This window comes from Enterobacter cloacae complex sp. 277I4 (genome assembly GCF_050031465.1).
GTDB lineage: Bacteria > Pseudomonadota > Gammaproteobacteria > Enterobacterales > Enterobacteriaceae > Enterobacter > Enterobacter cloacae.
Genome location: NZ_JBLGWC010000001.1, coordinates 3,026,960 through 3,084,630, shown reverse-complemented (window position 1 = coordinate 3,084,630; position 57,671 = coordinate 3,026,960). Strand labels below are relative to the sequence as shown.

Here is a 57,671-nt window from a genome sequence, read left to right as displayed (position 1 = left end):
CATATGTCTGGGAAGTTTGCTGGGGGTGATGGCTCTGGCGGCAGGCCAGGTGCAGGCCGCCGCCACCATTCTGTTATGGCCTATCGATCCGTGGCTGGCGGCTGATGCCAAAGCCACGGAGCTGTGGATCCAGAATCAAGGAAACAGCCCAACCACCATGCAGGTACGCATTGTGCGCTGGAAGCAGGAGGGCGGGTTCGAACGTTACAGTGCCCAGCAGGATGTGGTGGCCAGCCCGCCAATTGTCACCATCGCAGCGGGCAGAAAGCAGCTTATTCGTCTTATCAAACAGGGGACGGTTCCGGTGGGGGTCGAGCAGGCCTACCGCATTATTGTCGATGAAATTCCTCAGCCGGACAACAAAGCCGAACCGGCTATCGGCCTCAAACTGCAGATGCGTTATTCCATTCCCCTTTTTGTCTATGGGCAGGGGATCCCGACAAGCAAAGAGGGGGCGCACCATGCGTTTGTGGATACGCACAACCTCAGCTGGCGGGTAAAAAATGAGGGCGGACAGCCTCACCTGGAGGTTAACAACCGGGGAGATGTACACGTCAGGCTCAGTCAGGTTTCGCTGGTGCAGGGCGGGCAGAAACGTCCTGTTGCTGAGGGATTGTTGGGCTACGTGCTGGCGGGCAGTACCCGCAGCTGGGCCATCCCGGCCGGAATTCGGCAGCCAGACCAGATGCGCGCGCAGATTAACGCCAGGGATGAACAATGGCAGTCGACGCCCGTCAACTGAAACCGGCGATGATGATCCTGCTTTGCGTCACGACCAGCGCCTGGGCAGAACCCGGCGATGACAGTTTACCGCCGCCTCCCGAGGCCCGGGCGGTGAACGATGAGGCGGTTTTTCAGCTTGGCCTCATAGTGAACCACTACGATACCGGTCTGGTGGTGCCCGTGACGCAGCGTAAAGGCGCTTACTTTATCTCGAGCGCCGATTTGCTGCGTGCCGGGCTGCCGCCGGAGCATGTGCCGACCGGCGAGGTGGATCTCTCATCGCTTGCTCAGGTTCGCGTGGAGTATGACAGCGCCGGACAGCGTCTGCTGCTCAGCGTGCCCCGCGAATGGGTGGCCTCCCGGGTGACCTCCTTTGGCGGGCAAACCGCGCAAAGCAAACCTCACTTTGGGCGCGGGGCGCTGCTGAATTACGATCTTTATACTAACCACACGGAACACGTGGGCGGCCAGGCTTCTCTGTGGCATGAGTTCCGCTACTTCAATGAACGCGGTTCGCTCTCTTCTACCGGTTATGTGCGGAAAAATTTCGCTGGCGATGACGGCCAGCAGGCCGGATATGTGCGCTATGACTCCACCCTGCTGGTCACCAACGAAGAGGACGCCACCACTTGGACGGCCGGGGATGTGATCAGCGATGCCCTGAGCTGGAGCTCCAGCGTGCGTATGGGCGGGATAAGCTACGGGCGTGACTTCTCCCTGCGCCCGGATCTAGTGACCTGGCCGCTGCCGGAATTCTCCGGGGAAGCAGCGGTTCCCACCTCGGTCGATCTTTTTATTAATGGCTATCGGTCTGGCTCTACGCAGCTTCAGCCGGGCCCCTTTACCCTGACGAATCTGCCCTATATTAACGGGGCCGGGGACGCGGTGCTGATCACCACCGATGCGCTGGGACGGCAGGTGAGCACTACGCTGCCGTTCTATGTCACCAGCGAACTGCTTAAACGCGGCTTGAGCGATGGGGCGGTGACGCTGGGAAGCCTGCGGCGCAACTACGGGATCGACAATTTTGACTATGGTCCGGCGGCGGGCAGCGGTTCGTATCGCTACGGGGTAACGGACTGGCTGACCCTTGAAGCTCACGCGGAAGGGGCGGAGTCGCTGGCGCTGGGCGGGGCCGGGACGGTGGTGAAGCTCGGGCACTTTGGCGTTGTGAATACCGCGTATACCCAAAGCCGGATGCGCGGCGATGAGGGCGGGCAGATCGCCTGGGGCTATCAGTACAGCACCAGCGATTTTAGCCTTGCCACTCAACATACGCGACGCGATCGCGGCTTTGGCAACCTGGCCCTCTATGACCAGCCGACGATCTATGACGAAAACGACCGGCCTGTCGCCAGCTTCAGCCGCAATACCGATCAATATTCCCTGACTTTTAATCTTGGGCAGTACGGCAATATCGGGGCCGCCTGGATCGGTGTGGAGAGTTTTGACAGCCAGAAAACAGAACTGCTTAACCTCTCATGGAGCCGCAACCTGTGGGGCGCGAGCAGTCTTTACCTCGCCGCAAGCCGTGACCAGCAGCGGGGGGACTGGACGGTTGCACTCTCGTTACAGGTCCCGCTTGGGGAACGGGACAGCGCCGCAGTCACCTTCGAAAACACGCCGGAGGCAGGCAGCACGCAGCGCATCAACTACAACCACTCCATGCCTTCCGATGGCGGGTTAAGCTGGAACATGGCATGGGCGCATCAGTCGCGGGCGAACAATTATCAGCAGGGAACCTTGGGCTGGCGTAACAATAATATCGAAGTGCAGGGCGGGGCCTACGGTGAAAAGGACATGATGACCTGGTGGAGCGAGGCGCTGGGCTCCATTGTGCTGATGGACGGCGAGCTGTTTGCGGCGAATAAAATCAACGACGCCTTTGTGGTGATCAGCACCGATGGTCAACCGGATGTACCCGTCAGCTACGAGAATCAGCCGGTCGGCAAAACGAATCGCAACGGCTATCTGCTGGTGAGCGGCGTGTCGGCCTATTACCCGGCCAGTTACCGCATTGACACCCTCAATCTGCCTGCCGATACGCGTCTGAAAGAGACCGAACGCCGGATTGCGATCCGCCGCCACAGCGGTTATCTGGTGGACTTCCCGATGGAGCAGGAGCGGGTGGCAAGCGTCATTCTGCATGATGCCGAGGGACAGGCCATTCCGGTGGGCAGCCAGGTCAGACGTGCCTCACGCAGCAACGCGGTGGTGGGTTATGACGGGATCGCCTGGCTGGAAAATCTTAGCGACGTCAATTCGCTGGAGGTGATCACCCCGACGGGCAAACGGTGCCAGGCGACGCTGACCGTTGGCGCGAACCCGGAACACAGGCTGCAAACCTACGGGCCGCTGGTATGTCGGGAGGCACGGTGACGCGTTATCTGCTGGTGATTCTGCTGCTCTTCTCCGGGGCCAGCGGCGCGGCCTGCACCGTCAGTACGGTGAATGCGTCGTTTGGCAGCGTGACCTCGTTCGCGCTGAGCGGAACCGGGGAAGTGGAAACCACCGGTACGCTGGTGGTGGCCTGCGATACGGTCCTCAACCTGCTTACCAACGACTCGGTGGCGCTGACTTACACCTCGGCATCGATATTCGCCAACAGTCGCGCCACCCTGAAGCGCACGGACAATGCGGCTATTACCGATGTGATACCCACGCGCCTGTGCGCTGCCTCCGGCTGTGGCGGTAGCAGCGAAGTGCAGATCGGTAATGCCTATACCTGGAGCGGGAACACGCTGCTCGGGCTGCTGGGGTCGAAGCGCTACAACATTCCGCTCTATTTCCGTACGGTGCCGGGACAGAACGTCTCGGCCGGGCCGTATCAGGTGCTGCTGACATTCAGCATTAATTACAACGTCTGTGCCGTTGGCGCTGCCGGACTTTGCCTGACGCCGCAAACCGGCACGGCCACCACCACGATCCTTCTCAACATGACCGTCACTAATGATTGCAGCACTATGACCACGCCGGACGTGAATTTCAACAGCGCGCCGCTGGTACAAAGTTTTCCCACCGTCTCGCAGGCCATCGCCGTCACCTGCACCAAAGGCAGTACCTATACCATAGGGATTAACAATGGTGCCAATGCGCTGAACAACGTTCGTCGCATGGTGAGCGGCAGTAACTACATGAGTTACGACATCTATAAAGAAGCCACCACCAACCGCTGGGGCAGCAGCGGCACCGAACGCTGGACCAGTGCGACCTCGTCCCAGGTCAGTACCGACGGATTACTGCGTACCTACAATTACACCGCCAAAGTCCTGACCGGGCAGGTCACCCCCCCCGCCGGAACCTATACCGATACGCTGATTGTTGACGTGGCGTTCTAACCCCCGCGCTTTTCCCTTTCGCAAATGTAAAGTTCCTGTGGCCTGTGCCGATAACACCGTTAATAAATCTATGAGAAGGTGTTGTATGTTGAACCGTATCCGCGTTGTCACAATGCTCATGATGGTGCTGGTCATTTTCGCACTACTTCAGCTTATCTCCGGTGGGCTTTTTTTCTCGTCGTTAAAACAGAATCAGGACAGTTTCGCCGCCTCAAACGATCTGCGCCTGCAGCAGAGTGAACTTACGTCAACGTGGGATTTGATGCTGCAAACGCGTATCAACCTGAGCCGCTCCTCCGCCCGCATGATGATGGATCCCAATAACCAGCAGAGCAGCGCGAAAACCGATCTGCTGAAAAATGCCCGCGCAACCCTTGCGGATGCCGCAAAGCACTACGACGCCTTTAAGAAGATCGCCCCGCAGCCTGCCATGGAGCAGGTGAGCCAGAATATCGATGAAAAATATAACGCCTACTATGCCGGTTTGACGGAGCTTATCCAGTTCCTGGAGAGCGGCAACATGGACGCTTATTTCGCCCAGCCGACACAAGGAATGCAAAACGCGCTCGGCGCGGCGCTGAGTGAATACGCCAAAGCCAGCGCAGATCTCTACCACTCGGCCTTTACGGAAAGCCAGAATGATTACCGCTTTGCCAAATGGCAGATGGCGGTAATGGCGCTGGCGCTGGCCATTGTGCTGATCGCGGTATGGTACGGCATTCGCCATATCCTGCTGAACCCACTGGGTCGCGTCATTGCCCATATCCGCGAGATTGCGAGCGGCGATTTGACCAAAACGCTCACCGTCTCCGGGCGTAACGAAATCACCGAACTGGCTAACAGCGTAGACCATATGCAGCGTTCGCTTATCGATACCGTTGCCAACGTGCGTAGCGGCACAGATGCCATCTATACCGGCACCAGCGAAATTGCGATGGGCAATAACGATCTCTCTTCCCGTACCGAACAACAGGCCTCCGCGCTGGAAGAGACCGCGGCCAGCATGGAACAGCTCACCGCCACCGTGAAGCAGAACGCGGATAACGCGCGTCAGGCTTCTCAGCTGGCAGAAAGCGCGTCCGAAACGGCGCAGCGTGGCGGTCGGGTGGTGGATGGTGTGGTGAAAACCATGCATGAAATTGCCGACAGCTCGAAGAAAATCGCTGACATCATCAGCGTGATCGACGGCATTGCCTTCCAGACCAATATCCTGGCGCTGAACGCCGCCGTTGAGGCTGCGCGTGCGGGTGAACAGGGGCGCGGGTTTGCGGTGGTGGCCGGTGAAGTGCGTAATCTCGCCAGCCGCAGCGCTAACGCGGCGAAAGAGATTAAAGCCCTGATTGAAGACTCGGTTTCCCGCGTCGATACCGGCTCCGTGCTGGTGGAAAGCGCAGGGGAGACCATGAATGACATCGTGAATGCCGTTACCCGCGTAACGGACATCATGGGTGAAATCGCCTCTGCCTCTGATGAGCAGAGTCGTGGTATCGACCAGGTTGCCCTGGCGGTATCGGAAATGGATCGCGTGACACAGCAAAACGCCGCTCTGGTGCAGGAATCCGCCGCGGCGGCCGCTGCGCTGGAAGACCAGGCGAGCCGTCTGAAGATGGCCGTCTCGGCGTTTCGTCTCGCTTCACTCGCTGGAAATACGGTCACCCCGCAAGCCACGTATCGTGCGCCCGCCGCTGAGCCGGCGGCCACGCGTACCCGCGCCGCGACGACCGGACATGATGAAAACTGGGAAACATTTTGACTGACATTTAAACCGCGGCTGCTTGCCGCTTGATGGGAGCGTGGATGTTAAATCGTATTCGTATCTCGACCACACTGTTTTTGATTCTGATCCTTTGCGGTGTGTTGCAGGTTGGCAGTAACGGGTTGTCTTTTTGGGCGTTTCGCGATGGCTATCAGAATTTGCAGGAAGTTGAGGCGAGTAATCAGCAGCGCTCCGCACTGGCACAAACGCGTGCCGTGCTGTTGCAGGCAAGCACTGCGCTGAACAAGGCGGGAACCTTAACCGCGCTGAGTTATCCGCCGGATGATATCAAGGCGCTGATGGCGACGGCGCGCAACAGCCTTAAGCAGGCCGACGCGCAGTTCAAAACGTTCACCGCGCAGGAGGACGTCAGCGAAAAAGGGAAAGCGCTGAAAGCTGCCATGAAGAAGAACTTTGAGCAGTGGCACAGCGATCTGGATCACCAGGCGACCTGGCTTGAGAACAACCAGCTCTCGGACTTTATGAGCGCGCCGGTGCAGGCCTCACAGGCGGCGTTTGATGACAGCTTTAACGCCTGGCAGCAGGACATTAACCAGTTTGTGCAGCGTGCAGGGGAGAGCAGCCGCATGAGCTACCACATGTCTGGCGTGATTTTTACCGTGGTGGTGATTCTGGCGGCGCTGCTGACCGGTGCCGCGCTGCTCTGGTCGCGCAAGATGATTGTTCAGCCGCTGGCGATTATCAGCAGCCACTTCGACAGCATTGCGAAGGGGGATCTGGCGCGTCCGGTGGCGGTGTATGGCAAAAACGAAATTTCGGCGATCTTTGCCAGCCTGAAGGCGATGCAAGGATCGCTACGGGAAACGGTCTCCGATGTGCGCCAGGGCAGCTATGCCATGCACACCGGGATCTCAGAGATTGCGGCTGGCAATAACGATCTCTCTTCCCGCACCGAGCAACAGGCGGCCTCGCTGGCGCAAACGGCGGCCAGCATGGAACAGCTGACTGCGACGGTAAGCCAGAACGCCGACAACGCGCGCCAGGCGTCAGACCTGTCAAAACAGGCGGCGATGACGGCGAAGAAGGGGGGCGACCAGGCGTCTCATGTGGCCAGCACCATGCAGGATATTGCCGCCAGTTCGCAGAAAATTGGCGACATCATCAGCGTGATTGATGGCATTGCGTTCCAGACCAACATTCTGGCGCTGAACGCGGCTGTGGAAGCGGCGCGTGCGGGTGAGCAGGGGCGCGGGTTTGCGGTGGTGGCGGGTGAAGTCCGTAACCTGGCGAGCCGCAGCGCCAACGCGGCGAAAGAGATCAAAGGGCTGATTGAAGAGTCTGTCTCCCGCGTCCAGCAAGGCTCCGCGCTGGTGGATACGGCGGCGAAAACCATGCACGAGATTGTCACCTCCGTTACGCGGGTGAACGACATCATGGGCGAAATTGCCTCGGCGTCTGATGAGCAGCGTCGCGGGATTGAGCAGGTGGCCCAGGCGGTAAGCCAGATGGACAAGGTCACGCAGCAGAATGCCTCGTTAGTGGAGGAAGCGGCAGCGGCAACCGATCAGCTGGCCAGTCAGGCGGATCATCTGACCGGGCTGGTCGCGGTATTTAATGTCAAAGAGCACGTTGAAGCAGTAACAGAAGTCGGGCGGTCGCAGGCCGTGCCAGTTGTATCCTGAATGTAATTAAGAAGGCGCTATGACATCACCAATGCCTCCAGGGCAAACGTCATTATTGTTGCAGATGACACAGCGCCTCGCGCTGTCCGACGCGCATTTTCGTCGGATATGTCAGTTAATTTACCAGCGTGCGGGGATCGTGCTTGCTGACCATAAGCGAGACATGGTCTACAACCGTCTGGTGCGGCGCCTGCGTACGCTGGGGCTGGATGATTTTGGTCGCTACCTGAGCATGCTCGAAGCGAACCAGAACAGCGCCGAGTGGCAGGCTTTTATTAACTCTTTAACCACTAACCTGACGGCCTTTTTCCGCGAAGCTCATCACTTCCCGGTACTGGCAGAGCACGCCCGCCGTCGCACCGGGGAATATCGCGTCTGGAGTGCGGCGGCCTCGACCGGGGAAGAGCCTTACTCGCTGGCGATCACCCTTGCCGATACCCTGGGAATGGCGCCGGGTCGCTGGAAAGTGTACGCCAGCGATATCGACACCGAAGTGCTGGAGAAGGCGCGTAACGGCGTCTATCGCCAGGATGAGCTGAAGACGTTGTCGCCTCAGCAGCTTCAGCGTTACTTCATGCGCGGTACCGGCCCGCATGAAGGGCTGGTGCGCGTGCGCCAGGAGTTGGCGAACTGCGTGGAGTTTGCACCGGTTAACCTGCTGGATAAGCAGTACAACGTGCCGGGGCCTTTCGACGCCATTTTTTGCCGTAACGTCATGATCTATTTTGATAAAACGACGCAACAGGACATTCTGCGTCGGTTTGTTCCGTTGCTCAAGCCTGACGGTTTACTGTTTGCCGGGCACTCGGAAAACTTCAGCAACCTCGTGCGTGAGTTTAGCCTGCGTGGGCAAACGGTATATGCGCTGAGTAAGGAAAAAGCATGAGTAAAATCAGGGTATTGTCTGTCGATGATTCGGCGCTGATGCGCCAGATCATGACTGAAATTATCAATAGCCACAGCGACATGGAGATGGTCGCTACCGCGCCGGATCCGCTGGTAGCGCGGGATTTAATTAAAAAATATAACCCCGACGTGCTGACGCTGGATGTCGAGATGCCGCGCATGGATGGCATTGATTTTCTGGAAAAGTTGATGCGTCTGCGTCCAATGCCGGTGGTGATGGTCTCATCGCTGACTGGCAAAGGCTCGGAAATTACGCTGCGCGCGCTGGAGCTGGGAGCGGTGGATTTCGTCACCAAACCTCAGCTTGGCATTCGTGAAGGCATGCTGGCCTACAGCGAAATGATCGCTGAGAAGATCCGCACCGCCTCGCGCGCGAAGCTCGCGGCCCATAAGCCAACGGCTGCCCCGGCAACCCTGAAGGCGGGTCCGTTACTCAGCTCGGAAAAACTGCTGGTGATTGGCGCATCAACCGGAGGAACAGAGGCAATTCGCCATGTACTCCAGCCATTGCCGCTTTCCAGTCCGGGTATTCTGATCACTCAACATATGCCGCCAGGCTTTACCCGCTCGTTCGCGGAGCGTCTGAACAAGCTGTGCCAGATCAGCGTGAAAGAGGCGGAAGATGGCGAGCGTGTGCTCCCGGGTCATGCTTACATCGCGCCGGGCGATAAGCATATGGAGCTGGCGCGCAGCGGCGCTAACTATCAAATCAAAATTCATGACGGGCCGCCGGTAAACCGGCACCGTCCGTCGGTGGATGTGCTGTTTCATTCGGTGGCGAAACATGCGGGGCGCAACGCCGTTGGGGTGATCCTGACGGGGATGGGCAACGATGGTGCCGCCGGAATGCTTGCAATGCACCAGGCTGGCGCCTGGACGATTGCGCAGAATGAAGCAAGTTGTGTGGTGTTCGGCATGCCGCGCGAGGCCATCAATATGGGTGGCGTGAGCGAAGTGGTCGATCTTAGCCAGGTAAGCCAGCAGATGCTGGCGAAAATCAGTGCCGGACAGGCAATACGTATTTGACTCAGGAGTATTATTTTATGGCGGATAAAGAGCTTAAGTTTTTGGTTGTGGATGACTTTTCCACCATGCGTCGCATTGTGCGCAACCTGCTGAAAGAGTTGGGCTTCAACAACGTTGAAGAAGCAGAAGACGGCGTGGATGCGCTGAACAAACTGCAGGCGGGCGGGTTTGGTTTTGTTATCTCTGACTGGAACATGCCGAACATGGATGGTCTGGAACTGCTGAAAACCATCCGCGCGGATGCAGGCATGGCCTCTATGCCGGTGCTGATGGTGACCGCAGAAGCGAAAAAAGAGAACATCATTGCCGCTGCACAGGCGGGCGCAAGCGGCTATGTGGTGAAGCCATTCACCGCGGCGACCCTGGAAGAGAAGCTCGGTAAGATCTTCGAGAAACTCGGCATGTGAGGTGTTGGTTATGATGCAACCTGCTATGAAACCCGTTGAAGAACATTCGCCCAGCGATATCATTGCCCGCATCGGCAGCCTGACACGCATGCTGCGTGACAGCCTGCGTGAACTGGGGCTGGACCAGGCAATCGCAGAAGCGGCGGAAGCGATTCCTGATGCGCGTGACCGTCTGGACTACGTTGTGCAGATGACCGCGCAAGCGGCTGAACGTGCGCTGAACAGCGTTGAAGCGTCACAACCGCACCAGGATGCGATGGAAAAGGGCGCGAAAGCGCTGACCAAACGCTGGGATGAGTGGTTTGAGAATCCTATCGAGCTGGCGGATGCCCGCGAGCTGGTGACGGATACCCGTCAGTTCCTGGGCGATGTACCGGGCCACACCAGCTTCACCAACGCTCAGCTGCTGGACATCATGATGGCGCAGGATTTCCAGGACCTGACCGGTCAGGTTATCAAGCGCATGATGGATGTGATTCAGGAGATTGAACGTCAGCTGCTGATGGTGCTGCTGGAAAACATCCCGGAACCGGCTGCACGTCCGAAACGCGAGAACGAAAGCCTGCTCAATGGCCCACAGCTCGACGCCACCAAAGCGGGCGTTGTGGCAAGCCAGGATCAGGTAGACGACCTGCTGGACAGCCTCGGCTTCTGATACGCCTTTCCGCCTCAGGTGTGCATGCGCCTGAGGCGGTTAACGCAGAATCACCGAAAAGAGCCCGAATAAACGGGCTTTTCCCGCCATTGGATTTCCTCTGCGCTGGCATGATACCCGTGACGTAATGGGCTGAGCATGCACTGTGGCAGAAGAGAACGACGACAAAACAGAAGCCCCCACACCCCACCGACTTGAAAAAGCGCGTGAGGAAGGGCAGATCCCCCGATCCCGAGAGCTGACATCCCTGCTGATCCTTATTGTGGGTGTGTGCATCATCTGGTGGGGTGGGGAGTCGCTCGCCCGAAAACTGGCGGGGATGCTCTCTGCCGGATTACGTTTCGACCACAGTATGGTCAACGACCCAAACCTTATCCTCAGCCAGATTATTCAGCTTATTAAAGGGGCCATGGTCGCACTGCTGCCCCTGATTACCGGGGTGGTGCTGGTCGCGCTGATCTCGCCGGTGATGCTTGGCGGTCTGGTCTTTAGCACCAAATCGCTGCAACCAAAATTTTCCAAACTGAACCCGCTGTCCGGCATCGCGAAAATGTTCTCCGCACAGACCGGGGCAGAATTGCTTAAAGCCATCCTCAAAGCAGCGCTGATGGGCAGTGCCGCGGGGTTTTACCTCTGGCACAAATGGCCGGAAATGATGCGGCTTATCAGCGAGTCGCCTCTGACCGCGATGAGCAATGCATTGAATCTGGTCGGACTCTGCGCGCTGCTGGTGGTCCTCAGCATTATTCCGATGGTGGGGTTCGACGTCATCTTCCAGCTGTACAGCCACTTCAAAAAACTGCGCATGTCCCGTCAGGATATCCGTGACGAATATAAGCAGATGGAAGGTGACCCGCACGTGAAAGGGCGTATCCGCCAGATGCAGCGCGCCGCCGCCCGTCGACGGATGATGGAAGATGTACCGAAAGCCGACGTTATTGTCACCAACCCAACCCACTATTCCGTTGCGCTGCAGTACGACGAAAACAAAATGAGCGCGCCAAAAGTGGTGGCGAAGGGGGCGGGCTTAATCGCCCTGCGCATCCGCGAGATTGGCACGGAAAACCGGGTGCCAATACTGGAAGCGCCGCCGCTGGCGCGTGCGTTGTACCGCCACGCGGAAATTGGACAACAGATCCCAGGACAACTCTACGCCGCCGTGGCGGAAGTGCTGGCCTGGGTATGGCAGTTGAAACGCTGGCGTCTGGCTGGCGGTCAACGACCTGTCAAACCTGAGAACCTTCCGGTGCCTGCTGCGCTGGATTTTATGAACGAGAAGGACACTGATGGCTAATCTGGTGGCAATGTTGCGCCTGCCCGGCAACCTGAAATCGACCCAATGGCAGATCCTTGCCGGGCCGATCCTCATCCTGCTAATCCTGTCGATGATGGTATTGCCGCTGCCGGCATTCATCCTCGACCTGCTTTTCACTTTCAACATTGCGTTGTCCATCATGGTGTTGCTGGTGGCGATGTTCACCCAGCGTACCCTTGAGTTTGCGGCGTTTCCGACCATCCTGCTGTTTACCACCCTGTTACGACTGGCGCTGAACGTGGCGTCCACGCGTATCATCCTGATGGAAGGCCACACCGGCGCGGCAGCAGCGGGTAAAGTGGTTGAAGCCTTTGGCCACTTCCTCGTGGGCGGTAACTTTGCTATCGGCATCGTGGTGTTTGTCATTCTCGTTATCATCAACTTTATGGTTATCACCAAAGGTGCAGGGCGTATTGCGGAAGTGGGTGCGCGCTTTGTGCTGGACGGGATGCCGGGTAAGCAGATGGCGATCGACGCCGACCTTAACGCCGGGCTTATCGCGGAAGATGAAGCGAAAAAACGCCGTGCGGAAGTGACCCAGGAAGCGGACTTCTACGGCTCAATGGACGGTGCGAGTAAGTTTGTGCGCGGTGACGCCATCGCGGGCATTCTCATCATGGTGATTAACGTGGTGGGTGGCCTGCTTGTTGGGGTGCTGCAGCATGGCATGGGCATGGGCCAGGCGGCTGAAAGCTATACGCTGCTGACCATTGGTGACGGTCTGGTTGCCCAGATCCCGGCGCTGGTCATTTCTACCGCCGCGGGCGTTATTGTTACCCGCGTCAGTACCGATCAGGACGTTGGCGAGCAGATGGTTGGCCAGCTGTTCAGCAACCCGCGCGTCATGCTGCTGGCGGCGGCGGTGCTGGGTCTGCTCGGCCTGGTGCCGGGCATGCCGAACCTGGTTTTCCTGCTGTTCACGGCAGCACTGCTGGGCCTTGCCTGGTGGATGCGTGGCCGTGAAATGAAACCCGCGGCAGAACCTGTACCGGTAAAAATGCCGGAGAACACGCAGGCCGTGGAAGCCACCTGGAACGACGTTCAGCTGGAAGATTCGCTGGGGATGGAAGTGGGTTACCGTCTGATCCCGATGGTCGATTTCCAGCAGGATGGCGAACTGCTTGGCCGCATCCGCAGTATCCGGAAAAAATTCGCCCAGGATATGGGCTTCCTGCCGCCGGTTGTGCACATCCGCGACAACATGGATCTTCCGCCTGCCCGCTACCGTATTCTGATGAAAGGGGTTGAGATTGGCAGCGGCGATGCGTATCCAGGCCGCTGGCTGGCGATTAACCCGGGCACAGCCGCCGGTACGCTGCCGGGTGAACAGACCATCGATCCCGCGTTTGGTCTGGCCGCTATCTGGATTGAAAGCGCGCTCAAAGAGCAGGCACAAATTCAGGGGTATACCGTGGTGGAGGCCAGTACCGTGGTGGCTACCCATCTTAACCACCTGATTGGACAGTTCTCAGCAGAGCTGTTTGGCCGTCAGGAAGCACAGCAGTTACTCGACCGCGTGAGCCAGGAGATGCCGAAGCTGACGGAGGATCTGGTGCCGGGCGTGCTGACGTTGACCACCCTGCATAAGGTGCTGCAAAACCTGCTTGATGAAAAAGTGCCGATCCGCGATATGCGCACCATTCTGGAAACCCTCGCCGAGCATGCACCGCTGCAAAGCGATCCGCATGAGCTGACGGCGGTGGTGCGCGTGGCGCTGGGCCGCGCGATCACCCAGCAGTGGTTCCCGGGCACCGGCGAAGTGCAGGTGATTGGCCTGGATACGCCGCTGGAACGTCTGCTGTTGCAGGCCCTGCAGGGCGGTGGCGGGCTGGAGCCGGGTCTGGCTGACCGTCTGCTGGCGCAAACACAGGAGGCGCTGGCGCGTCAGGAGATGCTGGGGGCACCGCCGGTGCTACTGGTAAACCATGCGCTGCGTCCGCTGCTGTCACGCTTCCTGCGCCGTAGCCTGAACCAACTGGTGGTGCTGTCGAATCTGGAGCTGTCTGATAATCGCCATATTCGTATGACGGCGACGATTGGAGGTAAATAATGCGTAAGTGGTTAGGGCTATTACTCTTCCCGCTGGTGGCGCAGGCCGCGGGCGAAGGGAGCTGGCAGGCCAGCAGCATCGGCGTGACCCTCAGCAACCGTGGCGTGGCGATCTCGTCGCGTCCGCTGGCGCCTTCTGAACCGGTGTCCGGTCAGATGAGCCTGGTGGTGTGGAACTACTCGCTGATTGGCCCGACGCCTGCCGGGCTGCAGGTGCGTCTGTGCTCCCAGAGCCGTTGCACGGAAATCGACGGAGAGAGCGGTACTACCCAGGCGTTTAACGGCGTACCTGCTATAGAACCTTTACGCTTTATCTGGGAAGTGCCGGGCGGCGGGCGGTTGATCCCGGCGCTCAAGGTGCAGAGTAATTCCGTTATCGTTAACTACCGCTAGTTGCCTGCCTCAACGCCCGTTATCAACGTTTATGATAGCGGGCTCGCAAAAATGACCTCACCTTTTGAAGTAATAGAAACGCTGTTTTATAAATCAGTGATGCACGTAATGACACTCTTTGCATTTTTGCCAGCCTTTGCGGTGTGATGGCAGAAACAGAAAGGTTTCCACAGTGCGTTAATTCTACTGTAGCCGTGTTAAAACTCCCGGACGAGGTTTGCTTACAGGGGGTCTCCTAAAACTGATTAGGGTTGACGGCAATGAAAACACGAAAAATTGGACTCGCAAACTATCTTGCATACGGGGCAGGGGATTTCCTCGGCGCGGGAACGACCGCGCTGACGGCGGCCTGGCTTTTGTATTTTTATACGACCTTCTGTGGACTCACACCGATTGAAGCGACCTTTATTTTTGCTGCTGCAAGGGTACTGGACGCGGTGGTCAGCCCGCTGATGGGCTTTTTAACCGATAACTTTGGCACCACCTGGCTGGGAAAACGCTTTGGTCGCCGCAAATTCTTTATTCTGCTCGGCATTCCCTGCGTCTTCAGCTACTCCCTGATGTGGGTTGGGGAGATGAATTTCTGGTACTACCTGCTGACCTATCTGGTCTTCGATATCGTCTACACCATGATTCTGGTGCCGTATGAAACGCTGGTCCCGGAGATGACCGATGACTTTAAACAGAAAACGAAATTCTCCGGTGCGCGTATTTCGATGGCGCAGATGTCCGCTATCCTGGCTTCGTTCCTGCCGGGGATCCTGCTGACCCACTTTGGTAAAGACAACGCGATTTCATTCTTCTACGCAAGCCTGGTCTTCTCCGTGCTGTGCGCGCTGATGCTGACCTTTGTCTGGTTCTTCACCTGGGAGCGCCCGCGCGAGGAGTGGTCCGAAGCGGCCCTGCGCGCGGAAGAAGAGAAGAAAAAACTGACCCTGGGCCAGAGCCTGAATCGCCTGTTTGTGGAGTTAAGCTCGACGCTGCGCATCAAGATTTTCCGGCAGCACCTGGGCATGTACCTTGGCGGCTACATTGCGCAGGACGTCTTCAACGCCGTCTTTACCTATTACGTGGTGTTTGTGCTAATGCAGGAGGCGTCTATGGCGTCGAACCTGCTGGGCACGATGGCCATTTTCCAGTTCCTTGCCGTGATTGGGATGATCCCGCTGTGCATTCGCTTTGGGCCTGCGCCGTCTTACCGCATGGTGGTGGTGCTGTTTGGCCTGGCCTCTCTCTCTTACGCCGTGCTGTATTACGCCGGGCTGAGCGACGTTTACGCTTTGCTGCTGCTTATCTCCGCGGTTGCCGGTCTCGGTCGCGGCGGTATCAACTATGTGCCGTGGAACACCTATACCTACATTGCTGACGTGGACGAGGTGATCACCGGCCAGCGTCGTGAGGGCATCTTCGCTGGCATCATGACGCTGACCCGAAAAGCGTCTCAGGCCGGTGCGGTAATGCTGGTGGGCATCGTGATGCAGATGTCCGGCTTTGTCAGCGGTCAGAAAACCCAGCCTGCTGAAGTCAGCCACACCATTCTCATGATTTTGAGCGTGGGAACCCTTCTGGTGCTGTTCTGCGGTTTCCTGGTCTCCCTGCGCTTCAGGCTCAATCTCCAAACCCACAGCACGCTGCGCGAAGAGACCGCGAAAATGCGCGAATCGGGCCGCGCCATGCCTGAAGCGGCCACCCCGCATGCCCGCGCCATCGTGGAAATGCTGGCCGGTATGCCGTTCGAATCCTTGTGGGGGAATAACAACATTGGTTATCTCAATCGCAATAAACCAGCGGCCCCTTCGCTGAAGGGACGTGCGGTACTGAATTCGACATACAACAGAGGTTAAGATGATGAAAGTTTGGCCTGTCAAACATAGCCCCTTGCTGCGTCAGCCAGAGCGTTTTATCGCCAGGGACGAGCTGAAATCGCTGATTCAGAAGGTGACGCATAACCTGGTCAATATCCACGACAAAACGGGTGAATTTTTGCTGCGGCTGGACGACGGGCGCGTCATAGATACCAAAGGTTGGGCAGGGTGGGAGTGGACGCACGGCGTCGGGTTGTACGGTATCTGGCAGTACTACTGCCAGACCGGCGACGACGGGATGCGCGACATTATCGACAGCTGGTTTGCGGACCGTTTTGCGGAAGGGGCAACCACCAAAAACGTGAATACCATGTCGCCGTTCCTGACGCTGGCGTACCGCTATGAAGAGACCCGAAATCCGGCCTGGCTGCCGTGGCTGGAGAGCTGGGCGGAGTGGGCGATGCATGAGATGCCGCGTACCGAACACGGCGGCATGCAGCACATTACCCTGGCGGAAGAGAACGCGCAGCAGATGTGGGATGACACGCTGATGATGACGGTCCTGCCGCTGGCCAAAATTGGCAAGCTGCTGAACAAACCGGAATACGTTGAGGAGGCGGTGTACCAGTTCCTGCTGCACGTGCAGAACCTGATGGACCGGGAGACCGGGCTGTGGTTCCACGGCTGGAACTATGACGGCAACCATAACTTTGCCCATGCCCGCTGGGCGCGTGGCAACAGCTGGCTCACCATTGTGATCCCGGACTTCCTCGAACTGGTCGATCTGCCGGAAAACAACGCCGTGCGCCGTTATCTGACGCAGGTTCTCAATGCGCAGATTGCCGCGCTGGCGACATGTCAGGACGACAGTGGCCTGTGGCATACGCTGCTCGACGACCCAGACTCATACCTGGAGGCGTCGGCCACGGCAGGCTTTGCCTACGGTATTCTTAAGGCCGTGCGTAAACGCTATGTGGCGGCGGAATACGCTGATGTCGCGGAGAAAGCCATCAGAGGGATTGTGAAAAACATCTCGCCGGAAGGGGAACTGCTACAAACGTCGTTCGGAACCGGGATGGGGAGCGATCTGGAGTTTTACCGCCAGATCCCGCTGACGTCGATGCCGTACGGTCAGGCAATGGCAATCCTCTGTTTGACGGAGTATTTGCGGAAGTACTTCTGATCATAAAAAAACCCGGCGATGATAGCCGGGTTTTTTGTATTACATACGTTCTACGGTTTCGATACCCAGGGTATCCAGACCCAGCTTCAGGGTCTTCGCCGTCAGCTGCGCCAGCTTCAGGCGGCTGTTGCGGACCGATTCATTTTCCGCAGACAGAATAGGGCAGTGCTCGTAGAAGCCGGAGAACAGACCGGCCAGATCGTACAGGTAAGCACACATCACGTGCGGCGTACCGTCGCGTGCAACCACGGACAGCGTCTCTTCAAACTGCAGCAGACGGGCCGCCAGCTGGGCTTCGCGATCTTCGGTAATGGTGACGGTCGCATTCGCCAGCACGCTTTCATCGATATTCGCTTTACGGAACACCGAGAGCACGCGGGTGTAGGCATACTGCATGTACGGCGCGGTGTTACCTTCAAACGCCAGCATGTTGTCCCAGTCGAAGATATAGTCGGTGGTACGGTTCTTGGAGAGATCCGCGTATTTCACCGCACCGATACCCACGGCGTTCGCCAGTTTTTCCAGCTCCTCGGCTGGCATATCCGGGTTCTTCTCTGCCACCAGACGACGGGCGCGTTCCAGCGCTTCATCCAGCAGGTCGGACAGCTTCACCGTACCGCCCGCACGGGTTTTGAACGGCTTGCCGTCTTTACCCAGCATCATGCCGAACATGTGGTGTTCCAGCGGCACGCAATCGGGAACATAACCGGCTTTACGCACGATAGTCCACGCCTGCATCAGGTGCTGGTGCTGACGGGAGTCGATGTAGTACAGCACGCGGTCAGCATGCAGCGTTTCGTAACGGTACTTCGCACAGGCGATATCGGTGGTGGTGTAGAGGTAGCCGCCATCCTTTTTCTGGATGATCACGCCCATCGGTTCGCCTTCCTTGTTTTTGTACTCATCAAGGAATACGACCGTTGCGCCTTCGCTCTCAACCGCCAGATGTTTGGCCTTCAGGTCGGCCACAATGCCCGGCAGCATTGGGTTATAGAGGCTTTCACCCATCACGTCGTCGCGGGTCAGGGTGACGTTCAGACGGTTATAGGTGAGCTGGTTCTGGGACATGGTGATGTCCACCAGCTTGCGCCACATCTCCAGGAAGTACGGGTCGCCGCCCTGCAGTTTCACAACATAGCTACGCGCGCGCTCGGCGAAGGCTTCATCTTCGTCGTAGTGTTTTTTGGCTTCACGGTAGAACCCTTCCAGGTCCGCCAGCGCCATTTCACCCGCGTTTTCCTGCTGCTGTTTTTCCAGGTAAGCAATCAGCATACCGAACTGGGTACCCCAGTCACCCACGTGGTTCGCGCGGATCACCTTGTGACCGAGGAACTCAAGGGTGCGTACTGCCGCGTCACCGATGATGGTGGATCGCAGGTGGCCAACGTGCATCTCTTTCGCGACGTTTGGCGCGGAGTAGTCAATCACCACGGTCTGTGGCTCTGGCTGGGTTACGCCCAGACGGTCAGATTTCAGCGCTGCGTCAACGTGGCTTGCCAGGAAGGCCGGCTCAAGGAAAATGTTGATAAAGCCCGGGCCAGCGATTTCGGTTTTACTGGCAATGCCGGTGAGATCCAGATGAGTCAGCACCTGCTCAGCCAGTTGTCGCGGCGGCATGCCCAGTTTTTTAGCCACTGCCATCACGCCATTAGCCTGATAGTCGCCAAACTGTACTTTCGCTGACTGACGAACCTGCGGTTCGCAATCCGCAGGCGCACCTGCGGCAATCAGTGCCTGACTGACTTTTTCTGAGAGAAGAGCCTGAATATTCACCTGGATACCTTACGTTTTTGATGCGGGCTGACTGCCACCCGCGCCAGTTAAAGAATGAGGGCGGGAGTATACTGCAAATGCCTTCTGGCGTCAGCATTGCGGGGGGCGAAGATTGCGCAGAATCCAGGCTAAGAAAGCATGCATAATCATGCAGTGATAAAAAGCGTCATTCCGCGGTTGGTCAAAAGGGGGCAACAGAGTAAATTAGCGGCTTTGCGACACGATAAGAGACTGACTTATGGCGAACTGGCAATCCATTGACGAACTGCATGATATTTCCGCAGATTTACCGCGCTTCACCCAGGCGTTCACAGAACTTGCCACCCGTCTTGGTCTGGACATTGCGCCGCTTGAGGCCGATCACATCTCCTTGCGCTGTCATCAGAACGCCACCGCCGAGCGCTGGCGTCGCGGGTTTGAACAGTGCGGGGAACTGCTTTCTGAGAACATCATCAACGGCCGTCCTATCTGCCTGTTTAAACTGTATGAGCCGGTCTGCGTAGCGCACTGGCAATTTAGCGTTGTTGAACTGCCGTGGCCGGGAGAAAAACGTTACCCGCATGAAGGCTGGGAGCACATCGAAATCGTGCTGCCTGGCGAGCCCGAAACGCTGAATGCGCGCGCGCTGGCGCTGCTGTCTGATGAGGGGTTGAGCAAGCCGGGTATCTTTGTGAAAACGAGTTCACCAAAAGGCGAGCGCGAGCGTTTACCGAACCCGACGCTGGCCGTGACTGACGGACAGGTGACGGTGAAGTTCCATCCCTGGACGATAGAACAGATTGTTGCCAGCGAAGAGTAAGCGTTGTGACGACACGCGAAGACCGGCCGGGGGCGGCGTGTCATGATGGTGCATTACGCGAAATTTAAGGAGGAGTGGATGGCGCTGCTGGAGATTTGCTGTTACAGCGTGGAGTGTGCCGCGACGGCGCAACAGCGGGGGGCTGACCGCATTGAACTGTGCGCGGCACCGAAAGAAGGGGGGTTAACGCCCTCGTACGGTGTGTTGAAGTCTGCCCGTCAGGCTGTCACCGTTCCGGTACACCCTATCATTCGTCCTCGGGGCGGTGATTTTTGTTACACGGCAGGCGAGTTCAATGCCATGCTTGACGATATCGCCCTTGTTCGCGATCTGGGTTTCCCGGGGCTGGTGACGGGGCTGCTCGATGAAGAAGGCAACGTCGATGTACCGCGTATGCGCCAGGTAATGGCGGCCGCAAAGGGGATGGCGGTAACATTTCATCGCGCGTTCGATATGTGTAAAAACCCATTGCAAGCCTTTGATACCCTTGCGGAACTTGGCGTGGCGCGTGTGCTGACATCGGGCCAGCAGTCGTCGGCTGAAAAAGGACTGCAATTAATTACGGAACTAAAAGCACATTCCGGTGTTCCAATAATAATGGCGGGTGCGGGAGTCCGTGCCAGCAATCTGGAACTGTTTTTAAACGCCGGGGTGGAAGAGCTTCACAGCTCTGCAGGGAAATGGATACCGTCGCCCATGCGTTATCGCAATACAGGGTTGTCTATGTCGACGGATGCTGAAGCGGATGAGTACTCACGCTACGGTGTAGATGGAGAGTCGGTTGCGGAAATGAAATCGCTGATTGAACGTCATCACGTGTAGCAACGTACCGATTTTTACCGCGCATCATGTCGCCCAATATGATGCTTGCTTGTACCAGGCCCCTGCCAATTACACAGGGGCCTTTTTTTCTCCTTCATATTTCAAGCCGCAGCTGCGTTGGCTGCCTCGCTCCCCCCAGTCACTTACAGATGTAAGCTCCTGGGGATTCGCTGCGTTGCCGCCTTGCTGCAACTTGAAATATTTTGGAGAAAACCTGCGATGACCAGGCCGGGTAAGGCGCAGCCGCCACCCGGCTAAAAGGCTACGGCTTCGTGGCAATCAACACCGCACGCATTGGCGCCGGATAGCCTTCAACGGTTTTGCTGTGGTCGGTTGGGTCAAGGAACTGCTCCAGCGATTCGGTCACCATCCACTCCGTGCGGCGTTGCTCCTCGATGGAGGTCACGCAGACGTCGGCGATGCGCACATCCACAAATCCGCACTTCTCCAGCCAGTTTTTCAGCGCCAGCGCGGAAGGAATGAAGTAGACGTTGCGCATTTGCGCGTAACGATCGCCGGGAACCAGAACGGTATTTTCATCGCCTTCGACCACCAGAGTTTCCAGCACCAGTTCGCCGCCGCTGACCAGCTGATCTTTCAACTGCCATAAATGCTCCAGCGGGGAACGGCGGTGGTAAAGCACGCCCATGGAGAAGACGGTATCAAACGCTTTCAGCGCGGGCAGTTGCTCAATGCCCAGCGGCAGCAAATGCGCGCGCTGGTCGTTACCCAGCAGCTTACGCACGGCTTCGAACTGGCACAGGAACAACTGCATCGGGTCGATGCCAACGGCTAAATGCGCGCCCGCGCCAATCATGCGCCACATGTGGTAACCGCTACCGCAGCCGACGTCCAGAATGGTACGCCCGGTCAGGTCGGAGAGATGCGGCAGCACGCGATCCCATTTCCAGTCGGAGCGCCATTCAGTATTGATATTCACCCCGTAGAGCGAAAACGGTCCTTTGCGCCACGGCATCAGGTTACGCATCAGCGTTTCGATGCGATTAATCTGCCCGGCGGGCAGCGGCTCTGCGCTTTCGGCCGTGACGCTGTGCAGCAGATCCAGACGGTGAGGCGTCAGCTCCGGCAGAAACTCCACCGCATTTGACCACTGCTTCAACAGCCCATGCTGCTGATCGCGCTGCCAGGTGGCAATCTGCGCAGGCAGGGTCTCCAGCCAGTGGGAGAGATGGTTTTTTGCAATCAGCTGATAGAAGTTACCGAACTCAATCATGCCGCGTCCTCAGCTTTCAGCGCCACCAGGGAGCCAAAGTTAAAGCACTGGAACCACAGTTCGCTATGCTCAAAGCCTGCCTGGCGCAGACGCGCTTTATGGGTTTCCACGGAGTCCGTCAGCATCACGTTTTCCAGCATGCTGCGTTTCTGGCTAATCTCCAGCTCGCTGTAGCCGTTTGCACGTTTGAAATCGTGGTGCATGTTGAACAGCAGTTCGCCGACGGTCGCGTCTTCAAAGCTGAATTTCTCAGACAGCACCAGCGCGCCACCGGGGTTAAGGCCCTGATAAATTTTGTCCAGCAGCCGCTGGCGGTCATCGGGCACCAGGAACTGCAGGGTAAAATTCAGCACGACCATCGAGGCGTTGTGGATTTCGATGTCACGAATGTCGCCTTCAACGACCTCGACCGGAGTTGCCGCTTTCCAGGCATCAATATGGCGACGGCAGCGTTCAACCATCGCCGGGGAGTTATCGACGGCAATGATTTTACAGCCTTCGTGATGAACGTTACGACGTACCGACAACGTTGCCGCGCCGAGCGAGCAGCCCAGGTCATACACCTGCGTGCCGGGTTGAACGAAGCGCTCAGCCAGCATGCCGATCATGGAGATAATATTGGAATAACCGGGAACAGAGCGCTGGATCATATCCGGGAAGACTTCGGCTACCCGTTCATCGAAGGTCCAGTCGCCCAGGCTGGCGATAGGCGCGGAAAAAAGCGTGTCGCGATCTGACATAACGTAAAAATCCGGGAAAAATAAAGTGGCGTATTGTGCGCTAACGGAAGGAGAAAACCAACTCCCACGGCATATACCAAAGGTTAGCCAGCACCATCAGCAAAAGCGAGCACCATGTCGCGCTCATGCCGGAACGACGCCAGCGGAATAAGCGGTGGTGAAAGCCGTAATAATGCATTAACCGACCCGCAATCAGCAGCAGGCCACAAATGTGTACCATCCAGGTTTCGGCGCCATTCATCTCCATAAACAGCAGCAAAATGAGTGCCACCGGAATGTACTCAACCGCGTTGCCGTGGATACGGATAGCGCTTTGCAGTTCGGAAAACCCCCCGTCGCCGTATGAGACGCGGTACTGCATTCTGAGTCGCACAACATCAAATGAAAATTTAATCAGCAGTAATGCACCTAGCACCGCATACAACGCGCTGACCATACAAACTCCCTGTGTTTTGGCAGATGGCGTCTCTATGATATGGCGTGATCTCAGAAAAGAGAAGATTGTTGTGGGATGGACGGCGCGCTGCCGAGCGACGGAACCGCGGTTTGCAGGGCCTGCCAGAGCGTATCGACCAGTTCGGGGGCCTGGGCGATATCCGGCGTATGTAAAAAGAGATACGGCGTGGTGGTCTGTTCCCATTTCGCTAACGTGTGCAGCCAGACGGCGAACATCTCCTGATTTTGCTGCATATTGTCGCTGCCGATAAACCGGACCATCGGATTGTGCGCGGTTACGATAGCGTGGACCGGGACTTTGGGCTTCTTGCGCTGGGCATCAATAATAGCTTCGTTATGCGCAATTGCGCTGTGAACAGGACGACTGTCAAGAATGACGCGGTTGACTGAGCGCTGATGCAATCCCCGGTTGAGTGCTTTCTCCACCTCGCCTTTGGCAAAAAATTCAGGATGTCTCACTTCAACGCCGTAGGTAAAGTCCCGGGGCAGGCCATCAAGGAATGGCCAGAGCGCGGGCAGATCGCGCGGACCAAAGGTGGCGGGAAGCTGCAGCCAGTACTGGCCGATACGGTTTGCCAGTGGCGACATTCGGCCAAAAAACTCTTCGGTTAAATCACCGCAGTTACGCAGGGCGGCGTTATGGGAGATGGTTGCCGGAAATTTAAAGCAGAAGCGGAAATCATCCGTGGTTTGATCCCGCCAGCGCTCGACAATCTCTGCCCGGGGAAGGGCATACAGCGTGGTGTTGCCCTCCACGCAGTTAAAGTGCCGGGCGTACTCTTCAAGGCTGGTTATGCCAAGGCGCACCCATTTCGGGTGCGACCACTGGGGCAGGCCCACATACATCATAACGCGCTTAAAATCTCATCCGTGCTGCGCACGCGACCGATGCGCGGGAAAATATGGGTCATGCTGCCCTGGTGTTGTTCCGCAGAAGCCGCGCTACATGCGTCTTCGGCAATCACCAGGTTAAAGCCCAACTCCCAGGCGTTACGGGCGGTGGATTCCACGCCAATGTTGGTGGAGATCCCGCACAGGATAATGGTGTCGATACCGCGGCGGCGCAGCTGCAGCTCCAGGTCGGTGCCATAGAAGGCGCCCCACTGGCGTTTGGTCACTTCGATATCGCTGTCGCGTTTACCGAGCGAGACCGGATACGTCCACCAGTTGTCCGGCAGGGCGTGCGCGGGCGCCTGGGCGTCAACCGGCTGTTTTAACGCTTCGGCAAAATCGGTCGACCAGCCAACGCGCACCATGACAACCGGTGCGCCGCTGGCGCGGCATTTTTCCGCCAGACGGGCGGCACGGCTGACGACATCATCAGCGGTGTGCGGGCCGCCGGCAAAGGGAAGGATCCCTTCCTGTAGATCAATCACCACCAGGGCGGTTTTGCGGGCATCAAGTGTCAGCATGGTAACTCCAGTTAAATGAATCGCTTCCGTTACACCTTACGACGTTATGGCCTGTTATCGGTCGGATAATTTTGTTAATTTTTGTGAGAATGCGCAATAAGAGCGCAGCAAACGTGCGTCTGGCCGTGCTTCGCTCTTATCGTCCGGCGGAATTTCCAGTATAATAGCCGCCTTTTTTCATCCAGTTGTGACATACAGAAAGCTGCGACATAGTAGCCTGCATACCAGGCGACATTTAGCCTGCGGCTAATTAAGGGATATCTCATGCGTACAGAATATTGCGGGCAGCTGCGTCAGTCCCACGTCGGACAGCAGGTGACCCTGTGTGGTTGGGTCAACCGTCGTCGTGATCTTGGTAGCCTTATCTTCATCGATATGCGCGACCGCGAAGGTATCGTTCAGGTGTTCTTCGATCCGGATCGCGCGGACGCGTTGAAGCTGGCTTCTGAGCTGCGTAATGAGTTCTGCATTCAGGTCACCGGCACCGTACGTGCGCGTGACGAGAAAAACGTCAACGCAGATATGGCGACCGGTGCCATTGAAGTGCTGGCCTCCGATCTGACGATCATCAACCGTGCTGAAGCGCTGCCGCTGGACTCCAACCACGTCAACACTGAAGAAGCGCGTCTGAAATACCGCTACCTGGATCTGCGTCGCCCGGAGATGGCACAGCGCCTGAAAACCCGTGCGAAAATCACCAGCCTGGTGCGTCGCTTTATGGATGACCACGGTTTCCTCGATATCGAAACCCCGATGCTGACCAAAGCCACGCCGGAAGGCGCGCGCGATTACCTGGTGCCATCCCGCGTTCATAAAGGCAAATTCTACGCGCTGCCGCAGTCTCCACAGCTGTTTAAACAGCTGCTGATGATGTCCGGCTTCGATCGCTACTATCAGATCGTAAAATGCTTCCGTGACGAAGACCTGCGCGCTGACCGTCAGCCAGAATTTACCCAGATCGATGTGGAAACCTCCTTCATGACCGCTGAGCAGGTGCGTGAAGTGATGGAAGCGCTGGTGCGCAGCCTGTGGAATGACGTGAAGGGCGTGGAGCTGGGCGACTTCCCCATCATGACCTTCGCCGAAGCCGAGCGTCGTTACGGCTCCGACAAACCTGACCTGCGTAACCCTATGGAGCTGGTGGACGTTGCTGACCTGGTGAAATCCGTTGAGTTTGCGGTGTTTGCCGGCCCGGCTAACGATCCGAAAGGTCGCGTAGCAGCCCTGCGTGTACCGGGCGGTGCAGCGCTTAGCCGTAAGCAGATTGACGACTACGGCAACTTCATCAAGATCTACGGCGCGAAAGGTCTGGCCTATATTAAAGTAACCGAGCGTGCGAAAGGTCTGGAAGGTATCACCAGCCCGGTGGCGAAGTTCCTGAATGCGGAGATTGTAGAAGCGATCCTTGAGCGCACCGGCGCACAGGATGGCGACATGATCTTCTTCGGCGCTGACAATAAGAAAATTGTTGCCGATGCAATGGGCGCGCTGCGTCTGAAACTGGGCAAAGATCTGAACCTCACTGACGAGAGCAAATGGGCGCCGTTGTGGGTTATCGACTTCCCGATGTTTGAAGACGACGGTGAAGGCGGCCTGACTGCCATGCACCACCCGTTCACCTCGCCAAAAGACATGACGGCGGCAGAGCTGAAAGCGGCACCGGAAGAGGCGGTCGCGAACGCCTACGATATGGTTATCAACGGCTATGAAGTGGGCGGCGGCTCCGTGCGTATTCACAGCGGTGAGATGCAGCAGACGGTGTTCGGCATTCTGGGCATCAACGAACAGGAACAGCGCGAGAAGTTCGGCTTCCTGCTGGATGCGCTGAAGTACGGTACGCCGCCTCACGCAGGCCTGGCATTCGGTCTCGACCGTCTGACTATGCTGCTGACCGGCACCGACAACATCCGTGACGTTATCGCCTTCCCGAAAACCACCGCAGCGGCGTGTCTGATGACCGAAGCGCCAAGCTTCGCTAACCCGGCCGCGCTGGCTGAGCTGGGTATCGACGTGGTGAAAAAGGAAGAGAAAAACTGATATGGCATATAAGCGTCCCGTTTCTGTCTTAGTTGTAATTTACGCTCAGGACACGAAGCGGGTGCTGATGTTGCAGCGGCGCGATGACCCTGAATTCTGGCAGTCGGTTACCGGCAGTCTGGAAGAGGGCGAAACCGCGCCGCAGGCCGCCGCGCGTGAAGTAAAGGAAGAGGTCACCATTGACGTTGCTTGCGAGCAACTGACCCTGAAGGACTGTCAGCGCACGGTGGAGTTCGAAATTTTTAGCCATTTACGTCATCGCTATGCACCGGGTATCAAGCGCAACACGGAATCGTGGTTCTGTCTCGCGCTCCCTCACGAACGGGAGATCGTGTTCACTGAACATCTGACCTACCGCTGGGTGGATGCGGCGGATGCCGCCGCACTGACCAAGTCGTGGAGCAACCGGCAGGCGATTGAAGAATTTGTAATTAACGCAGCCTGAAAAGGCGCGATTTTTGGAGAACTTTTTATGGCAGGTCATAGTAAGTGGGCCAACACCAAACACCGCAAAGCGGCACAGGATGCCAAGCGCGGTAAGATCTTTACCAAAATCATTCGCGAGCTGGTGACAGCGGCGCGTCTGGGCGGCGGCGATCCGGCGTCTAACCCACGTCTGCGTGCGGCAGTAGATAAAGCGCTGTCCAACAACATGACGCGTGACACCCTGAACCGTGCTATCGCTCGTGGCGTGGGCGGTGATGAAGACACGAACATGGAAACCATCATTTATGAAGGTTACGGTCCTGGCGGCACCGCGGTAATGGTTGAATGTCTGTCCGACAACCGTAACCGTACCGTTGCAGAAGTGCGCCATGCGTTCACCAAAACCGGGGGTAACCTGGGGACTGACGGTTCTGTAGCGTACCTGTTCAGCAAAAAAGGCGTCATCTCCTTCGAGAAAGGCGACGAAGATGTCATCATGGAAGCGGCACTGGAAGCGGGTGCGGAAGACGTAGTCACCTTCGACGATGGCGCTATCGATGTCTACACCGCGTGGGAAGAGATGGGTGCAGTACGTGATGCGCTGGAAGCGGCGGGCCTGAAAGCCGACAACGCTGAAGTCTCCATGATCCCGTCCACCAAAGCGGATATGGATGCTGAAACGGCACCAAAACTGCTGCGTCTGATCGACATGCTTGAAGACTGCGACGACGTGCAGGAAGTGTATCACAACGGTGAGATCTCTGATGAGGTTGCAGCGACTCTCTGATGAGAGCGTTTAAACCGTTTACGGGAGACGCGTGATGTCGATTATCCTTGGGATTGACCCCGGCTCACGCGTCACCGGTTACGGCGTTATCCGTCAGGTTGGACGCCAGTTAACCTACCTTGGCAGTGGCTGTATTCGCACCAAAGTTGAAGATCTGCCGTCGCGACTGAAGCTCATTTATGCAGGCGTGACGGAGATTATCACCCAGTTTCAGCCTGACTATTTCGCCATCGAGCAGGTCTTCATGGCGAAAAACGCCGATTCGGCGTTAAAGCTCGGTCAGGCGCGGGGCGTGGCAATTGTTGCTGCCGTGAACCAGGATCTTCCGGTATTTGAATACGCGGCAAGACAGGTCAAGCAGACGGTGGTGGGGATTGGTAGCGCGGAGAAAAGCCAGGTGCAGCACATGGTGCGTACCCTGTTGAAGCTCCCCGCGAACCCGCAGGCCGATGCCGCCGATGCGCTGGCAATTGCGATCACCCACTGTCATGTCAGCCAGAACGCGATGCAAATGAGTGAGTCGCGGCTCAATCTGGCGCGAGGCAGGTTACGATAATGAGAAATCAGGCTGGATGTTTATCCAGCCTTTTTTTATTATGTCGCAAATCAATAATTTTCCAGAACGCAGGAGCGTCACGTGATAGGCAGACTCAGAGGCATCATCATTGAAAAACAACCCCCGTTAGTGCTGCTGGAAGTGGGCGGCGTGGGCTATGAAGTCCATATGCCAATGACCTGCTTCTACGAGCTGCCGGACGCGGGCAAAGAGGCGATTGTCTTTACCCAGTTTGTGGTGCGTGAAGATGCTCAACTGCTCTATGGCTTCAACAACAAACAGGAACGCACCCTGTTCCGCGAGCTGATTAAAACCAACGGCGTCGGGCCGAAGCTGGCGCTGGCCATTCTCTCCGGTATGTCCGCCCAGCAGTTCGTGAATGCCGTTGAGCGCGAAGATCCTGCCGCGCTGGTTAAGCTCCCGGGCATTGGTAAGAAAACGGCAGAGCGCCTGATTGTTGAGATGAAAGACCGCTTTAAAGGCCTGCATGGCGATCTCTTTACCCCTGCTGCCGATCTGGTGCTGACTTCGCCGGGTGCGCCTGTGTCGGATGATGATGCCGAGCAGGAAGCGGTTGCCGCGCTGGTGGCGCTGGGCTATAAACCTCAGGAGGCCAGCCGAATGGTGAGCAAAATTGCCAAACCGGATGCCAGCAGTGAAACTCTGATTCGTGAAGCGCTGCGCGCTGCGTTGTGAGGTAAAGGATGATTGAAGCAGATCGCCTGGTATCGGCAGGCACTATTCAGGCAGACGACGTGGTGGATCGTGCGATCCGTCCGAAGTTGCTTGATGAGTATATTGGCCAGCCGCAGGTGCGTTCCCAGATGGAGATCTTCATCCAGGCGGCAAAGCTGCGCGGCGATGCGCTCGATCACCTGCTGATATTCGGTCCTCCGGGTTTGGGGAAAACCACCCTGGCGAATATCGTTGCTAATGAAATGGGCGTGAACCTGCGTACCACGTCTGGCCCGGTGCTGGAAAAAGCAGGCGATCTGGCGGCGATGCTGACCAATCTTGAACCGCACGACGTGCTGTTTATCGATGAGATCCACCGCCTGTCGCCGGTGGTGGAAGAGGTTCTCTATCCGGCAATGGAAGACTACCAGCTGGATATCATGATCGGCGAAGGCCCTGCCGCGCGTTCGATCAAAATCGATCTGCCGCCGTTTACCCTGATTGGCGCCACCACCCGCGCCGGGTCGTTAACCTCTCCACTGCGCGACCGCTTTGGTATTGTGCAGCGCCTCGAGTTTTATCAGGTCGCCGACCTCCAGCATATCGTGGGCCGCAGTGCCCGTTATATGGGGCTGGATATGAGCGAAGAGGGGGCATTTGAAGTGGCGAAGCGTTCGCGCGGAACACCGCGTATCGCTAACCGCCTGCTGCGCCGCGTTCGTGACTTTGCAGAAGTGAAGCACGATGGTTCTATTTCTGCCGAAATTGCTGCTCAGGCGCTGGATATGCTGAATGTCGATGCTGAGGGTTTTGACTACATGGACCGCAAGCTGCTGCTGGCGGTACTGGACAAATTCTTTGGCGGGCCGGTCGGGCTGGATAACCTGGCGGCGGCAATCGGGGAAGAGCGCGAGACAATTGAAGATGTACTCGAACCGTATCTGATTCAGCAAGGCTTCCTGCAACGTACCCCGCGTGGGCGTATGGCCACGGTGCGGGCGTGGAATCATTTTGGTATCACGCCACCGGCAATGCCGTAATGCTTAATTCCCTCTCCCAAAGGGCTGAGGGATCCCCATAAATAATGCCTGCACAGACGGCTCCCTCTCCCTTTGGGAGAGGGCTGGGGTGAGGGGGAACATACGGCTGTGGAGGTCATTCCGTTCACTTTATGTTCCTTGCTACTCTGCAACAACATGATCCGTGAACGTGCCAGGGCGGCTCAGTCGCCACCGCCCTGGCGACCCGGGCTCCCGGCGGTAAATCGCCGCTTCGCGGTGCCTTCGGCTTATTCCTTCCGGCTTATCGGGGACGGGCGGATGTAACGTCCTGCTGAAGCCGCCCTCTCGGCGCATCCCTGCGCCTCGCCCCGGCCTGCAGGAAACGCCTCAGCGATTTACAGCCGGACCAGGGCGTCGCTGTAAGTCATTCATTTTCCTGAAGCAACATTCATCGCTTTCGGTAAAAAATTACTGGGGATTCCTCAGCCCAAAGGGAGAGGGGTTAGGGTGAGGGCATCAGCGCCCTCGATATCAACTAGCGGTCTTCTTCATCATACTGAAAATAAACAGCACCGCCGCACACAGCACCACTGACGGCCCCGCAGGCGTGTCATAGAACGCCGAGAAGGTTAACCCGCCCGTGACCGCAATCATCCCGATAATCACCGCCACGCCTGCCATCTGCTCCGGCGTACGGGCAAAACGACGCGCGGTGGCCGCAGGAATAATCAGTAGCGACGTAATAATCAGCGCACCGACGAACTTCATCGCCACGCCGATGGTTAACGCCGTCACCAGCATCAGCAGCAGTTTCACCCGCTGCAATTTCACGCCGTCTACAAACGCCAGATCCGGGCTGACGGTCATCGCCAGCAAATTACGCCACTGCCACAGCAGAATACCCAGCACCACCACCACGCCAATGGCAATAGCAATGAGATCTTCAGGCGTCACGGCGAGCAGGTCGCCAAACAGATAGGCCATCAGGTCAACGCGGATATTTGACATCAGGCTCACTACCACCAGGCCCAGCGACAGGGCGCTGTGCGCCATAATGCCGAGCAGGGTATCAATGGCGAGGTGAGGGCGTTTTTCCAGCCAGACCAGACCGGCGGCGAGGAGCAGCGTAACGACAATCACCGCATAGAACGGGTTGACGTCCAGCAGCAAACCAAAGGCCACGCCCAGCAGTGAAGCATGGGCCAGGGTATCGCCGAAATAGGACATTCTGCGCCATACCACAAACGAGCCAAGCGGACCCGCGGCGCAGGCGAGCATAATCCCGGCCAGCCAGCCGGGCAGTAACAGTTCAATCATGAGTGTCCATTTCCCCGGCGCAGGACAATTCGTCCCTGTAAATCATGGCGGTGGTTATGATGATGGCGATAAATACCCAGTTGTTCAGCCCCGCGAGGGCCAAACATAGAGATAAATTCGGGGTGCATTGACACCACTTCAGGCGTGCCGGAACAGCAGATATGATGGTTCAGACAGAGCACTTCGTCGGTTTTTGCCATCACCAGATGCAGGTCGTGGGAGACCATCAGCACCGCGCAGTTCAGTTCGTGGCGCAGCTGGTCAATTAAATCGTAAAGCGCGACCTGACCATTGACGTCCACACCCTGCGTTGGCTCATCCAGTACCAGCAGCTGGGGGCTGCTGAGCAGCGCCCGGGCAAGTAACACGCGCTGGGTTTCCCCGCCGGACAGTTTTTGCAGTGGCGCGTTGACCAGGTGGCCCGCCTGGACACGTTTCAGCGCCGGAAGAATATCGGCTTTACGCGTACCAGGGCGCAGGCGCAGGAAGCGGCTGACGGTCAGCGGCAGCGTGGCATCAAGATGTAATTTTTGCGGCACGTAGCCGATACGCAATTTTTCTTCACGCTTGATGACACCTTCATCAGGGGCTACCAGACCCAGCACCACGCGCACAAGGGTGGATTTACCCGCGCCGTTCGGACCGAGCAGCGTCAGAATTTTACCGGGCTTCAGATCCAGCGAGACGTCAGAAAGGACGCGGCGCTGACCGAACGAGACCGAAACATTTTCAAGAGAAACCAAAGTTGTCATGTCAATTTAAGCTTGCAGAAGTCAACGAATGTTATAATATCACATTCCACGCATTCATTACGATGATTAGTCGCATTATGTTACATAAAAATACGCTTCTTTTCGCAGCATTATCCGCTGCCCTTTGGGGCACAACAGCACAAGATGTTAACGCTGCCGTTGTCGCTTCGCTCAAACCGCTGGGATTCATTGCATCGGCCATTGCAGATGGGGTGACGGAAACCCAGGTTCTGCTGCCCGATGGTGCCTCTGAGCATGATTATTCCCTGCGTCCATCTGATGTAAAACGCTTACAAAACGCGGACTTAGTTGTCTGGATTGGGCCGGAGATGGAAGCCTTCATGCAGAAGTCTGCGAACCAGATCGCGGACACGAAAAAGGTCACCATTGCCGAACTTTCTGGCGTGAAGCCGTTGCTCATGAAGGGGAGTGATGACGACGGTGACGAACACGAAGGTCATCATGCTCATGATGAAAAAGGTGACGGGGATCACCATCACGGCGAGTACAATATGCATCTTTGGCTCTCCCCAGAGATAGCGCGGCTTTCGGCGGTTGCAATCCATGACAAATTAGTGGAACTTATGCCGCAAAGTCGAGCCAAACTAGACGCCAACCTGAAAGATTTTGAGGCACAATTAGCCGCAACCGACAAGCAGGTGGGTAACGAGCTGGCACCGCTGAAAGGAAAAGGGTATTTCGTTTTTCATGACGCCTATGGCTATTACGAAAAACACTACGGCCTGACCCCGCGTGGGCATTTTACCGTCAACCCTGAAATTCAGCCTGGTGCGCAGCGTTTACATGAGATCAGAACACAGTTGGTTGAGCAAAAAGCGTCCTGCGTTTTTGCTGAGCCACAGTTCAGGCCAGCGGTCGTAGAAGCCGTGGCCAGGGGAACATCCGTGCGCATGGGAACCCTTGACCCGCTAGGAACGAACATCCAGTTGAGTAAAGCGAGCTATTCGCAGTTCCTCACTCAACTGGCGAACCAGTATGCGAGCTGCCTGAAAGGAGATTAACGAGGAAGTGAATACGTGCAACAGATAGCCCGCTCTGTCGCCCTGGCATTTAACAATCTGCCCCGACCCCATCGCGTTATGCTGGGGTCGCTTACAGTTCTCACCTTAGCGGTCGCCGTCTGGCGGCCCTATGTTTACCACCCGAGTTCTGCCCCTATCATCAAAACCATCGAGCTTGAGAAGAACGAAATCCGTTCTCTGCTGCCGGAGGCCAGTGAGCCTATCGACCAGGCGGCTCAGGAAGATGAAGCCATTCCGCAGGATGAGCTGGACGATAAAACCGAGAATGAAGCCGGGATCCATGAATATGTGGTCTCCACTGGCGATACGCTGAGCAGCGTACTGAACCAGTACGGCATTGACATGGGGAATATCAGCCAGCTGGCTGCCGCAGATAAAGACCTGCGTAACCTGAAAATTGGCCAGCAGCTCTCGTGGACGTTAACGCCAGAGGGCGATCTGCAGCGCCTGACCTGGGAAATGTCCCGTCGCGAAACGCGCACCTACGACCGCACTGCAAACGGTTTCAAGATGACCAGCGAGTTGCAGAAGGGTGACTGGGTTAACAGCGTGATGAAAGGGACCGTAGGCGCAAGCTTTGTCTCCAGCGCGCGTGATGCGGGCCTGACCAGCGCTGAAATCAGCTCGGTTATCAAAGCCATGCAGTGGCAGATGGATTTCCGTAAGCTGAAAAAAGGTGATGAGTTCTCCGTACTGATGTCCCGCGAAATGCTGGACGGCAAGCGTGAGCAGAGCCAACTGGTGGGTGTACGTTTGCGCTCTGATGGCAAAGATTACTACGCCATTCGCGCTGAAGACGGCAAATTCTATGACCGCAGCGGTACCGGGCTTGCGAAAGGCTTCCTGCGCTTCCCAACGGCGAAACAGTTCCGCATTTCATCCAACTTCAACCCGCGTCGTCTGAACCCGGTCACCGGGCGTGTGGCGCCGCACCGTGGCGTGGACTTCGCCATGCCGCAGGGCACACCGGTGCTGGCAGTGGGAGATGGTGAAGTGGTTGTCGCCAAACGCAGCGGGGCTGCCGGGTACTATGTTGCGGTCCGTCATGGTCGCACTTATACCACCCGTTATATGCACCTGCGTAAGCTGCTGGTGAAACCAGGCCAGAAAGTGAAACGTGGCGACCGTATCGCCCTCTCAGGCAATACCGGACGTTCTACGGGGCCGCACCTGCATTATGAAGTGTGGATCAACCAGCAGGCGGTAAACCCGCTTACGGCGAAACTGCCGCGCACCGAAGGGCTGACGGGTAAAGATCGTAAAGATTACCTGGCGCAGGTGAAAGAGGTTGTGCCGCAACTGCGTTTCGACTAAACCCTTCCGTTTTGTCTAAAGCCGGCGTCAGTAAGCGCCGGCTTTTTCTTTTGTGCGTGGGGCGCTGCCTCGCTACACTATCGTCATTATATTTTGCATCACCAGACCCTGGAACCAGCATGGAAACCAAAAAAAACAATATTGAGTTCATTCCTGAGTTTGAAAAATCCTTTCGCCACCCGCGTAACTGGGGCGCCTGGCTTGGCGTTTACGCGTTTGCTGGCATTGCAATGTTACCAGCCTCTGTGCGCGATCCCGTTCTGGGGAAAATTGGCCGTCTTGCAGGACGAATGGGCAAAAGTGCCCGCCGTCGCGCGCAAATCAATCTCTACTACTGCTTCCCGGAAAAGAGCGATGCCGAGCGCGAAGCGATTATTGATGACATGTATACCACCGCGCCACAGGCCATGGCGATGATGGCAGAGCTGGCGCTAAAAGGGCCAGAAAAGGTCCTTAAGCGTGTTGACTGGAAAGGGCTGGAGATCATTGACGAGATGCGCCGCAACGATGAAAAAGTGATTTTTCTCGTTCCGCACGGCTGGGGAGTGGATATTCCGGCCATGCTGATGGCATCTCAGGGCCAGAAGATGGCGGCCATGTTCCATAACCAGGGTAATAAAGTCTTTGATTTCGTCTGGAACACCGTGCGTCGTCGTTTTGGTGGACGCCTGCACGCCCGTAACGATGGTATCAAGCCGTTTATTCAGTCCGTGCGACAGGGGTACTGGGGTTACTATCTGCCGGATCAGGATCACGGTCCTGAGCACAGCGAGTTTGTCGATTTCTTTGCCACCTACAAGGCGACACTTCCGGCGATTGGCCGTCTGATGAAAGTCTGCCGCGCCCGGGTTATTCCGCTGTTCCCGGTCTACGATGGCAACACGCACCGTCTGAGCATTGAGGTTCGCCCGCCGATGGACGACTTACTGACCGCGGACGATAACACCATCGCGCGTCGCATGAACGAAGAGGTGGAGGTGCTGGTGGGGCCGCATCTTGAGCAATACACGTGGATCCTGAAGTTGCTCAAAACGCGTAAGCCTGGCGAGAAAGAGCCGTATCAGCGCAAAGAACTTTACCCAAAGAAATAAAACCCCTCACGCTGACCCTCTCCCCATGGGGGAGAGGGGAACATCTTTTTATTATTCGACGGTTAATACGCGAGTGGTGTTGGTTGAGCCGATGGTGCTCATGACATCACCCTGGGTCACGATGACAATATCACCGGATACCAGGTAGCCTTTGTCGCGCAGCAGATTAACGGCATCGTGCGCCGCTGCCACACCGTCATTGGTGCTGTCAAAGTAAACCGGGGTTACGCCGCGGTACAGCGCCGTCAGGTTCAGCGTGCGCTCGTGGCGGGACATCGCGAAGATCGGCAGACCGGAGCTGATACGGGACGTCATTAGCGCGGTACGGCCCGATTCGGTCATGGTGATGATCGCCGTGACGCCCTTCAGATGGTTAGCCGCATACATGGCGGACATCGCAATCGCTTCTTCCACATTGTCGAACTGCACGTCCAGACGGTGTTTAGAGACGTTAATGCTCGGAATCTTTTCAGCGCCCAGACAGACGCGCGCCATCGCGGCAACGGTTTCTGCCGGGTACTGACCGGCTGCGGTTTCAGCGGAAAGCATGACCGCATCGGTACCGTCCAGCACGGCGTTAGCCACGTCCATCACCTCTGCACGGGTCGGCATTGGGTTGGTGATCATGGATTCCATCATCTGGGTTGCGGTGATCACCGCGCGGTTCAACTGACGCGCGCGACGGATCAGCGCTTTCTGGATGCCGACCAGTTCCGGGTCGCCAATTTCCACACCCAGATCGCCACGGGCAACCATCACCACGTCAGACGCCAGAATCACGTCGTCTATGGCATCCTGATCGCAAACGGCTTCCGCACGTTCAACTTTTGCTACGATTTTCGCGTCGCAGCCTGCATCACGCGCCAGACGACGGGCATAGTTCAGGTCTTCGCCGCAGCGCGGGAAGGAGACGGCCAGATAGTCCACGCCGATCAGCGCCGCGGTAACGATATCCGCTTTGTCTTTATCGGTCAGCGCTTCGGCAGACAGGCCACCGCCGAGTTTGTTAATGCCTTTGTTGTTAGAGAGTGGGCCGCCGACGGTGACTTCGGTGAACACCTTCATCCCCTGAACTTCCAGCACTTTCAGCTGAACACGACCGTCGTCGAGCAGCAGGATATCGCCAGGCACAACGTCAGCCGGCAGACCTTTATAGTCGATACCCACTTTCTCTTTATCGCCTTCACCTTTACCCAGGTTGGCATCAAGCAGGAATTTATCGCCGATATTGAGGAAAACTTTGCCTTCTTTGAAGGTCGAGACACGAATTTTTGGACCCTGCAGGTCACCGAGGATAGCAACATGGCGGCCCAGTTTAGCCGCGATCTCACGCACTTTGTCGGCACGTAATTTATGGTCTTCTGGCGTACCGTGAGAGAAGTTCATACGCACCACGTTGGCACCCGCGGCGATAATCTTTTCGAGGTTATTATCGCGATCGGTGGCCGGGCCTAAGGTGGTGACGATCTTAGTTCTGCGAAGCCTTCTGGACATGTAATACTCCGTTGACTGAAACAACTTTGGTGTTGCGTGAAGATTGAATCGGCCTTCATCTGCTGCAAAGCAACCGCGAGGGGACCGAATGCCGTAAATCGTTACATCGTAATTATTCGTTACGTCTTAGTTATCTACTATCAGGGAACATCGCTCTTTATAAGCAATTCTTTATCAAAACGCGATTCCTTGAGCGCTTCCTTGACACGCTTCAAGTTATCTCTGAATTTAGCGCCGCGGCGTAAGGTAAAACCGGTTGCCAGGACGTCAATCACCGTCAGCTGCGCCAGACGGGAGACCATTGGCATATAGATATCCGTATCTTCCGGAACGTCCAGAGTGATGGCGAGCGTGGCTTCTCTTGCCAGCGGCGTGCCTGCCGTCGTGAGGGCGATAACCATGGCATCGTTTTCACGCGCCAGTTGCGCGAGCTCAACCTGACTTTTGGTGCGCCCGGTATGGGAAATCAGGACCACCACGTCATCCTCGCTACAATTCATACAGCTCATGCGTTGCAACACGATGTCATCGGAATAAATGACCGGGACGTTAAAGCGGAAGAATTTATTCATGGCATCATGCGCCACGGCCGCCGACGAACCGAGTCCGAAGAACGCAATTCGCTTGGCCTGGGTCAGCAAATCGACCGCCCGGTTAACGGAACTCATATCCAGCGACTGACGCACGTGGTCAAGCGTGGCCATGGCCGATTCAAATATTTTCGCCGTGTATGCATCTACGCTGTCGTCTTCATCCACATTGCGATTAACATAGGGCGTACCATTTGCCAGACTTTGTGCCAGATGCAGTTTAAAATCAGGAAAGCCACGCGTTTCCAGGCTCCGGCAGAACCGATTCACCGTCGGCTCGCTGACGCCTGCATCCTGTGCCAGAGCGGCGATGCTTGAATGAATCGCCTGAGCAGGCGAGGCGAGAATAACTTCAGCCACTTTTCGCTCGGATTTGCTAAGGTGTTCCAGTTGAAACTGGATTTTTTCCAGCATGTTCATGTTAACAGGACGCTCATGGGTGTAAACGATTTCATCCATAGATGAAATTGAGATTCGATTTAGCCGATATTACCCTCGTGGCTTCCATAAAGGGTAACAGTCGACAAGATAATGTTGTTGTTTTTTTTCATTACTTGATCGGTGTCGGGTTTTACTGTGACCGTGTTGCGCAAAGAATCGACGCTTGTTGCGTCATCAGGCCAGCGTAATCCTCTTAAGGGGTGAAAAATCGCCGTATCGCACGCGACGTTAAGCGCTAATGGTTTCGGGAATGACGTAAAAGCAGTACAGTGCATTGTAATAAAATTACAACGATACCTGGCAGAAGCACCAGGTGATCCAACTGAGGAGAATGACATGGCGGTAACGCAAACAGCCCAGGCATGTGACCTGGTCATTTTCGGCGCGAAAGGCGATCTTGCACGCCGAAAATTGCTGCCTTCCCTGTATCAACTGGAGAAAGCGGGCCAACTTCATCCGGATACCCGTATCCTGGGTGTAGGGCGCGCCGACTGGGACAAGGACGCATACACCAAAGTCGTGCGTGAAGCGCTCGAAACTTTCATGAAAGAGAAAATTGATGAAAGTTTGTGGGATACCCTGAGCGGACGTCTCGATTTCTGCAATCTGGATGTGAACGACGTGAGCGCGTTTACCCGTCTGGGTGAGATGCTGGATCAGAAAAACCGGGTCACCATTAACTATTTCGCCATGCCACCAAGCACCTTCGGCGCCATCTGTAAAGGTCTGGGCGAAGCGAATCTGAACGCCAAACCTGCGCGTGTGGTAATGGAAAAACCGCTGGGTACCTCACTGTCTACCTCCCGCGAAATCAACGACCAGGTGGGCGAATACTTCGAAGAGTGCCAGGTCTACCGCATCGACCACTATCTGGGCAAAGAGACGGTACTGAACCTGCTGGCGCTGCGTTTTGCCAACTCCCTGTTTGTGAACAACTGGGACAACCGCACCATCGACCACGTGGAAATCACCGTGGCCGAAGAGGTGGGTATCGAAGGCCGCTGGGGTTACTTTGACCAGGCCGGTCAGATGCGTGACATGATCCAGAACCACCTGCTGCAGGTACTCTGCATGATTGCCATGTCTCCGCCATCAGACCTGACCGCTGACAGCATCCGCGACGCGAAGGTGAAAGTGCTGAAGTCACTGCGTCGTATCGACCGTTCTAACGTGCGCGAGAAGACGGTGCGTGGTCAGTACACATCCGGCTTTGCGCAGGGCAAAAAAGTCCCTGGTTATCTGGAAGAAGAGGGCGCGAACAAGTCCAGCAACACTGAGACGTTCGTGGCGATCCGCGTGGATATCGATGACTGGCGTTGGGCGGGGGTGCCGTTCTACCTGCGTACCGGTAAACGTCTGCCAGCCAAATGCTCTGAAGTTGTCGTTTACTTCAAAAACCCTGAGCTGAACCTGTTCAAAGAGTCGTGGCAGGAGCTGCCGCAGAACAAACTGACTATCCGTCTGCAGCCGGATGAAGGTGTGGATATCCAGATCCTGAACAAAGTGCCGGGACTGGATCACAAACATAACCTGCAGACCACCAAACTGGATCTGAGCTACTCCGAGACCTTCAATCAAACGCACCTGGCGGATGCTTACGAGCGCCTGCTGCTGGAAACCATGCGCGGTATCCAGGCGCTGTTTGTGCGTCGCGACGAAGTGGAAGAGGCGTGGAAATGGGTCGACTCCATCACCGAAGCCTGGGCTGCCGATCAGGATCCGCCAAAACCGTATCAGGCGGGCACCTGGGGACCTGTCGCCTCCGTGGCGATGATCACCCGTGATGGCCGCTCCTGGAACGAGTTTGAGTAAGATAATCCTCTAGCCCGAAGGTGTTATTTTACCGGTAACATGATCTAACACAGCTAGTGGCACAATTTTTATACTTTTAAGCTCCGCGTGGATTCACCCGCGGGGCTTTTTTTATTACACTGCCGGAAGCGATTTTGCCCCTGAGCTCCGGACAGCAAGCGTTTCAGCGTTGTTAACAACTGCCAGCGACTTTGTAAACTCCCGAGCCCGGACAGATAAATTAGAGGAGCTTTTATGAATCCGACATTGTTACGCGTAACACAACGCATTATCGAGCGCTCGAAAGAGACCCGTTCGGCCTACCTCGCCCGCATTGAACAGGCTAAGACCAATACCGTACACCGCTCGCAGCTGGCCTGCGGTAACCTGGCGCACGGTTTCGCCGCCTGTCAGCCTGAAGACAAAGCCTCATTAAAGAGCATGCTGCGTAACAATATCGCCATCATTACCTCCTATAACGACATGCTCTCCGCGCATCAGCCGTACGAAGTGTACCCGGACATCATCCGTAAAGCGCTGCACAGCGTGAATGCGGTGGGCCAGGTGGCGGGGGGCGTGCCGGCCATGTGTGACGGTGTGACCCAGGGGCAGGACGGGATGGAGCTGTCGCTGCTGAGCCGCGAAGTCATTGCCATGTCTGCAGCGGTCGGACTGTCTCACAATATGTTCGATGGCGCGCTGTACCTCGGCGTGTGCGACAAGATTGTCCCAGGGCTCGCCATGGCGGCGCTGTCGTTTGGTCATCTTCCGGCCATTTTTGTGCCGTCAGGTCCGATGGCCAGCGGTTTGCCAAACAAAGAAAAAGTGCGTATCCGCCAGCTGTATGCCGAAGGTAAAGCAGACCGCCAGGCGCTGCTGGAAGCGGAAGCCGCCTCTTACCATGCGCCGGGTACCTGTACCTTCTACGGTACGGCCAACACCAACCAGATGGTGGTGGAATTTATGGGGATGCAGCTTCCGGGCTCCTCCTTCATTCAACCCGATGCGCCGCTGCGCAAGGCTCTGACCGAAGCCGCCGCCCGTCAGGTGACGCGTCTGACCGGGAACGGCAACGAGTGGATGCCGCTGGGTAAAATGGTCGACGAGAAAGTGATCGTCAACGGCATCGTGGCCCTGCTGGCAACGGGGGGCTCAACCAACCACACCATGCACCTTGTGGCAATGGCACGTGCGGCTGGCATCCTGATCAACTGGGATGATTTCTCCGACATCTCTTCCGTGGTGCCGCTGATGGCGCGCCTGTATCCGAACGGTCCGGCAGACATTAACCACTTCCAGGCCGCCGGTGGCGTACCGGTGTTGATGCGTGAGCTGCTCAAGGGCGGTCTGCTGCACGAAGACGTGAACACGGTGGCGGGTTATGGTCTGCATCGCTATACCCTTGAGCCGTGGCTGAACAACGGTGAGCTGGACTGGCGTGATGGGGCGAGCGCCTCTCTTGATCCGCAGGTCATTGCTACCTTCGAACAGCCGTTCTCACGCCACGGCGGCACGAAAGTGCTGAGCGGCAACCTGGGACGCGCGGTGATGAAAACCTCTGCCGTGCCGGAAGAGAACCAGGTGATTGAAGCCCCGGCAGTGGTCTTTGAGAGCCAGCATGATGTTTTACCTGCCTTTGATGCGGGCCTTCTCGACAAGGATTGCGTGGTGGTGGTGCGTCATCAGGGACCCAAAGCGAACGGGATGCCAGAATTACATAAACTTATGCCACCACTTGGTGTATTATTGGACCGCCGTTTCAAAATTGCACTGGTCACCGATGGACGCCTCTCGGGTGCGTCAGGTAAAGTGCCTTCAGCCATCCACGTAACGCCTGAAGCGTATGATGGTGGTTTGCTGGCTAAGGTGCGTGACGGCGACATCATCCGCGTCAATGGCCAGACAGGTGAGTTAACCCTGCTGGTGGACGAAGCCGAGCTGGCGGCCCGTCAGCCGCATATTCCAGACCTGAGCGCATCGCGCGTGGGAACCGGACGCGAAATGTTTGGCGCGCTGCGTGAGAAACTCTCCGGGGCGGAGCAGGGCGCAACCTGTATTACGTTTTAAGACGACTTGATTTTATCGATCTGGCGAGAGAAAACTCTGATGAAAAACTGGAAAACAAGTGCAGAAGCAATCCTGACCACTGGCCCCGTTGTGCCGGTTATCGTGGTGAACAAACTGGAGCACGCGGTACCGATGGCGAAAGCGCTGGTTGCGGGTGGCGTTCGCGTTCTGGAAGTGACCCTGCGTACCGCCTGCGCGATGGACGCGATTCGCGCAATCGCTAAAGAAGTGCCGGATGCCATCATTGGTGCGGGTACCGTTACGAACGCAAAACAGCTGGCTGAAGTGACCGAAGCGGGCGCGCAGTTTGCCATCAGCCCGGGTCTGACCGAGCCGCTGTTAAAAGCGGCAACCGAGGGCACCATCCCGCTGATCCCGGGGATCAGCACTGTTTCTGAACTGATGCTGGGCATGGACTACGGTCTGAAAGAGTTCAAATTCTTCCCGGCAGAAGCCAACGGCGGCACCAAAGCGCTGCAGGCGATTGCGGGTCCCTTCTCTCAGGTGCGTTTCTGCCCGACGGGCGGCATCTCTCCGGCCAACTACCGTGATTACCTGGCGCTGAAGAGCGTGCTGTGCATCGGCGGCTCCTGGCTGGTACCGGCGGATGCCCTGGAAGCAGGCGACTGGGATCGCATCACCAGACTGGCTCGCGAAGCGGTTGAAGGCGCGAAGCAGTAAGCACCTCGCATCATGAAAAACGGGCCATCAGGCCCGTTTTTTTTATCCGTTAACGCTAACCGCGGCAGCGGCAGCTTTCGCCCTTGCCACGGCATCATCCACGCTATCGCCAGTGGCTAATGCCACGCCCAGTCGACGCGTACCGTCGATCTCCGGTTTCCCGAACAGGCGAACCTGCAGACCTGCCCCAACCGCGCCTTCAACGTTGTCAAAGGTGATGTTCTGGCTGGTCAGTTGCGGGAGGATCACCGCCGAGGCGGTCGGACCATACTGGCGAATACCGCCAACCGGCAGGCCGAGGAACGCGCGCACGTGCAGGGCGAACTCGGAGAGATCCTGGGAAATCAGGGTCACCATCCCGGTATCGTGCGGGCGAGGGGACACTTCGCTGAATATCACCTCATCACCGCAGACAAACAGTTCCACACCGAACAGGCCGTAACCGCCCAGCGCCAGCACCGTTTTACGGGCGATCTCCTGCGCGCGCGCCAGCGCCAGGGCACTCATCTGCTGCGGCTGCCAGGATTCACGGTAATCGCCATCCTCCTGACGGTGTCCAATCGGATCGCAGAAATGGACACCATCAACGGCACTGACGGTCAGGAGGGTAATTTCGAAATCAAACTTCACCACGCCTTCAACAATCACGCGACCGGCTCCGGCGCGACCGCCCTGTTGGGCATAATCCCATGCCTTGTCCAGCGTGCTGCTGTCGCGGATGAAGCTCTGCCCTTTACCGGAGGAACTCATCACCGGCTTAATGATGCACGGATAGCCAATCTCCTCAACGGCCTGCAGGAAAGCAGCTTTATCGCCGGCAAAACGATAGCCAGAGGTGGGTAATCCCAGCTCTTCCGCCGCCAGGCGACGAATGCCTTCGCGATTCATGGTCAGCTTCGCGGCCTTTGCACAGGGCACCACGCGCTGGCCTTCCTGTTCAAGGGCAAGCAGCGTATCGGTGGCGATGGCTTCGATTTCCGGTACGACAAAATCCGGTTTCTCACGCGTAATCAGCTCGCGCAGGGCATCGCCATCCAGCATGTTAATCACATAAGAACGGTGGGCAACGTGCATGGCGGGTGCATCGGCGTACCGGTCTACGGCAATGACTTCCACGCCTAAACGCTGACACTCAATGGCGACCTCTTTGCCCAGTTCACCCGATCCCAACAGCATTACACGCGTCGCCGCAGGTCGCAGCGCGGTTCCTAAACGAGTCATAACAATCCCCCTGAAAAAGTTGCGCGCAGTATAAACGAAAACGTTTGCGTGTGTCTTGATCGGGGCCCGTGCGCGGGGAAGAAATTTGCGCTTCTTTAGCCCCGCCAGACATTTCCTGACGCCTGCTCGCTTACGCTGTGGAACATGTACACCGTTAAGTGAGGGAAACCATGTCTGGCTGGTTAAATCAATTGCAATCACTGTTAGGGCAGAAAACGTCGCCATCCGGCGAGCAGGGGCTGAGCAAACTGGTCCCCGGGGCGCTCGGCGGGCTGGCAGGCCTGCTGGTGGCGAATAAATCCTCGCGCAAGTTGCTGGCAAAATATGGCACCGGCGCGTTACTGGCCGGTGGCGGAGCCATTGCGGGGACTGTACTGTGGAATAAATACAAGGACAGAGTACGAACCGCACATAGCGATGAACCCGATTATGGTCAGCACACGTCACCGTTGGATCTGCGCACTGAACGGTTGATCCTTGCCCTGGTTTTTGCCGCGAAAAGTGACGGGCATATCGACGATAAAGAACGGTCGGCGATTGAGCAGCAGCTGCGGGAGGCCGGTGTGGAAGAGCAGGGCAGAACGCTGGTGGCTCAGGCCATCGAACAGCCGCTGGATCCGCAGCGCCTTGCGCAAAGCGTAAAGAATGAGGAGGAGGCGCTTGAACTCTATTTCTTAAGCTGTGCCGCCATTGATATTGACCACTTTATGGAGCGCAGCTACCTCAATGCCCTCGGCGACGCGTTGAAGATCCCTCAGGACGTGCGCGACGGCATTGAGAAGGATATCAGGGAGCAAAAACAGGCGTTAGCGGGTTAACTGTCACCGTCGCGGTCATGTTTCGCTTGCATCATGCGCGTGTTTTGCCAACCTTATAGGGTGTAAAACTCAAAAGAAACATGACATGCCACCAAAAGCCCGACGTACTCCTTATGCGATCACCACGCATGGCGATACGCGCATTGACAACTATTACTGGCTCCGGGACGATTCGCGTTCCCGGCCAGAGGTGCTCGACTATTTGCACGCGGAAAATGACTATGGCCGCAAGGTCATGGCCAGCCAGCAGGCGCTTCAGGATCAGTTGCTGAATGAAATGGTGCAGCGTATTCCCCAGCGCGATGTCTCCGCACCCTGGACCAAAAACGGCTATCGTTATCGCCATATCTACGAGCCCGGTAACGAATATCCCATCTACCAGCGTCAGTCGGTGTTAAGCGCCGAGTGGGATGAATGGGATATTTTGCTGGATGCCAACCAGCGTGCTGCCCACAGCGAGTTTTATACGCTGGGCGGCATGTCGGTCTCGCCCGATAACGCCATTATGGCGCTGGCGGAAGATTACCTCTCCCGGCGTCAGTACGGCCTGCGTTTTCGCAATCTGGAAACCGGTAACTGGTACCCGGAGATGATTGCGAACGTTTCGCCGGATTTTGTCTGGGCGAATGATTCTGAAACCGTCTATTACGTGAAGAAACATGCCTCCACGCTGCTGCCTTATCAGGTATGGCGTCATACCGTCGGCACCAGTGCGGATGATGACGAGCTGGTCTACGAAGAGAAAGATGAAACGTTCTATGTCAGTCTGCATAAAACGTCGTCACGCCACTATGTGATTATCTTCCTCGCCAGCGCAACCACCTCTGAAGTTCTGCTCCTTGATGCCGAGCTGCCTGATGCGCAGCCGCTCTGCTTCCTGCCGCGTCGTAAAGATCATGAGTACAGCCTGGATCACTTCCAGCACAGCTTTTACCTGCGCTCTAACCGTGAGGGCAAAAACTTTGGCCTCTATAAAACCAAAGTACGCGATGAACGGAAATGGGAAGTGCTCATTCCTGCGCGGGAACAGGTGATGCTGGAAGGATTTACCCTCTTTACCGACTGGCTGGTGGTGGAAGAGCGCCAGCGGGGGCTGACCAGCCTGCGGCAAATTAACCGCAAAACGCGGGAGGTCATCGGGATTGCGTTTGACGATCCGGCCTATGTTACGTGGATTGGGTTTAATCCCGAGCCGGAATCGTCCCGCTTGCGCTATGGCTACTCGTCAATGACCACGCCGGATACGCTGTTTGAGCTGGACATGGAGACCGGCCAACGTCAGGTGCTTAAGCAGTCTGAGGTAAAAGGGTTTGATTCCGATAACTACCGAAGCGAACACCTGTGGGTCACCGCCCGGGATGGCGTTGAGGTGCCCGTCTCGCTCGTCTATCACAAGGCGCATTTCCAGAAAGGGAAAAACCCGATCCTGGTCTACGGGTATGGATCCTACGGCTCAAGCATGGATGCAGATTTCAGCAGCAGCAGATTAAGCCTGCTCGATCGTGGCTTTGTTTTCGCCATCGCCCACGTGCGCGGTGGTGGCGAGCTGGGCCAGCACTGGTACGAAGACGGGAAATTCCTGAAGAAGAAAAACACCTTTAACGACTACCTCGACGTCTGCGATGCGCTAATAGAACAGGGTTATGGCGATCCGCAGCTCTGCTTTGGCATGGGCGGCAGTGCGGGAGGGCTGCTGATGGGGGCTGCCATTAACCAGCGTCCTGACCGCTTCAAAGGGGTCATCGCGCAGGTTCCGTTTGTCGACGTGGTGACCACGATGCTGGATGAGTCTATTCCGCTGACGACCGGTGAGTTTGAAGAGTGGGGGAATCCTCAGGACGAGATCTATTACCGCTACATGAAAGAGTACAGCCCGTACGATAACGTGGAAGCCAAAGCCTATCCGCACATGCTGGTGACCACCGGTCTGCACGATTCACAGGTGCAATACTGGGAGCCCGCAAAATGGGTGGCGAAGCTGCGGGAGCTGAAAACCGATAATAACCTGCTGCTACTCTGTACCGACATGGACTCCGGACACGGCGGGAAATCGGGACGATTCAAATCGTATGAAGGGGTCGCGCTGGAGTATGCCTTTTTGATTGGCCTGGCACAGGAAACGCTGCCAGGCCGTGCCGGAAGTTAAGCTTCACCCAGATAGTGCTTGAGCGTTAAGCGAAGCTCCGGGCTCATTTTGTCGAGGTTGTTATACAGCCAGCGCAGGTAGCCCGGATCTTTATCGGCGATATCGGACACCGCTTTGCCGCGGTATTTGCCAAAGGTGAAGGTGGTCAGCAGCGCCGGTCGCCCGGTGATCGTCGCCATATCATCCGGCGTCCAGCCAGAGGTATTCATAATATCTATGAGTAGCGCCGCGGTAATATAGCAGTCGTACAGGGCGCGGTGATGATGCAGCCCCTCGGGCGTTCTGACGCTGAGCTTACGCGATTTATACAGCGCCATATTGCTGTATTTGATCCCCGGCCACAGACGACGCGCCAGCTTCATGGTGCAAATCCATTCGCCGGGCATCTCGGGCAGTACCCGGCGGTCAAAGCTGGCGTTGTGCGCGACATACCACGGGCTACCGTAATAGTGCGGAATGACCTCTTCAATCCAGGGTTTATCCGCCACCATCGATTCAGTAATGCGATGAATGGCCATCGCCTGCGGGCTAATCGGGCGGTCGGGACGCACCAGATGGCTCATGGGATTGACGATTTTACCGTCAATGACGTCAACAGACGCCACTTCCACTATTCCGCCCTGAAGATCGCAAGTTTCGGTATCGATGACGCGCAGCATTGAACGCTCCTGAGCTAAAACGCTTAGCCTAAAGGAATGATATCGCCTTGCCAACCCTGTCGGCCCAGAGATCCGGTCAATAATAGTTCGCCCTTATCCGCACGGACAATCAGCTGGCCTTTTTCATCCCACAGCGCGCTACCGCCACGGGCGTTCGCCATTAACACGGCAATGGCATACCTGTGCGCGAAGCGCTGCAACGTGTTGATGGACTGGCGCCAGCGGGTATCGCCCACCGACTGACAGCTGGTGAATAGCGTCGCCTGCGGATCCAGATTGGGGGAATCGGCATGCGTATCAACAATCGTCAGCTGTTTATCACCCGGCACCAGGCTGGCTCCACTTCCCTGGGGGTAGCGCAGGATGCTGTGCCGGGACGGCGAAAACAGGGCGAGGCCCTTAACGCGCTGACCATTCAGATCAAGGGGCAGACCGGCAATGATGGTGATCCGGTAACGCTTTGCGGCGGCAAGCAAAGGGGCGAGCTGTGCGTCATCGGGTGGGGGAGGTAGGTCCGTCTTTCCCGGTCCTGTTAACGAGAGTTCAGGAAAGACCAGGAGATCGCACCGCTGTTGTGCCGCTTTCGCAACGAAACGGAGATGGTGCGCTACGTGGTCATTTACACTGTGATGCTGCCCGGCATACTGGGCGGCGGCAATATTCCATTGTGACATCGTGACTTCCTTATACACAGAGTCGCAGGATTTAAGAATACACCTAAACTAATCAGGGTTTTCTTATCCTGGCATATTCCGCGTAAGGAAGTGTAACGAGTCGTTAAGCTTATTTAACTTTAGGTTCGTACGGCAAACGAGAGAGATTGACCGACGCGAGTCGGTGCGCAATCAAACGTTCGCGGAACCAGTCACGCAGATGGGCGGGTTGCTCACGTTCCACCACCTCAGCCACGATTGGCATGTTGTAACGCTCTTTAAACGCGACACCTGCGGCAGCGAGATCGACATTCACTTTATCCATCTCGTCCTGAGGAAGGGCAGCCAGATTGATCTTCATTACCTTCTCCTTTTTATGCGGCGGCAACGTTACCGCGATTGCACGATGATGACAAGCGGAGGTGGGATGATCCTCGACTCGATTATTATACAGCGTTATTCTTTAGCATACAGGCATAACAAAAAGGAATGATTGCGATGGGTTTATCCGCTTCCCGCGCGGTATGCGCGCTGGCTTTTCTCTTCTCTTCCGTTACAGCGACCCCGGTGCTGGCGCATGCGCACCTCCAGCAGCAAATCCCGGCAGCCGATAGCCAGGTAGCAGCTCCTCAGGCGCTTACCCTGAATTTTTCCGAAGGCATTGAACCCGGATTCAGCGGTGTCGTGGTGAAGGATGCACAGGGGAACGTGGTTAAAACCGGTGATATACAGCGTGACGAGCAGAATAAGGCCCAGTTCCATGTTCCGCTTGAGCAGACGCTGGTGACCGGCACGTACCAGGTTGACTGGCATGTGGTCTCGGTAGATGGTCACAAAACCAAAGGCAGCTATCGCTTCAGCGTGAAATAATATGCTGGCCTTCATCTACGTGGGGTTGCGCTTTATCCATTTCGGCGCGCTGATGCTGATTTTTGGTAATGCGCTGTATAGCGTCTGGTTCGCGCCGTCTTCTTTGTACCGTCTGATGTCCTGTCGTTTTCAGGTGCAGCAGCAGATTGCGGCGCTGGTCAGTCTGTTGTCGGCGCTCCTGATGTTCATGATCCAGGCGGGGCTCATGGGCAACGGCTGGGGAGACGTGTTTAACCCGAACGTCTGGCAGAGCGTGCTGGTAACGCAGTTTGGTAGCGTGTGGCTGTGGCAAATTATCCTGGGCGTAATTGCGGCCTGTGTCGCCTGGCTTGCGCCTCAGAAAGGATCGCGACTCTTGCTGCTCGCCATGGGGCAATTTGTCCTGCTGGCAGGCGTAGGGCATGCGGCAATGAACGACGGTGCAGCGGGGGCGTTGCAGCGTATCAATCACGCTCTGCATCTGCTCTGTGCCGCCACCTGGGTTGGCGGCCTCCTGCCGCTGCTGTATTGCATGCATCTGGCGAAAGGGCGCTGGCGGGTTGCGGCAATTTACACCATGATGCGCTTCTCTCGCGTGGGGCATTATGCCGTAGCGGGGGTCGTGCTTACCGGCGCGATCAATGGGCTCTTTATTCTGGGCATTACGCTGCCCTGGCAGACGGGCTACGTGCAAATTTTGTTGTTCAAATGTGCGCTGGTGGCATTGATGGTGGTAATTGCGCTGGTGAATCGGTATTTTCTGGTGCCACGGTTTGGTGCCCACATCGGGCGCGAACAACAGATTTTTATCAGGATGACACAGGCAGAGGTGGTGCTGGGGGCGTTGGTGCTGGCAACGGTCAGCCTGTTCGCGACCTGGGAACCCTTTTGACAAGGTTAAAAAGCATATGAAAAAGACAGTACTTTCTCTCTTATTGTTGGCCTGCACGGGTAGCGCGCTGGCGGCACCGCAGGTTATTACCGTCAGCCGTTTTGAAGTGGGTAAGGATAAATGGGCGTTCAATCGTGAAGAGGTGATGCTGACCTGCCGTCCGGGTCATGCGCTGTATGCCATCAACCCAAGCACGCTGGTGCAATACCCGTTAAACGACGCGGCCGAACAGCAGGTCGCCAGCGGTAAGAGCAGCGGACAGCCCATCAGCGTTATCCAGATTGACGACCCGTCCAGCCCGGGGCAGAAAATGAGCCTGGCGCCGTTTATCGAACGCGCTGACAAGCTCTGCTAGCTTTCGGTTTCCAGTAAAAAAAAACCGCAGTGGCTTGCGAAAGCACTGCGGTTTTTCATATTTATTGATGTTTTGACGCTTTTTTTCCGGCCGCTTTAGCTGTGGACTGGAAAACCTGGCGTCGTCATCTATTCTTAAAAGGCAAGGCGACTTAGCCTGCATTAATGCCAACTTTTAGCGCACGGCTCTCTCCCAAGAGCCATTTCCCTGGACCGAATACAGGAATCGTATTCGGTCTCTTTTTATCTGATTGAAAGTAACGACAAAATCCACTTATCGACTCTCTCAGAAGGGACAGTTCCAGTGAACCGCCTTCAACCATACCACACTACGGCAGGCGGAAGTCCAGCCCTTTTTGACGGTTTTGTTAAATTTTTGTATGTGGTTGGCAAAAGCAAGACGCAGGGTTAAAAGCGGGCGTTAATGGCCGTTTTAATTTCATCAAGCAGCTCAAAGCGGCGGCGATATTCTGCCCGTTTCTTACTGGCAATCTCGTCCAGGGATTTGCGCGCCATCTCAAGTGGCAACTGCCAGCAGAAGGTCGAGCGTTTCTTACCGTCCAGGGTTTCCCAAAACTCATCGTAGCTGGCGTGGAAATGACGGCCTTTGCTCAGGCGATAACGCAACGCGCGGAAAACATGGCCCTCATCACTGACGGCATAGATGGCGCGGATGTTTGACTGTGCGACCAGCTGGAAAATCACTTCCATCAGTACGCGTTTTGGGAACAGACCGTGGCAGGCGCGGGTAGCCTGTTTTATCACATCGCGCGTGACGCCACGGCGAGGCCCCTGAAGACCGCCGATCACCAGTACCCGTTGTCCCGCGCTGTGCGCAACAGTGAAGGTCAGGCTTGCGAGCAAGGTATTCTCGTCATCGCGCAGCCACAGTGTGCTTTCACCTTCGCGCTCGGCTTTGTGAGCGGAGGAGGCGTTGACGGTATAGAGCACCTCATTTTTAGCCCTGAACTGCACGACAGGTTGCTCCTGAGGGCTGGTCAGCGCATGGGCGAGTAAGGGATCTTTCAGACCATCAATCCAGTGGTAGTGGCTGACGATCGCGTCAGCACGGTCGCCGGCATTCAGGCTGCGCATCAAGTACTGGCGGTGGGTTTTACTGGGTAACGTGATTTGCGCGGCCAGTAACCGATCAAAGTCATCCCGGCCAGAGAGTGCCTCAAGCATGCGTCGGGTAGAGGACCAGAACAGAAGCGTGCGTAACAGGAATTTCAGCCGATACTCACGCTTTTTCCAGATGGGGCCCGGAACGCATCTTCCGTTGACCAGGTCGGAAATAATATGTGTACGATGCGGATAGAGCACATCGTTATGCAGGTGAGTATTGGACACGTTGAAACCTCTCTTTTATTTAGCGCTTATTTTAAAGGCCCGATAAAAAGGGATTAATAGCGCGGGAAGGTTTATTTCCGTTTGGTTTAGCGTTTGTTTGGCTTTGTGATGCCCGGCGCTGATATTTGCATTTTCTGATGCAGCTATACTTATTCAGGGAGGCCTTATGTATCAGCGAATCGATGGTGGAAAGTGGCGTCACGTCTGGGTTGTGAGCGATATACACGGTTGCTATCAGTGGCTGTTGGACGAACTGAAACGCCGCCGTTTTAATCCTTATGAGGATTTGCTGATCTCCGTTGGGGATTTGATTGATCGTGGCCCTGACAGCGTTAAGTGCCTGCAACTGATCAATGAAAAATGGTTTCGCGCAGTCCGGGGGAACCATGAGCAAATGGCAATCGACAGCGTGGAAAATAACGACGTTGCGCTCTGGTTGATGAATGGTGGAAGCTGGTTCTCGCAGCTTGATGATTCGCAACAGCAGCAGGCGCTGACCCTGTTAGAAGCGTGCCGACAGTTGCCGCTGATTATTGAGATAACCTGCACAAACGGCCTGAATGTCATTGCTCATGCTGACTATCCGGCAGCGGAATATCGCTGGCAGCAGTCGGTGAGCGCTGAGCGGGTGCTGTGGGATCGGGATCGGCTAATGGGGTTTATGGCAGGAAAAGGGCAGGGAATTCGCGGGGCGGATCACTTCTGGTTTGGTCATACGCCGCTGGATAAGCGATATGATTTTGACAACCTGCACTACATTGATACCGGCGCGGTGTTTGACGGCTATTTCACGCTGGCGCAGCTGCAGTAATAAATAACCCGCCTTCGGGCGGGTTCTCTCTGGTCAGGCAAGACGCATGACCCAGGCATCGGTTTGACTATCGTAATGCTCGCGGTAAAGGACGGAATGTTCGCCATCAAGGATTGCCGGAACGCTGGTGTCGGCATCCCAGGCATCCAGTTGCATACACAAATCCGGGTCGGATTTGCAGGGAATACTTAACGTTCGTTCGCCCTGGGTTTCGCCGCGCAATTCTGCGTCGTCGATTTCAAAAGCGCCAATTCGCACGCTGGTTTTCGTCATAATGCTCTCCGGGTGTGTTGTCGAAATCTGGTATGACCAGTACAGCCATCCATTTTTGATCGTAGACAAGGAGAGCAAAATCGCCAGTAAAAAAGTGCGCTTTTTTTAGTCGGCGCGATCGTTACCGGTAAACAAGCGACCATCGCGCACCAGTTCGCGTGGATAGCTGTTTTTCAGACGCGAACCCACTTTCTTTGCCAGTCCCAGCGGGTATCCCTGGTACGTCACCACGACGTCATCCTGAGAAGGGGCCGTTTCCGGATACACATCGCGCCCCCGGTACCACTCTTCAGCTTCCTGATGCGTCAACGCGAAGGTGTTAGCCGTGCCGGCTAGGGCAATGACCGCCTCGTGCTGCCAGCGATAACCCTTGTTATGCACTTCCGCCAGGCGGATCCCGATTCGGGAAAAACGAACTTTGCCGATAAGCGGTTCGATGTTCGCCGGGAAAAGCCAAATCTCTTTATCGCGCTGCCAGAGGTGAAGATCGTCATTCCAGATCAGTCCGGCTTTGCGGGCTGCGGTGGTGACCTGCTCTGCTTCACGGCTCTTCAGCGGTGTGAAGGGGAAATTACCGATCTTAAATGTTGGCGCGGGCAGTGGTGCGATGGCGGCAGTTTTACGCAGACGGGCGACAAAAAAACCTTCGCAGTCATAAATCTGCGGGAATACGTGGAGGAAACCTTCCGGGGTTATGGCGTCTTCAGCAGAGGCAAATAAGTCATTCAGTGGCAGAAACTCAACCGCATCGGGGTATTGCGCTTTCAGCCACAGGCAGACCTCTTCGTTTTCATCACGGTTTAACGTGCAGGTGGAATAAACCAGCGTACCGCCTGGACGAAGGGCATGAAACGCGCTGTCGATCAGTTCGCGCTGCGTTGAGGCAATGTCGAGGTTGCTTTCAACTGACCAGTTTTTTAGCGCATCGGGATCTTTGCGTACCACGCCTTCACCGGAGCAGGGGGCGTCCAGCAGGATGGCGTCAAACGCTTCCGGCAGGGCGGCGCCAAACACGCGTCCGTCGAAATGCGTCAGGGCAACATTCTGAATGCCGCAGCGGCTGATGTTGGCATGCAGCACCTTCACGCGGCTGGCTGAAAACTCATTGGCGAGAATGGCCCCGCGGTTAGCCATGCGGGCGGCAATCTGCGTGGTTTTTGAACCGGGTGCGGCAGCCACATCCATGACCCGTTCAGGCGCGTTGCCATCGGCAAACAGCGCAGCAACCGGCAGCATTGAGCTGGCTTCCTGAATATAAAACAGACCGCTCAAATGCTCGGCGGTACTGCCCAGCGGCAGTGACGCCTCGTCCTCCCGTTCGATCCAGAAACCCTCTTCACACCACGGAACGGGCGTGAGCTGCCAGTGGTAAGGTGATACCAGCGCAAGGAAATCTGCGACGCTGATTTTCAGCGTGTTGACGCGAATACTCCGGCGTAACGGTCGCTGACAGGCGGCGATAAAATCGTCTAACGAGAGGTGAGAAGGAAGCGCCTCGCGCATCTGCGCCAGGAATTGTTCAGGAAAATATACGGAGTTTTGAGCCACGGGCACACCACAGGGAAAAGTTCAGGTGCGCAGTGTAACATAAAGGCTCCGGTGCGTTGACACCGGAGCCCTGAGATTAACGCGGCAGGGCGGTTCCCCACTCACGCCACTCTTTAGGTTCGCTTTCGAGCAGCAGGAAGTGTTTGCCCGGCTGTGCTTTCGGCGCCAGCGGTGTACCCGGCGGCGTGGCGAAAGCAATACCGCCGCGAATAAACTGGTTGAACGTACCGGTTTTCACCACGCCGCCCGTCAGGCCGAAGTCCAGCGAATAGCCAGAGGCCAGCCAGAACACCGAATTATTCCGTACCAGATGCTGGTAACGATCGCTGATGCGTAACGCCACCATCACGCGGTCGGAGAGCGTCCCGAGCGTCAGGCCGGTCACCGTTCCCACTTCAATACCGCGGAACAGAACTGGCGTGCCGATGCTAAGCGAGCCGGCTTCCGGTACCTCCACCACAATGCTCAGACCATCAAGATAGCGCGAGTCGGTGATGGTGGCTTCCTGCAGTTCAAAATCACGACGCGCGTTGCCACGGCCAGGCTCGACGTTGATATACGGCTGCAGAATGGTGTCGAGATGTTCAACGCCCGCGGCCGAGATCTGCGGCGTCACCACGGAGAAACGCGTGCCTGAACGGGCGAACGTCTGCACATATTCCGGATAAAGCACCGCGGTGGCCTGCACTTCATTGCGGGCGGTGATCAGCGTCAGCTTCTGGATCTGTCCGATATCAATGCCCAGGTAGCGGATAGGCATTCCTTCCGCCAGCTTTCCGGCATCGAAGGCGTGCAGGGTAATCTGCCCGCCAACCGCACGTGCAGCGGTTTCAGACGGGAAGAGAATACGCTTGTCACCCTTGCGCATATTGCCGCCCGCGCCGGGCAGGTTATCGAAGCTGATCGCCCCGCGCAGCGCGCGCGAGAGCGGGGAGGCCTGCACGGTCAGCCCGCTACCGTTAAGCTGAACTTTTGCGCCACCTTCTGCCCAGAAGACGCTGTTTGGGGTAAGCAGTTTGCGATACTCCGGCTTGATGTGCAGTTCAATATCAAAGGCGTCTGCACGAGGGCGAACGGTGATGACTTCCCCAACTTCAAACTTGCGATACAGCACGACCGAGCCTGCCTGAACGTCCGGCAGCGTTTCCGCACTTAACGTCAGCGTGGTGGTCGGCAGATCGCTCATGCTGTTTTCAATCGCTTTATCCAGATTGGCATACAGCGGATAGCTGTCGCGAACGGGACCTTTGCTGCCCGGCAGGATGCGGATCCCACCGTTCACCCACTCGCTCGCACTGGCTCCGAGGAATTCAACGCCGTCCAGCCCGACCTTCACGTCTACGCGGCTGTTAACCACGAATTTGCTGTCGCCATGCACCAGGTTGCTGTATTGCGGATCGATTGCGGCGGAGAAGCTCACACCGTTTTCCGACAACGACCGCTCCAGCACCTGGCCTACCTGTACACCGTGTAAGATCAGCGGCTGACCGGCTTCGATACCGTAACTTTCCGGCGCGTTCAGCGTTATTGTCACCACGCCGGGTTTTTGCAGCAGGGCTTTATCCGCCGGGGCAACCACAAAGGTGTTGCTGGGCTGGCCTTCGCCGGGGATCAACTCGAAGGTACTGCCTGTCAGGAGGCTGCTGATGCTGGCATCACTCAGGGACAGTTTCGGGCTGCGCATTTCGATACGCGTTTTCTCGCGCAGAAGATCTACCACGCTTGGGTCAACCGTCATCTCCCCGGTTACGGAACCGCCCGGATTGAGCGTCATTTTGGTGAGCTGACCGACCTCCAGCCCCTGATACATCAGCGGCGTAGAACCGGCTTTTAACCCTTTGGCATCGGGCAGGGCAAGTTTGACGATCACGCCACGCTGGCTGTGCGCCAGGTCGGCATACAGGCCGAACGTGTCATCTGCGGCGGCAGGGCTGGAATTTTCCGGGGAGTCAAAGGCAATGGCACCATTGACCAGCGCGGCCAGACTTTCAAGCTTCACTTTCGCACCGCTGAGGCTTAGGTCAGCATCCACGCCGGAAACGTTCCAGAAACGGCTGCCTTTTTTCACCAGATTGGTAAAGCGACGCTCGATTAACACATCGATAGTCACCCCATGCTTGTTGGGGTTGATGGCGTAATCGTACACCCGGCCCACCGGGATTTTACGGAAGTACACCAGCGAGCCGCTGTTGAGTGACCCTAAGTCCGGCGCCTGAAGGTGGATCATCAGATCCCCGTTATTGAGACGATATTTGGGCTGCGTATCAAGCGCCACAAAGTGATCCTGTGGCTCACCTTTACCCGGCATCATGCCGATATAGTTCCCGCCAACCAGCGCATCAAGACCGGACACCCCGGCCAGAGAGGCCTTTGGCGTGACCAGCCAGAACTGTGTTTCGCTGCGCAGCGCGTCCTGCATATCGGATTTGATGCTGGCCCGCACCTGAATCTTATTCAGCCCTTTTCCAAGGGAGATATCCTGGACGGTACCGACTTCCACCCCCTGGAAACGCACCGGGGTACGTCCGGCCACAATGCCGTCGGCAGACTGGAAATCAATGGTGATGGTACTTCCGCGATCTTCATAGCTCGTCCAGATAAGCCAGCCTGCAATCATCAGGGCGATGACAGGCAGCAACCAGAATGGCGAAATGCGGCGTTTTGTTTTAATTCTCGCTTCAGTCGGCGAAGCGGGGGTTTCCTGACTCATGTGCATCCCAAAGTAAGCGGCTATCCAGCCATTCCACAGCAAGAATAGTCAATATCACCGCAGAGCCGAAATAAAAAGCTGCGGGTCCCATTGTAAAAGCAAGTAGCTGGTCGCGGTTAATCAGCGACATCATCAACGAAATCACGAACAGATCCAACATCGACCAGCGGCCAATCCAGGTAACGAAGCGCAGGAGCAGGATACGGGTACGTAAGCCTTGCTCACATTTAAAGTGAATACTGATGAGCAGGGTAAACATCACTACCACTTTGGTAAACGGCACCAGAATACTGGCGATAAACACAATTGCCGCCACGCCAATATTACTGTGCGCAAGGGAGATAATGCCCGAGAGGATGGTATCCTCCTGCCGCCCGCCATTCACGTAAATAATCGATATCGGCAACATGTTGGCAGGAAGCAGGAATATCAACGAGGCAATGAGGGCGGCCCAGCATTTTTGCAGGCTATTGTTGCGCCGCAGTCGCAAGGGAATATGGCAGCGTGGGCAGCGGCCGCGCGCATCGGGCAGCCCGGTGTAGTGGCAGCCCAGACAGACCCGGAGATTCTCGTCCGGGCGCGTGGCGGGGCGCTGCGGGTAAAATCGCTCCCAGAGCTGCTCAACGTTGAGATGGATCAGCGTCAGGATACTGAGCAATACCAGACAGATAAAAGCAAAGAGGCCGACGCCCGGTTGCAGAAACGCGTAGTCCTGCACTTTTATGGAGGCCACGCCAACGCCCACCAGATAGATATCCAGCATCACCCACTCTTTGAGCTTATCGAGCATCAGCAACACCGGACGCAGGTTCATGCCGAGAATATTACCGAACCAGAGATACGCAATGGCGGCGACCAGCACCAGCGGTGCACCAACGGTGCAGAAAAG

Annotated in this window: 53 protein-coding genes (2 of these 53 running past the window's edge); 34 read left to right on the top strand and 19 right to left on the bottom strand. The window is 56.6% G+C overall.

Annotated elements, in window-relative coordinates; translation table 11 throughout:
- From ACQG19_RS14940 to ACQG19_RS14875, 14 genes are all read left to right on the top strand, one after another.
- Positions 1-742 carry the 3' portion of a fimbrial biogenesis chaperone gene (locus tag ACQG19_RS14940; RefSeq protein WP_246932754.1) on the top strand. 20 nt of this gene lie to the left of the window's left edge, so only the last 742 of its 762 coding nucleotides appear in the window; the start codon falls outside the window, past its left edge; its stop codon occupies positions 740-742.
- Positions 718-3,102: a fimbria/pilus outer membrane usher protein gene (locus ACQG19_RS14935; protein WP_246932752.1), complete on the top strand. Its 2,385-nt coding sequence runs from the start codon at positions 718-720 to the stop codon at positions 3,100-3,102. Before ACQG19_RS14940 ends, ACQG19_RS14935 begins: the two co-directional genes overlap by 25 nt.
- Positions 3,099-4,061 (top strand): Csu type fimbrial protein, encoded by a 963-nt coding sequence (locus tag ACQG19_RS14930; protein WP_045903425.1) that lies wholly within the window; start codon positions 3,099-3,101, stop codon positions 4,059-4,061. The genes ACQG19_RS14935 and ACQG19_RS14930 overlap by 4 nt, the downstream gene beginning before the upstream one ends.
- A gap of 85 nt (positions 4,062-4,146) precedes the next feature.
- Entirely contained in the window at positions 4,147-5,814 is a 1,668-nt protein-coding gene (gene tar / locus ACQG19_RS14925; RefSeq protein ID WP_222168857.1) for a methyl-accepting chemotaxis protein II, read from the top strand.
- A gap of 44 nt (positions 5,815-5,858) precedes the next feature.
- Positions 5,859-7,460, top strand: a complete 1,602-nt coding sequence (gene tap / locus ACQG19_RS14920; RefSeq protein WP_218655939.1) for a methyl-accepting chemotaxis protein IV — start codon at positions 5,859-5,861, stop codon at positions 7,458-7,460.
- A 19-nt stretch (positions 7,461-7,479) separates the two neighbouring features.
- On the top strand, positions 7,480-8,346 hold the full coding sequence (cheR, locus tag ACQG19_RS14915) for a protein-glutamate O-methyltransferase CheR (protein ID WP_008500429.1): 867 nt from the start codon (positions 7,480-7,482) through the stop codon (positions 8,344-8,346).
- The gene (locus tag ACQG19_RS14910) at positions 8,343-9,392 is read left to right on the top strand and encodes a protein-glutamate methylesterase/protein-glutamine glutaminase (protein ID WP_003859716.1); all 1,050 of its coding nucleotides are present in this window, start codon (positions 8,343-8,345) and stop codon (positions 9,390-9,392) included. Before cheR ends, ACQG19_RS14910 begins: the two co-directional genes overlap by 4 nt.
- Before the next feature lie 17 nt (positions 9,393-9,409).
- The gene (gene cheY / locus ACQG19_RS14905) at positions 9,410-9,799 is read left to right on the top strand and encodes a chemotaxis response regulator CheY (RefSeq protein WP_008500431.1); all 390 of its coding nucleotides are present in this window, start codon (positions 9,410-9,412) and stop codon (positions 9,797-9,799) included.
- 10 nt (positions 9,800-9,809) lie between these two features.
- Entirely contained in the window at positions 9,810-10,454 is a 645-nt protein-coding gene (gene cheZ, locus ACQG19_RS14900) for a protein phosphatase CheZ (RefSeq protein ID WP_013096065.1), read from the top strand.
- Positions 10,455-10,599: 145 nt separating this feature from the next.
- Positions 10,600-11,748 (top strand): flagellar biosynthesis protein FlhB, encoded by a 1,149-nt coding sequence (flhB, locus tag ACQG19_RS14895; RefSeq protein ID WP_222168858.1) that lies wholly within the window; start codon positions 10,600-10,602, stop codon positions 11,746-11,748.
- Positions 11,741-13,819, top strand: a complete 2,079-nt coding sequence (gene flhA / locus ACQG19_RS14890) for a flagellar biosynthesis protein FlhA (RefSeq protein ID WP_020687642.1) — start codon at positions 11,741-11,743, stop codon at positions 13,817-13,819. The genes flhB and flhA overlap by 8 nt, the downstream gene beginning before the upstream one ends.
- The gene (gene flhE, locus ACQG19_RS14885; RefSeq protein WP_246932750.1) at positions 13,819-14,211 is read left to right on the top strand and encodes a flagellar protein FlhE; all 393 of its coding nucleotides are present in this window, start codon (positions 13,819-13,821) and stop codon (positions 14,209-14,211) included. Before flhA ends, flhE begins: the two co-directional genes overlap by 1 nt.
- 260 nt (positions 14,212-14,471) lie before the next feature.
- Positions 14,472-16,055, top strand: coding sequence for an MFS transporter (locus tag ACQG19_RS14880; RefSeq protein WP_246932748.1), 1,584 nt, complete (start codon positions 14,472-14,474; stop codon positions 16,053-16,055).
- A gap of 4 nt (positions 16,056-16,059) precedes the next feature.
- Positions 16,060-17,199: a glycoside hydrolase family 88/105 protein gene (locus tag ACQG19_RS14875; RefSeq protein ID WP_061773041.1), complete on the top strand. Its 1,140-nt coding sequence runs from the start codon at positions 16,060-16,062 to the stop codon at positions 17,197-17,199.
- 39 nt (positions 17,200-17,238) lie between these two features.
- Here ACQG19_RS14875 and argS read toward each other — a convergent pair whose 3' ends face one another.
- The gene (gene argS, locus ACQG19_RS14870; protein ID WP_029882318.1) at positions 17,239-18,972 is read right to left on the bottom strand and encodes an arginine--tRNA ligase; all 1,734 of its coding nucleotides are present in this window, start codon (positions 18,970-18,972) and stop codon (positions 17,239-17,241) included.
- A 238-nt stretch (positions 18,973-19,210) separates the two neighbouring features.
- Between argS and ACQG19_RS14865 the strand changes: the two genes are divergently transcribed.
- Both ACQG19_RS14865 and cutC read left to right on the top strand, forming a co-directional pair.
- Positions 19,211-19,771, top strand: coding sequence for a VOC family protein (locus ACQG19_RS14865; RefSeq protein WP_047352441.1), 561 nt, complete (start codon positions 19,211-19,213; stop codon positions 19,769-19,771).
- 78 nt (positions 19,772-19,849) lie between these two features.
- The gene (gene cutC, locus ACQG19_RS14860) at positions 19,850-20,593 is read left to right on the top strand and encodes a copper homeostasis protein CutC (protein WP_047352442.1); all 744 of its coding nucleotides are present in this window, start codon (positions 19,850-19,852) and stop codon (positions 20,591-20,593) included.
- 262 nt (positions 20,594-20,855) lie between these two features.
- Here cutC and cmoB read toward each other — a convergent pair whose 3' ends face one another.
- The 5 genes from cmoB to ACQG19_RS14835 are packed head-to-tail and all read right to left on the bottom strand — an operon-like array spanning position 20,856 to position 24,435.
- Positions 20,856-21,827, bottom strand: a complete 972-nt coding sequence (gene cmoB, locus ACQG19_RS14855; RefSeq protein WP_013096075.1) for a tRNA 5-methoxyuridine(34)/uridine 5-oxyacetic acid(34) synthase CmoB — start codon at positions 21,825-21,827, stop codon at positions 20,856-20,858.
- Positions 21,824-22,567: a carboxy-S-adenosyl-L-methionine synthase CmoA gene (gene cmoA, locus ACQG19_RS14850; protein WP_013096076.1), complete on the bottom strand. Its 744-nt coding sequence runs from the start codon at positions 22,565-22,567 to the stop codon at positions 21,824-21,826. The genes cmoB and cmoA overlap by 4 nt, the downstream gene beginning before the upstream one ends.
- Positions 22,568-22,607: 40 nt before the next feature.
- Complete coding sequence (locus tag ACQG19_RS14845) at positions 22,608-23,003, bottom strand: MAPEG family protein (protein ID WP_013096077.1); 396 nt, start codon at positions 23,001-23,003, stop codon at positions 22,608-22,610.
- A 50-nt stretch (positions 23,004-23,053) separates the two neighbouring features.
- Positions 23,054-23,872 carry a DUF72 domain-containing protein gene (locus ACQG19_RS14840; protein ID WP_040019974.1) on the bottom strand — a complete coding sequence of 273 codons (819 nt, stop codon included), beginning with the start codon at positions 23,870-23,872 and terminating at the stop codon, positions 23,054-23,056.
- The gene (locus ACQG19_RS14835; protein ID WP_045292479.1) at positions 23,869-24,435 is read right to left on the bottom strand and encodes a hydrolase; all 567 of its coding nucleotides are present in this window, start codon (positions 24,433-24,435) and stop codon (positions 23,869-23,871) included. The genes ACQG19_RS14840 and ACQG19_RS14835 overlap by 4 nt, the downstream gene beginning before the upstream one ends.
- 264 nt (positions 24,436-24,699) lie before the next feature.
- On the opposite strand from ACQG19_RS14835, the gene aspS reads away from it, so the two are divergent.
- The 6 genes from aspS (at position 24,700) to ruvB (ending at position 29,956) form a co-directional block, all read left to right on the top strand.
- Entirely contained in the window at positions 24,700-26,472 is a 1,773-nt protein-coding gene (gene aspS, locus ACQG19_RS14830; protein WP_013096080.1) for an aspartate--tRNA ligase, read from the top strand.
- A 1-nt stretch (position 26,473) separates the two neighbouring features.
- The gene (gene nudB / locus ACQG19_RS14825) at positions 26,474-26,917 is read left to right on the top strand and encodes a dihydroneopterin triphosphate diphosphatase (RefSeq protein ID WP_222168860.1); all 444 of its coding nucleotides are present in this window, start codon (positions 26,474-26,476) and stop codon (positions 26,915-26,917) included.
- Positions 26,918-26,944: 27 nt separating this feature from the next.
- Positions 26,945-27,685, top strand: a complete 741-nt coding sequence (locus tag ACQG19_RS14820; RefSeq protein WP_013096082.1) for a YebC/PmpR family DNA-binding transcriptional regulator — start codon at positions 26,945-26,947, stop codon at positions 27,683-27,685.
- 34 nt (positions 27,686-27,719) lie between these two features.
- On the top strand, positions 27,720-28,241 hold the full coding sequence (ruvC, locus tag ACQG19_RS14815; protein WP_013096083.1) for a crossover junction endodeoxyribonuclease RuvC: 522 nt from the start codon (positions 27,720-27,722) through the stop codon (positions 28,239-28,241).
- Between the two features lie 81 nt (positions 28,242-28,322).
- A complete protein-coding gene (gene ruvA, locus ACQG19_RS14810; RefSeq protein ID WP_013096085.1) occupies positions 28,323-28,937 on the top strand; it encodes a Holliday junction branch migration protein RuvA in 615 nt (204 codons plus the stop codon).
- An 8-nt stretch (positions 28,938-28,945) separates the two neighbouring features.
- A complete protein-coding gene (gene ruvB / locus ACQG19_RS14805; protein WP_013096086.1) occupies positions 28,946-29,956 on the top strand; it encodes a Holliday junction branch migration DNA helicase RuvB in 1,011 nt (336 codons plus the stop codon).
- Between the two features lie 492 nt (positions 29,957-30,448).
- On the opposite strand, the gene znuB is transcribed toward ruvB, so the two are convergent.
- Positions 30,449-31,234 (bottom strand): zinc ABC transporter permease subunit ZnuB, encoded by a 786-nt coding sequence (gene znuB / locus ACQG19_RS14800; RefSeq protein ID WP_013096087.1) that lies wholly within the window; start codon positions 31,232-31,234, stop codon positions 30,449-30,451.
- A complete protein-coding gene (znuC, locus tag ACQG19_RS14795; RefSeq protein ID WP_222168495.1) occupies positions 31,231-31,986 on the bottom strand; it encodes a zinc ABC transporter ATP-binding protein ZnuC in 756 nt (251 codons plus the stop codon). The genes znuB and znuC overlap by 4 nt, the downstream gene beginning before the upstream one ends.
- A 77-nt stretch (positions 31,987-32,063) precedes the next feature.
- On the opposite strand from znuC, the gene znuA reads away from it, so the two are divergent.
- From znuA to lpxM, 3 genes are all read left to right on the top strand, one after another.
- The gene (znuA, locus tag ACQG19_RS14790; protein WP_013096089.1) at positions 32,064-33,008 is read left to right on the top strand and encodes a zinc ABC transporter substrate-binding protein ZnuA; all 945 of its coding nucleotides are present in this window, start codon (positions 32,064-32,066) and stop codon (positions 33,006-33,008) included.
- A 15-nt stretch (positions 33,009-33,023) separates the two neighbouring features.
- Positions 33,024-34,343, top strand: a complete 1,320-nt coding sequence (mepM, locus tag ACQG19_RS14785) for a murein DD-endopeptidase MepM (protein ID WP_013096090.1) — start codon at positions 33,024-33,026, stop codon at positions 34,341-34,343.
- 119 nt (positions 34,344-34,462) lie between these two features.
- Positions 34,463-35,434: a lauroyl-Kdo(2)-lipid IV(A) myristoyltransferase gene (gene lpxM / locus ACQG19_RS14780; protein WP_040019981.1), complete on the top strand. Its 972-nt coding sequence runs from the start codon at positions 34,463-34,465 to the stop codon at positions 35,432-35,434.
- Between the two features lie 51 nt (positions 35,435-35,485).
- On the opposite strand, the gene pyk is transcribed toward lpxM, so the two are convergent.
- Both pyk and ACQG19_RS14770 read right to left on the bottom strand, forming a co-directional pair.
- On the bottom strand, positions 35,486-36,928 hold the full coding sequence (gene pyk, locus ACQG19_RS14775; protein ID WP_246932680.1) for a pyruvate kinase: 1,443 nt from the start codon (positions 36,926-36,928) through the stop codon (positions 35,486-35,488).
- A gap of 140 nt (positions 36,929-37,068) precedes the next feature.
- Positions 37,069-37,938 carry a MurR/RpiR family transcriptional regulator gene (locus ACQG19_RS14770; protein WP_029882312.1) on the bottom strand — a complete coding sequence of 290 codons (870 nt, stop codon included), beginning with the start codon at positions 37,936-37,938 and terminating at the stop codon, positions 37,069-37,071.
- Positions 37,939-38,295: 357 nt separating this feature from the next.
- On the opposite strand from ACQG19_RS14770, the gene zwf reads away from it, so the two are divergent.
- The 3 genes from zwf (at position 38,296) to kdgA (ending at position 42,498) form a co-directional block, all read left to right on the top strand.
- Entirely contained in the window at positions 38,296-39,771 is a 1,476-nt protein-coding gene (gene zwf, locus ACQG19_RS14765; protein WP_014832396.1) for a glucose-6-phosphate dehydrogenase, read from the top strand.
- Between the two features lie 234 nt (positions 39,772-40,005).
- Positions 40,006-41,817: a phosphogluconate dehydratase gene (gene edd / locus ACQG19_RS14760; protein ID WP_029882311.1), complete on the top strand. Its 1,812-nt coding sequence runs from the start codon at positions 40,006-40,008 to the stop codon at positions 41,815-41,817.
- A 39-nt stretch (positions 41,818-41,856) separates the two neighbouring features.
- Positions 41,857-42,498: a bifunctional 4-hydroxy-2-oxoglutarate aldolase/2-dehydro-3-deoxy-phosphogluconate aldolase gene (kdgA, locus tag ACQG19_RS14755; RefSeq protein ID WP_029882310.1), complete on the top strand. Its 642-nt coding sequence runs from the start codon at positions 41,857-41,859 to the stop codon at positions 42,496-42,498.
- A 42-nt stretch (positions 42,499-42,540) separates the two neighbouring features.
- Here kdgA and purT read toward each other — a convergent pair whose 3' ends face one another.
- Positions 42,541-43,719, bottom strand: coding sequence for a formate-dependent phosphoribosylglycinamide formyltransferase (gene purT / locus ACQG19_RS14750; RefSeq protein WP_044158213.1), 1,179 nt, complete (start codon positions 43,717-43,719; stop codon positions 42,541-42,543).
- A gap of 170 nt (positions 43,720-43,889) precedes the next feature.
- Here purT and ACQG19_RS14745 point away from each other — a divergent pair, with 170 nt between their 5' ends.
- Both ACQG19_RS14745 and ptrB read left to right on the top strand, forming a co-directional pair.
- Positions 43,890-44,537 (top strand): tellurite resistance TerB family protein, encoded by a 648-nt coding sequence (locus ACQG19_RS14745; protein WP_020690815.1) that lies wholly within the window; start codon positions 43,890-43,892, stop codon positions 44,535-44,537.
- An 85-nt stretch (positions 44,538-44,622) separates the two neighbouring features.
- Positions 44,623-46,683 (top strand): oligopeptidase B, encoded by a 2,061-nt coding sequence (gene ptrB / locus ACQG19_RS14740; protein WP_020690816.1) that lies wholly within the window; start codon positions 44,623-44,625, stop codon positions 46,681-46,683.
- Here ptrB and exoX read toward each other — a convergent pair.
- The 3 genes from exoX to ACQG19_RS14725 all read right to left on the bottom strand — a co-directional run bounded on the left by exoX (position 46,680) and on the right by ACQG19_RS14725 (position 48,356).
- Complete coding sequence (gene exoX, locus ACQG19_RS14735; protein ID WP_013096100.1) at positions 46,680-47,342, bottom strand: exodeoxyribonuclease X; 663 nt, start codon at positions 47,340-47,342, stop codon at positions 46,680-46,682. The genes ptrB and exoX overlap by 4 nt on opposite strands.
- A gap of 23 nt (positions 47,343-47,365) precedes the next feature.
- Positions 47,366-48,016 (bottom strand): carbon-nitrogen hydrolase family protein, encoded by a 651-nt coding sequence (locus ACQG19_RS14730; RefSeq protein ID WP_013096101.1) that lies wholly within the window; start codon positions 48,014-48,016, stop codon positions 47,366-47,368.
- 109 nt (positions 48,017-48,125) lie between these two features.
- Positions 48,126-48,356, bottom strand: coding sequence for a DNA polymerase III subunit theta (locus ACQG19_RS14725; protein WP_013096102.1), 231 nt, complete (start codon positions 48,354-48,356; stop codon positions 48,126-48,128).
- Between the two features lie 137 nt (positions 48,357-48,493).
- Between ACQG19_RS14725 and yobA the strand changes: the two genes are divergently transcribed.
- Genes yobA through ACQG19_RS14710 form a run of 3 tightly spaced genes read left to right on the top strand, consistent with a single transcriptional unit; the run spans position 48,494 to position 50,091 of the window.
- Entirely contained in the window at positions 48,494-48,865 is a 372-nt protein-coding gene (gene yobA, locus ACQG19_RS14720) for a CopC domain-containing protein YobA (RefSeq protein ID WP_020690820.1), read from the top strand.
- A 1-nt stretch (position 48,866) separates the two neighbouring features.
- Positions 48,867-49,736, top strand: coding sequence for a copper homeostasis membrane protein CopD (gene copD, locus ACQG19_RS14715; RefSeq protein WP_246932678.1), 870 nt, complete (start codon positions 48,867-48,869; stop codon positions 49,734-49,736).
- A gap of 16 nt (positions 49,737-49,752) precedes the next feature.
- On the top strand, positions 49,753-50,091 hold the full coding sequence (locus ACQG19_RS14710; protein ID WP_013096105.1) for a YebY family protein: 339 nt from the start codon (positions 49,753-49,755) through the stop codon (positions 50,089-50,091).
- Between the two features lie 407 nt (positions 50,092-50,498).
- On the opposite strand, the gene ACQG19_RS14705 is transcribed toward ACQG19_RS14710, so the two are convergent.
- Entirely contained in the window at positions 50,499-51,440 is a 942-nt protein-coding gene (locus ACQG19_RS14705; RefSeq protein WP_047352448.1) for a VirK/YbjX family protein, read from the bottom strand.
- Positions 51,441-51,606: 166 nt separating this feature from the next.
- Between ACQG19_RS14705 and pphA the strand changes: the two genes are divergently transcribed.
- Entirely contained in the window at positions 51,607-52,251 is a 645-nt protein-coding gene (pphA, locus tag ACQG19_RS14700) for a protein-serine/threonine phosphatase (protein ID WP_047352449.1), read from the top strand.
- Between the two features lie 33 nt (positions 52,252-52,284).
- Here pphA and ACQG19_RS14695 read toward each other — a convergent pair whose 3' ends face one another.
- The 4 genes from ACQG19_RS14695 to yebS all read right to left on the bottom strand — a co-directional run.
- A complete protein-coding gene (locus tag ACQG19_RS14695) occupies positions 52,285-52,524 on the bottom strand; it encodes a YebV family protein (protein WP_047352450.1) in 240 nt (79 codons plus the stop codon).
- 105 nt (positions 52,525-52,629) lie between these two features.
- Complete coding sequence (gene rsmF / locus ACQG19_RS14690) at positions 52,630-54,072, bottom strand: 16S rRNA (cytosine(1407)-C(5))-methyltransferase RsmF (protein WP_246932676.1); 1,443 nt, start codon at positions 54,070-54,072, stop codon at positions 52,630-52,632.
- Between the two features lie 76 nt (positions 54,073-54,148).
- On the bottom strand, positions 54,149-56,782 hold the full coding sequence (locus tag ACQG19_RS14685; protein ID WP_246932674.1) for a PqiB family protein: 2,634 nt from the start codon (positions 56,780-56,782) through the stop codon (positions 54,149-54,151).
- Positions 56,751-57,671: the 3' portion of a membrane integrity lipid transport subunit YebS gene (gene yebS, locus ACQG19_RS14680; RefSeq protein WP_038984489.1), read on the bottom strand. 363 nt of this gene lie beyond the right edge of the window; the window shows 921 of its 1,284 coding nt (coding positions 364-1,284); the start codon falls outside the window, past its right edge — the gene reads right to left on this strand; it ends in the stop codon at positions 56,751-56,753. Before yebS ends, ACQG19_RS14685 begins: the two co-directional genes overlap by 32 nt.

What these genes read in the sequence shown, in the direction of transcription:
- ACQG19_RS14935 (WP_246932752.1), top strand. Translation starts at nt 718, where the DNA reads ATGGCAGTCGACGCCCGTCAACTGAAACCGGCGATGATGATCCTGCTT.
- tar (WP_222168857.1), top strand. Translation starts at nt 4,147, where the DNA reads ATGTTGAACCGTATCCGCGTTGTCACAATGCTCATGATGGTGCTGGTC.
- tap (WP_218655939.1), top strand. Translation starts at nt 5,859, where the DNA reads ATGTTAAATCGTATTCGTATCTCGACCACACTGTTTTTGATTCTGATC.
- cheR (WP_008500429.1), top strand. Translation starts at nt 7,480, where the DNA reads ATGACATCACCAATGCCTCCAGGGCAAACGTCATTATTGTTGCAGATG.
- ACQG19_RS14910 (WP_003859716.1), top strand. Translation starts at nt 8,343, where the DNA reads ATGAGTAAAATCAGGGTATTGTCTGTCGATGATTCGGCGCTGATGCGC.
- cheY (WP_008500431.1), top strand. Translation starts at nt 9,410, where the DNA reads ATGGCGGATAAAGAGCTTAAGTTTTTGGTTGTGGATGACTTTTCCACC.
- cheZ (WP_013096065.1), top strand. Translation starts at nt 9,810, where the DNA reads ATGATGCAACCTGCTATGAAACCCGTTGAAGAACATTCGCCCAGCGAT.
- flhA (WP_020687642.1), top strand. Translation starts at nt 11,741, where the DNA reads ATGGCTAATCTGGTGGCAATGTTGCGCCTGCCCGGCAACCTGAAATCG.
- flhE (WP_246932750.1), top strand. Translation starts at nt 13,819, where the DNA reads ATGCGTAAGTGGTTAGGGCTATTACTCTTCCCGCTGGTGGCGCAGGCC.
- ACQG19_RS14880 (WP_246932748.1), top strand. Translation starts at nt 14,472, where the DNA reads ATGAAAACACGAAAAATTGGACTCGCAAACTATCTTGCATACGGGGCA.
- ACQG19_RS14875 (WP_061773041.1), top strand. Translation starts at nt 16,060, where the DNA reads ATGAAAGTTTGGCCTGTCAAACATAGCCCCTTGCTGCGTCAGCCAGAG.
- ACQG19_RS14865 (WP_047352441.1), top strand. Translation starts at nt 19,211, where the DNA reads ATGGCGAACTGGCAATCCATTGACGAACTGCATGATATTTCCGCAGAT.
- cutC (WP_047352442.1), top strand. Translation starts at nt 19,850, where the DNA reads ATGGCGCTGCTGGAGATTTGCTGTTACAGCGTGGAGTGTGCCGCGACG.
- cmoB (WP_013096075.1), bottom strand. Translation starts at nt 21,827, where the DNA reads ATGATTGAGTTCGGTAACTTCTATCAGCTGATTGCAAAAAACCATCTC.
- cmoA (WP_013096076.1), bottom strand. Translation starts at nt 22,567, where the DNA reads ATGTCAGATCGCGACACGCTTTTTTCCGCGCCTATCGCCAGCCTGGGC.
- ACQG19_RS14845 (WP_013096077.1), bottom strand. Translation starts at nt 23,003, where the DNA reads ATGGTCAGCGCGTTGTATGCGGTGCTAGGTGCATTACTGCTGATTAAA.
- ACQG19_RS14840 (WP_040019974.1), bottom strand. Translation starts at nt 23,872, where the DNA reads ATGATGTATGTGGGCCTGCCCCAGTGGTCGCACCCGAAATGGGTGCGC.
- ACQG19_RS14835 (WP_045292479.1), bottom strand. Translation starts at nt 24,435, where the DNA reads ATGCTGACACTTGATGCCCGCAAAACCGCCCTGGTGGTGATTGATCTA.
- aspS (WP_013096080.1), top strand. Translation starts at nt 24,700, where the DNA reads ATGCGTACAGAATATTGCGGGCAGCTGCGTCAGTCCCACGTCGGACAG.
- nudB (WP_222168860.1), top strand. Translation starts at nt 26,474, where the DNA reads ATGGCATATAAGCGTCCCGTTTCTGTCTTAGTTGTAATTTACGCTCAG.
- ACQG19_RS14820 (WP_013096082.1), top strand. Translation starts at nt 26,945, where the DNA reads ATGGCAGGTCATAGTAAGTGGGCCAACACCAAACACCGCAAAGCGGCA.
- ruvC (WP_013096083.1), top strand. Translation starts at nt 27,720, where the DNA reads ATGTCGATTATCCTTGGGATTGACCCCGGCTCACGCGTCACCGGTTAC.
- ruvB (WP_013096086.1), top strand. Translation starts at nt 28,946, where the DNA reads ATGATTGAAGCAGATCGCCTGGTATCGGCAGGCACTATTCAGGCAGAC.
- znuB (WP_013096087.1), bottom strand. Translation starts at nt 31,234, where the DNA reads ATGATTGAACTGTTACTGCCCGGCTGGCTGGCCGGGATTATGCTCGCC.
- znuC (WP_222168495.1), bottom strand. Translation starts at nt 31,986, where the DNA reads ATGACAACTTTGGTTTCTCTTGAAAATGTTTCGGTCTCGTTCGGTCAG.
- znuA (WP_013096089.1), top strand. Translation starts at nt 32,064, where the DNA reads ATGTTACATAAAAATACGCTTCTTTTCGCAGCATTATCCGCTGCCCTT.
- lpxM (WP_040019981.1), top strand. Translation starts at nt 34,463, where the DNA reads ATGGAAACCAAAAAAAACAATATTGAGTTCATTCCTGAGTTTGAAAAA.
- pyk (WP_246932680.1), bottom strand. Translation starts at nt 36,928, where the DNA reads ATGTCCAGAAGGCTTCGCAGAACTAAGATCGTCACCACCTTAGGCCCG.
- ACQG19_RS14770 (WP_029882312.1), bottom strand. Translation starts at nt 37,938, where the DNA reads ATGAACATGCTGGAAAAAATCCAGTTTCAACTGGAACACCTTAGCAAA.
- zwf (WP_014832396.1), top strand. Translation starts at nt 38,296, where the DNA reads ATGGCGGTAACGCAAACAGCCCAGGCATGTGACCTGGTCATTTTCGGC.
- edd (WP_029882311.1), top strand. Translation starts at nt 40,006, where the DNA reads ATGAATCCGACATTGTTACGCGTAACACAACGCATTATCGAGCGCTCG.
- kdgA (WP_029882310.1), top strand. Translation starts at nt 41,857, where the DNA reads ATGAAAAACTGGAAAACAAGTGCAGAAGCAATCCTGACCACTGGCCCC.
- purT (WP_044158213.1), bottom strand. Translation starts at nt 43,719, where the DNA reads ATGACTCGTTTAGGAACCGCGCTGCGACCTGCGGCGACGCGTGTAATG.
- ACQG19_RS14745 (WP_020690815.1), top strand. Translation starts at nt 43,890, where the DNA reads ATGTCTGGCTGGTTAAATCAATTGCAATCACTGTTAGGGCAGAAAACG.
- ptrB (WP_020690816.1), top strand. Translation starts at nt 44,623, where the DNA reads ATGCCACCAAAAGCCCGACGTACTCCTTATGCGATCACCACGCATGGC.
- exoX (WP_013096100.1), bottom strand. Translation starts at nt 47,342, where the DNA reads ATGCTGCGCGTCATCGATACCGAAACTTGCGATCTTCAGGGCGGAATA.
- ACQG19_RS14730 (WP_013096101.1), bottom strand. Translation starts at nt 48,016, where the DNA reads ATGTCACAATGGAATATTGCCGCCGCCCAGTATGCCGGGCAGCATCAC.
- ACQG19_RS14725 (WP_013096102.1), bottom strand. Translation starts at nt 48,356, where the DNA reads ATGAAGATCAATCTGGCTGCCCTTCCTCAGGACGAGATGGATAAAGTG.
- yobA (WP_020690820.1), top strand. Translation starts at nt 48,494, where the DNA reads ATGGGTTTATCCGCTTCCCGCGCGGTATGCGCGCTGGCTTTTCTCTTC.
- copD (WP_246932678.1), top strand. Translation starts at nt 48,867, where the DNA reads ATGCTGGCCTTCATCTACGTGGGGTTGCGCTTTATCCATTTCGGCGCG.
- ACQG19_RS14710 (WP_013096105.1), top strand. Translation starts at nt 49,753, where the DNA reads ATGAAAAAGACAGTACTTTCTCTCTTATTGTTGGCCTGCACGGGTAGC.
- pphA (WP_047352449.1), top strand. Translation starts at nt 51,607, where the DNA reads ATGTATCAGCGAATCGATGGTGGAAAGTGGCGTCACGTCTGGGTTGTG.
- ACQG19_RS14695 (WP_047352450.1), bottom strand. Translation starts at nt 52,524, where the DNA reads ATGACGAAAACCAGCGTGCGAATTGGCGCTTTTGAAATCGACGACGCA.
- ACQG19_RS14685 (WP_246932674.1), bottom strand. Translation starts at nt 56,782, where the DNA reads ATGAGTCAGGAAACCCCCGCTTCGCCGACTGAAGCGAGAATTAAAACA.